Source organism: Nitrospira defluvii (genome assembly GCF_905220995.1).
In the GTDB taxonomy this organism is placed as follows: domain Bacteria; phylum Nitrospirota; class Nitrospiria; order Nitrospirales; family Nitrospiraceae; genus Nitrospira_A; species Nitrospira_A defluvii_C.
In genome coordinates this window covers 1-56398 of the sequence record NZ_CAJNBJ010000017.1, presented here as the reverse complement: position 1 = coordinate 56398, position 56398 = coordinate 1, and the positions used below count along the sequence as shown (strand labels likewise).

Annotated in this window: 61 protein-coding genes and 1 tRNA gene (1 of these 62 cut by a window edge); 22 read left to right on the top strand and 40 right to left on the bottom strand. The window is 58.6% G+C overall.

Translation table 11 applies throughout. The annotated features are described in order from the left end of the window. From KJA79_RS15380 to KJA79_RS15280, 21 genes are all read right to left on the bottom strand, one after another. Nucleotides 1–270, bottom strand: partial view of a ComEA family DNA-binding protein gene (locus tag KJA79_RS15380; RefSeq protein ID WP_213042951.1) — the beginning only. 276 nt of this gene lie to the left of the window's left edge; the window shows 270 of its 546 coding nt (coding positions 1–270); its start codon is at nt 268–270; the stop codon falls past the left edge of the window. After that, nucleotides 267–1691 (bottom strand): dihydrolipoyl dehydrogenase, encoded by a 1425-nt coding sequence (lpdA, locus tag KJA79_RS15375; RefSeq protein ID WP_213042950.1) that lies wholly within the window; start codon nt 1689–1691, stop codon nt 267–269. Before lpdA ends, KJA79_RS15380 begins: the two co-directional genes overlap by 4 nt. 95 nt (nt 1692–1786) lie before the next feature. Then, nucleotides 1787–2173 carry a glycine cleavage system protein GcvH gene (gene gcvH / locus KJA79_RS15370; RefSeq protein WP_213042949.1) on the bottom strand — a complete coding sequence of 129 codons (387 nt, stop codon included), beginning with the start codon at nt 2171–2173 and terminating at the stop codon, nt 1787–1789. Between the two features lie 96 nt (nt 2174–2269). Then, complete coding sequence (locus tag KJA79_RS15365; protein ID WP_213042948.1) at nt 2270–3820, bottom strand: tol-pal system YbgF family protein; 1551 nt, start codon at nt 3818–3820, stop codon at nt 2270–2272. A 7-nt stretch (nt 3821–3827) separates the two neighbouring features. Next, nucleotides 3828–4247, bottom strand: coding sequence for a nucleoside-diphosphate kinase (gene ndk / locus KJA79_RS15360; RefSeq protein ID WP_213042947.1), 420 nt, complete (start codon nt 4245–4247; stop codon nt 3828–3830). Between the two features lie 172 nt (nt 4248–4419). Then, nucleotides 4420–5466, bottom strand: a complete 1047-nt coding sequence (gene mtnA, locus KJA79_RS15355; protein WP_213043578.1) for an S-methyl-5-thioribose-1-phosphate isomerase — start codon at nt 5464–5466, stop codon at nt 4420–4422. A gap of 165 nt (nt 5467–5631) precedes the next feature. After that, nucleotides 5632–6699, bottom strand: coding sequence for a DegT/DnrJ/EryC1/StrS family aminotransferase (locus KJA79_RS15350; protein ID WP_213042946.1), 1068 nt, complete (start codon nt 6697–6699; stop codon nt 5632–5634). A gap of 160 nt (nt 6700–6859) precedes the next feature. Further along, on the bottom strand, nt 6860–8161 hold the full coding sequence (locus KJA79_RS15345; RefSeq protein WP_213042945.1) for a glycosyltransferase family 4 protein: 1302 nt from the start codon (nt 8159–8161) through the stop codon (nt 6860–6862). A 180-nt stretch (nt 8162–8341) separates the two neighbouring features. After that, on the bottom strand, nt 8342–10873 hold the full coding sequence (locus KJA79_RS15340) for a DNA internalization-related competence protein ComEC/Rec2 (RefSeq protein WP_213042944.1): 2532 nt from the start codon (nt 10871–10873) through the stop codon (nt 8342–8344). A gap of 26 nt (nt 10874–10899) precedes the next feature. After that, nucleotides 10900–12249: a phosphoglucosamine mutase gene (gene glmM, locus KJA79_RS15335; protein WP_213042943.1), complete on the bottom strand. Its 1350-nt coding sequence runs from the start codon at nt 12247–12249 to the stop codon at nt 10900–10902. Beyond that, nucleotides 12242–13051 (bottom strand): dihydropteroate synthase, encoded by an 810-nt coding sequence (gene folP / locus KJA79_RS15330; protein WP_213042942.1) that lies wholly within the window; start codon nt 13049–13051, stop codon nt 12242–12244. The genes glmM and folP overlap by 8 nt, the downstream gene beginning before the upstream one ends. A gap of 275 nt (nt 13052–13326) precedes the next feature. Next, complete coding sequence (gene ftsH / locus KJA79_RS15325; RefSeq protein ID WP_213042941.1) at nt 13327–15141, bottom strand: ATP-dependent zinc metalloprotease FtsH; 1815 nt, start codon at nt 15139–15141, stop codon at nt 13327–13329. Nucleotides 15142–15229: 88 nt separating this feature from the next. Further along, the gene (gene hpt / locus KJA79_RS15320; protein ID WP_213042940.1) at nt 15230–15781 is read right to left on the bottom strand and encodes a hypoxanthine phosphoribosyltransferase; all 552 of its coding nucleotides are present in this window, start codon (nt 15779–15781) and stop codon (nt 15230–15232) included. Nucleotides 15782–15783: 2 nt separating this feature from the next. After that, nucleotides 15784–17277: a tRNA lysidine(34) synthetase TilS gene (gene tilS, locus KJA79_RS15315; RefSeq protein WP_213042939.1), complete on the bottom strand. Its 1494-nt coding sequence runs from the start codon at nt 17275–17277 to the stop codon at nt 15784–15786. A 3-nt stretch (nt 17278–17280) separates the two neighbouring features. After that, nucleotides 17281–18243: a bifunctional riboflavin kinase/FAD synthetase gene (locus KJA79_RS15310; protein ID WP_213042938.1), complete on the bottom strand. Its 963-nt coding sequence runs from the start codon at nt 18241–18243 to the stop codon at nt 17281–17283. After that, complete coding sequence (gene hemB / locus KJA79_RS15305) at nt 18240–19223, bottom strand: porphobilinogen synthase (protein WP_213042937.1); 984 nt, start codon at nt 19221–19223, stop codon at nt 18240–18242. Before hemB ends, KJA79_RS15310 begins: the two co-directional genes overlap by 4 nt. Before the next feature lie 7 nt (nt 19224–19230). Next, nucleotides 19231–19623, bottom strand: a complete 393-nt coding sequence (locus KJA79_RS15300) for a CBS domain-containing protein (protein ID WP_213042936.1) — start codon at nt 19621–19623, stop codon at nt 19231–19233. 49 nt (nt 19624–19672) lie between these two features. Beyond that, on the bottom strand, nt 19673–21241 hold the full coding sequence (gene cobA / locus KJA79_RS15295) for a uroporphyrinogen-III C-methyltransferase (RefSeq protein ID WP_213042935.1): 1569 nt from the start codon (nt 21239–21241) through the stop codon (nt 19673–19675). Continuing rightward, nucleotides 21238–22173 carry a hydroxymethylbilane synthase gene (gene hemC, locus KJA79_RS15290; protein ID WP_213042934.1) on the bottom strand — a complete coding sequence of 312 codons (936 nt, stop codon included), beginning with the start codon at nt 22171–22173 and terminating at the stop codon, nt 21238–21240. The genes cobA and hemC overlap by 4 nt, the downstream gene beginning before the upstream one ends. 88 nt (nt 22174–22261) lie before the next feature. Next, nucleotides 22262–23668 carry a glutamyl-tRNA reductase gene (gene hemA, locus KJA79_RS15285; RefSeq protein WP_213042933.1) on the bottom strand — a complete coding sequence of 469 codons (1407 nt, stop codon included), beginning with the start codon at nt 23666–23668 and terminating at the stop codon, nt 22262–22264. Further along, nucleotides 23668–24474 carry a cytochrome C assembly family protein gene (locus KJA79_RS15280; RefSeq protein ID WP_213042932.1) on the bottom strand — a complete coding sequence of 269 codons (807 nt, stop codon included), beginning with the start codon at nt 24472–24474 and terminating at the stop codon, nt 23668–23670. Before KJA79_RS15280 ends, hemA begins: the two co-directional genes overlap by 1 nt. A 64-nt stretch (nt 24475–24538) precedes the next feature. Here KJA79_RS15280 and rsmI point away from each other — a divergent pair, with 64 nt between their 5' ends. Beyond that, nucleotides 24539–25288, top strand: a complete 750-nt coding sequence (gene rsmI / locus KJA79_RS15275) for a 16S rRNA (cytidine(1402)-2'-O)-methyltransferase (protein WP_213042931.1) — start codon at nt 24539–24541, stop codon at nt 25286–25288. 3 nt (nt 25289–25291) lie between these two features. Here the strand turns inward: rsmI and KJA79_RS15270 are convergent, their stop codons facing one another. The 3 genes from KJA79_RS15270 to KJA79_RS15260 form a co-directional block, all read right to left on the bottom strand. Then, nucleotides 25292–25552 carry a sulfurtransferase TusA family protein gene (locus KJA79_RS15270; protein ID WP_213042930.1) on the bottom strand — a complete coding sequence of 87 codons (261 nt, stop codon included), beginning with the start codon at nt 25550–25552 and terminating at the stop codon, nt 25292–25294. Between the two features lie 150 nt (nt 25553–25702). Then, nucleotides 25703–26485 carry a hypothetical protein gene (locus tag KJA79_RS15265; protein WP_213042929.1) on the bottom strand — a complete coding sequence of 261 codons (783 nt, stop codon included), beginning with the start codon at nt 26483–26485 and terminating at the stop codon, nt 25703–25705. 285 nt (nt 26486–26770) lie between these two features. Then, nucleotides 26771–26857 (bottom strand) — tRNA-Leu (locus KJA79_RS15260). A 190-nt stretch (nt 26858–27047) separates the two neighbouring features. On the opposite strand from KJA79_RS15260, the gene KJA79_RS15255 reads away from it, so the two are divergent. The 13 genes from KJA79_RS15255 to KJA79_RS15195 all read left to right on the top strand — a co-directional run bounded on the left by KJA79_RS15255 (nt 27048) and on the right by KJA79_RS15195 (nt 37614). Continuing rightward, nucleotides 27048–27329, top strand: a complete 282-nt coding sequence (locus KJA79_RS15255; protein WP_213042928.1) for a Fe(2+)-trafficking protein — start codon at nt 27048–27050, stop codon at nt 27327–27329. A 256-nt stretch (nt 27330–27585) separates the two neighbouring features. Next, nucleotides 27586–28041, top strand: coding sequence for a bifunctional nuclease family protein (locus tag KJA79_RS15250; protein ID WP_213042927.1), 456 nt, complete (start codon nt 27586–27588; stop codon nt 28039–28041). 2 nt (nt 28042–28043) lie between these two features. Beyond that, nucleotides 28044–28532 carry a bifunctional nuclease family protein gene (locus KJA79_RS15245; RefSeq protein WP_213042926.1) on the top strand — a complete coding sequence of 163 codons (489 nt, stop codon included), beginning with the start codon at nt 28044–28046 and terminating at the stop codon, nt 28530–28532. Between the two features lie 50 nt (nt 28533–28582). Continuing rightward, nucleotides 28583–29014 carry a 50S ribosomal protein L13 gene (rplM, locus tag KJA79_RS15240; RefSeq protein ID WP_213043577.1) on the top strand — a complete coding sequence of 144 codons (432 nt, stop codon included), beginning with the start codon at nt 28583–28585 and terminating at the stop codon, nt 29012–29014. Between the two features lie 42 nt (nt 29015–29056). Beyond that, nucleotides 29057–29449 (top strand): 30S ribosomal protein S9, encoded by a 393-nt coding sequence (gene rpsI / locus KJA79_RS15235; protein ID WP_213042925.1) that lies wholly within the window; start codon nt 29057–29059, stop codon nt 29447–29449. Nucleotides 29450–29568: 119 nt separating this feature from the next. Beyond that, complete coding sequence (gene argC, locus KJA79_RS15230) at nt 29569–30642, top strand: N-acetyl-gamma-glutamyl-phosphate reductase (RefSeq protein ID WP_213042924.1); 1074 nt, start codon at nt 29569–29571, stop codon at nt 30640–30642. Nucleotides 30643–30698: 56 nt separating this feature from the next. Further along, on the top strand, nt 30699–31910 hold the full coding sequence (argJ, locus tag KJA79_RS15225; RefSeq protein ID WP_213042923.1) for a bifunctional glutamate N-acetyltransferase/amino-acid acetyltransferase ArgJ: 1212 nt from the start codon (nt 30699–30701) through the stop codon (nt 31908–31910). Between the two features lie 227 nt (nt 31911–32137). Beyond that, complete coding sequence (gene rpsB / locus KJA79_RS15220; protein ID WP_213042922.1) at nt 32138–32911, top strand: 30S ribosomal protein S2; 774 nt, start codon at nt 32138–32140, stop codon at nt 32909–32911. 51 nt (nt 32912–32962) lie between these two features. Continuing rightward, on the top strand, nt 32963–33559 hold the full coding sequence (gene tsf, locus KJA79_RS15215) for a translation elongation factor Ts (RefSeq protein ID WP_213042921.1): 597 nt from the start codon (nt 32963–32965) through the stop codon (nt 33557–33559). Continuing rightward, nucleotides 33556–34281 (top strand): UMP kinase, encoded by a 726-nt coding sequence (pyrH, locus tag KJA79_RS15210; protein WP_213042920.1) that lies wholly within the window; start codon nt 33556–33558, stop codon nt 34279–34281. Before tsf ends, pyrH begins: the two co-directional genes overlap by 4 nt. Before the next feature lie 11 nt (nt 34282–34292). Then, entirely contained in the window at nt 34293–34856 is a 564-nt protein-coding gene (gene frr / locus KJA79_RS15205; RefSeq protein WP_213042919.1) for a ribosome recycling factor, read from the top strand. Between the two features lie 27 nt (nt 34857–34883). After that, nucleotides 34884–36047 carry an alanine racemase gene (gene alr / locus KJA79_RS15200; protein ID WP_213042918.1) on the top strand — a complete coding sequence of 388 codons (1164 nt, stop codon included), beginning with the start codon at nt 34884–34886 and terminating at the stop codon, nt 36045–36047. 145 nt (nt 36048–36192) lie between these two features. Beyond that, complete coding sequence (locus KJA79_RS15195) at nt 36193–37614, top strand: DUF4403 family protein (protein WP_213042917.1); 1422 nt, start codon at nt 36193–36195, stop codon at nt 37612–37614. Nucleotides 37615–37621: 7 nt separating this feature from the next. Here KJA79_RS15195 and KJA79_RS15190 read toward each other — a convergent pair whose 3' ends face one another. Further along, nucleotides 37622–37930, bottom strand: a complete 309-nt coding sequence (locus KJA79_RS15190; RefSeq protein WP_213043576.1) for an MTH1187 family thiamine-binding protein — start codon at nt 37928–37930, stop codon at nt 37622–37624. A 17-nt stretch (nt 37931–37947) separates the two neighbouring features. Further along, nucleotides 37948–38604, bottom strand: coding sequence for a precorrin-2 dehydrogenase/sirohydrochlorin ferrochelatase family protein (locus KJA79_RS15185; RefSeq protein WP_213042916.1), 657 nt, complete (start codon nt 38602–38604; stop codon nt 37948–37950). 173 nt (nt 38605–38777) lie between these two features. Here KJA79_RS15185 and KJA79_RS15180 point away from each other — a divergent pair, with 173 nt between their 5' ends. Then, the gene (locus KJA79_RS15180; protein ID WP_213042915.1) at nt 38778–39230 is read left to right on the top strand and encodes a c-type cytochrome biogenesis protein CcmI/CycH; all 453 of its coding nucleotides are present in this window, start codon (nt 38778–38780) and stop codon (nt 39228–39230) included. A 77-nt stretch (nt 39231–39307) separates the two neighbouring features. Here KJA79_RS15180 and KJA79_RS15175 read toward each other — a convergent pair whose 3' ends face one another. Continuing rightward, the gene (locus KJA79_RS15175) at nt 39308–39853 is read right to left on the bottom strand and encodes an HNH endonuclease (RefSeq protein ID WP_213042914.1); all 546 of its coding nucleotides are present in this window, start codon (nt 39851–39853) and stop codon (nt 39308–39310) included. Between the two features lie 198 nt (nt 39854–40051). Between KJA79_RS15175 and KJA79_RS15170 the strand changes: the two genes are divergently transcribed. Continuing rightward, nucleotides 40052–40378 carry a Rieske (2Fe-2S) protein gene (locus KJA79_RS15170; RefSeq protein ID WP_213042913.1) on the top strand — a complete coding sequence of 109 codons (327 nt, stop codon included), beginning with the start codon at nt 40052–40054 and terminating at the stop codon, nt 40376–40378. Here KJA79_RS15170 and KJA79_RS15165 read toward each other — a convergent pair. Continuing rightward, entirely contained in the window at nt 40368–40823 is a 456-nt protein-coding gene (locus tag KJA79_RS15165; protein WP_213042912.1) for a hypothetical protein, read from the bottom strand. The two genes, KJA79_RS15170 and KJA79_RS15165, sit on opposite strands and share 11 nt — an antisense overlap. A gap of 201 nt (nt 40824–41024) precedes the next feature. On the opposite strand from KJA79_RS15165, the gene KJA79_RS15160 reads away from it, so the two are divergent. The 3 genes from KJA79_RS15160 to KJA79_RS15150 all read left to right on the top strand — a co-directional run bounded on the left by KJA79_RS15160 (nt 41025) and on the right by KJA79_RS15150 (nt 42453). After that, nucleotides 41025–41468 carry a gamma-glutamylcyclotransferase family protein gene (locus tag KJA79_RS15160; protein ID WP_213042911.1) on the top strand — a complete coding sequence of 148 codons (444 nt, stop codon included), beginning with the start codon at nt 41025–41027 and terminating at the stop codon, nt 41466–41468. A gap of 50 nt (nt 41469–41518) precedes the next feature. Beyond that, nucleotides 41519–41845, top strand: a complete 327-nt coding sequence (locus KJA79_RS15155; protein ID WP_213042910.1) for a (2Fe-2S) ferredoxin domain-containing protein — start codon at nt 41519–41521, stop codon at nt 41843–41845. Nucleotides 41846–41940: 95 nt separating this feature from the next. Next, the gene (locus KJA79_RS15150) at nt 41941–42453 is read left to right on the top strand and encodes a MogA/MoaB family molybdenum cofactor biosynthesis protein (protein WP_213042909.1); all 513 of its coding nucleotides are present in this window, start codon (nt 41941–41943) and stop codon (nt 42451–42453) included. Between the two features lie 500 nt (nt 42454–42953). Here the strand turns inward: KJA79_RS15150 and KJA79_RS15145 are convergent, their stop codons facing one another. The 4 genes from KJA79_RS15145 to KJA79_RS15130 all read right to left on the bottom strand — a co-directional run bounded on the left by KJA79_RS15145 (nt 42954) and on the right by KJA79_RS15130 (nt 47325). Further along, on the bottom strand, nt 42954–43388 hold the full coding sequence (locus tag KJA79_RS15145; protein WP_213042908.1) for a CBS domain-containing protein: 435 nt from the start codon (nt 43386–43388) through the stop codon (nt 42954–42956). 50 nt (nt 43389–43438) lie between these two features. Then, a complete protein-coding gene (locus KJA79_RS15140) occupies nt 43439–44470 on the bottom strand; it encodes a zinc-binding dehydrogenase (RefSeq protein WP_213042907.1) in 1032 nt (343 codons plus the stop codon). A 258-nt stretch (nt 44471–44728) separates the two neighbouring features. Further along, nucleotides 44729–45658, bottom strand: a complete 930-nt coding sequence (locus KJA79_RS15135; protein ID WP_213042906.1) for a PhzF family phenazine biosynthesis protein — start codon at nt 45656–45658, stop codon at nt 44729–44731. Nucleotides 45659–46083: 425 nt separating this feature from the next. Next, the gene (locus KJA79_RS15130; RefSeq protein WP_213042905.1) at nt 46084–47325 is read right to left on the bottom strand and encodes a hypothetical protein; all 1242 of its coding nucleotides are present in this window, start codon (nt 47323–47325) and stop codon (nt 46084–46086) included. Between the two features lie 81 nt (nt 47326–47406). Here KJA79_RS15130 and KJA79_RS15125 point away from each other — a divergent pair, with 81 nt between their 5' ends. Beyond that, complete coding sequence (locus tag KJA79_RS15125) at nt 47407–47649, top strand: hypothetical protein (protein ID WP_213042904.1); 243 nt, start codon at nt 47407–47409, stop codon at nt 47647–47649. 87 nt (nt 47650–47736) lie between these two features. Here KJA79_RS15125 and KJA79_RS15120 read toward each other — a convergent pair whose 3' ends face one another. From KJA79_RS15120 to KJA79_RS15105, 4 genes are all read right to left on the bottom strand, one after another. Next, on the bottom strand, nt 47737–49695 hold the full coding sequence (locus tag KJA79_RS15120) for a B12-binding domain-containing radical SAM protein (protein WP_213042903.1): 1959 nt from the start codon (nt 49693–49695) through the stop codon (nt 47737–47739). A 115-nt stretch (nt 49696–49810) separates the two neighbouring features. Further along, nucleotides 49811–51709 (bottom strand): B12-binding domain-containing radical SAM protein, encoded by a 1899-nt coding sequence (locus KJA79_RS15115; RefSeq protein ID WP_213042902.1) that lies wholly within the window; start codon nt 51707–51709, stop codon nt 49811–49813. A gap of 390 nt (nt 51710–52099) precedes the next feature. Then, a complete protein-coding gene (locus KJA79_RS23185) occupies nt 52100–52279 on the bottom strand; it encodes a type II toxin-antitoxin system HicA family toxin (RefSeq protein ID WP_213042901.1) in 180 nt (59 codons plus the stop codon). Beyond that, nucleotides 52276–52467 (bottom strand): hypothetical protein, encoded by a 192-nt coding sequence (locus tag KJA79_RS15105; protein ID WP_213042900.1) that lies wholly within the window; start codon nt 52465–52467, stop codon nt 52276–52278. Before KJA79_RS15105 ends, KJA79_RS23185 begins: the two co-directional genes overlap by 4 nt. Before the next feature lie 135 nt (nt 52468–52602). Here KJA79_RS15105 and KJA79_RS15100 point away from each other — a divergent pair, with 135 nt between their 5' ends. Next, nucleotides 52603–52929, top strand: a complete 327-nt coding sequence (locus KJA79_RS15100) for a YnfA family protein (protein WP_343224258.1) — start codon at nt 52603–52605, stop codon at nt 52927–52929. A 170-nt stretch (nt 52930–53099) separates the two neighbouring features. On the opposite strand, the gene KJA79_RS15095 is transcribed toward KJA79_RS15100, so the two are convergent. Both KJA79_RS15095 and KJA79_RS15090 read right to left on the bottom strand, forming a co-directional pair. Continuing rightward, nucleotides 53100–53732 carry a YajG family lipoprotein gene (locus tag KJA79_RS15095; RefSeq protein WP_213042898.1) on the bottom strand — a complete coding sequence of 211 codons (633 nt, stop codon included), beginning with the start codon at nt 53730–53732 and terminating at the stop codon, nt 53100–53102. Nucleotides 53733–53748: 16 nt separating this feature from the next. Beyond that, nucleotides 53749–54447 carry a hypothetical protein gene (locus tag KJA79_RS15090; RefSeq protein ID WP_213042897.1) on the bottom strand — a complete coding sequence of 233 codons (699 nt, stop codon included), beginning with the start codon at nt 54445–54447 and terminating at the stop codon, nt 53749–53751. 11 nt (nt 54448–54458) lie between these two features. On the opposite strand from KJA79_RS15090, the gene KJA79_RS15085 reads away from it, so the two are divergent. Then, the gene (locus KJA79_RS15085) at nt 54459–54860 is read left to right on the top strand and encodes a YnfA family protein (protein WP_213042896.1); all 402 of its coding nucleotides are present in this window, start codon (nt 54459–54461) and stop codon (nt 54858–54860) included. A 170-nt stretch (nt 54861–55030) separates the two neighbouring features. Here KJA79_RS15085 and KJA79_RS15080 read toward each other — a convergent pair whose 3' ends face one another. Together KJA79_RS15080 and KJA79_RS15075 are read right to left on the bottom strand one after the other, a co-directional pair. Continuing rightward, nucleotides 55031–55675 carry an ATPase gene (locus KJA79_RS15080; RefSeq protein ID WP_213042895.1) on the bottom strand — a complete coding sequence of 215 codons (645 nt, stop codon included), beginning with the start codon at nt 55673–55675 and terminating at the stop codon, nt 55031–55033. Further along, entirely contained in the window at nt 55672–56073 is a 402-nt protein-coding gene (locus tag KJA79_RS15075; RefSeq protein ID WP_213042894.1) for a type II toxin-antitoxin system prevent-host-death family antitoxin, read from the bottom strand. The genes KJA79_RS15080 and KJA79_RS15075 overlap by 4 nt, the downstream gene beginning before the upstream one ends. Nucleotides 56074–56398 lie beyond the last annotated feature (325 nt).

The following is a 56398-nucleotide window of genomic DNA, read 5'->3' as shown; positions in this document are numbered from 1 at the left end:
CCTCACCACTGAACGCTCCACCGCCTCAGCCGGTTTGGCGGCTGGGCGAACCGGCACAATGCCCGGCTGGTCAGATTGGACGGCTGCTGGCCTCGGCACTACCTCCACAGTAGGCACATGCTTCGAGGAGGCGATCGTCGGGGGGGCCAGAGAAGGCAGGTGTGCCTGGGGCGGCATCACCTTCGTGACCGGTGTCACCGACGCAATCCAGATCAACGACCCAAGCGTGACGGCCAGCATGGCCAGCTTGATGAGGAGTGAGTGCATCATGACGAGGGCGGCTTCCGTGCAAGGTGGATGGCATGCCCATGCACATCTTCCATCGCCTCCATCAGCCCTTCGGCAAGCGTGGGGTGCGCATGAATCATCTCCGCCACACGAGACACGGTCGCGCCGGCATGCATCGCCAACGCCGCTTCATGGATGAGATCGGTGGCATGCGCCCCAAGAATGTGCACACCGAGAATCCGGTCGCTGGTTCCATCCGCCACGACCTTCACCAATCCTTGAATATCGCCCGTCGCTTGCGCCTTTCCCAATCCCCCGTAGCGGAAGCGCCCGACTTTGACGCCCTGCTGCGGATCCTGCCCATTGGCCACACAGCGATCCCGGGCCTGCTGTTCCGTCAGTCCCACCCGGCCAATTTCAGGTAACGTAAAGATGCCGGTCGGGATGACATCGTAGTCGATGCTGCGCCGCTGTCCCATGAAGTTCTCAACCGCCACCTTGCCCTGTTGTGAGGCGACATGCGCCAACATCGCCTTACCGACGACATCGCCGATGGCATACACACCCGGGATGTTCGTTTCCATTCGTTCATTAACGAGGATTTCGCCGCGCGCCCCGACCTGCACCCCGGCCTGTTCCAGCCCGATCCCGCGCGAATTGAACCCCCGCCCCACGGAGACCAGCACCTGTTCCACATTGAGCGAGAATCCGTCCCGAAGATGGGCCGTGACGGCATCCGGCTGCCGGACGATATTCTCCACCGTCACACCCGTCCGGATATCCACGCCACGCTTTTTAAGCTCACGCTCCATCATCTGGCTGATCTCGTCATCCTCCAACGGCAGCACCCGCGGCACAAGTTCCACCAGCGTGACCTGCGTCCCCAGTCCACTGTAGAGAGAGGCGAACTCACAGCCTTCGACCCCGCCCCCTACGATGAGCAAGCTCGCGGGAACACTCGCCAGATCCAGCGCCTGTTTGCTGGTGATCACCTGAGTTCCGTCGATGGGAAACAGGGGGAGGTTCGGCCAGGAGGAGCCGGTCGCGATGATCACTCCATCGGCCGCCACTTGGATGGTGGTCCCATCCGGTTTGGCCACACGAATGGTCCGTGCATCCACCAGCTCACCCCGGCCTTCCACGTGTTCGATATTCCAGGTCTTGAACAGGGTGGCGATGCCTTTGACGAGGGTCGAGACGACTTTGTTCTTGCGTGCGACCATCACCGCAGGATCGTAGGACACGGTGCCCTGGAGCAGGAGCCCGAAATCCTTGGCCTTCTTGGCTTTGTCGCCCAGTTCAACGACCGACAGCAGGGCCTTGCTTGGGATACAACCCCAGTTCAAACACACGCCGCCGAGGGCTTGGTTCTCAATCACGGTGACACGCGCGCCCAACTGGGCGGCACGAATCGCCGCCACATAGCCGCCTGGACCGGCTCCTAGAATTGCGAGGTGCTTCATATCAATCACGCGCTCGGAGGGGACGCCTTCGTGAACAACTCCGGGACCGTGACGCGGCAGTTACCGATCCACGAGGTCGCCGAAGCGGCCACGGCTTAGTGTTTCTGTGTGCTCAAAAAGGTTTCGTACTGCGCAGCCGTCATGAGCTTGTCGACCTCCGCCGGAGCCGTGAGGTCGATCACCACCATCCATCCCTTGCCGTAGGGATCGGAGTTCACGACTTCGGGATGATCTTTGAGATCGGCATTGATCTTGGTGATGGTCCCACTCACCGGCGTGTAGATGGTGGACGTCGTCTTGGTGGACTCGACTTCGCCGATCTGTTGGCCGGCCGTCACCTTGGCGCCCACCTTGGGAAGATCGATAAACACGATATCACCCAACGCATCCTGCGCGAAATGACTGATGCCGACCGTCGCCTGCTGGCCTTCAGCACGGACCCACTCGTGTTCCTGGTGATAACGAAGATTGGACGGTATCATGGGACTCCTCTTGGTGGCCGCCTTCTCAACGGCCTACGTGAATAATACGCGCTCCGGACACAGGAGGCGCGATCGTAAAAGCTGAGCAATTCTTTGTCAAGGAACGGCCGGCGCCGCCTCCGGCACAAACACCAAATGGCGAATGTCCGGCGTCCGCAATTCATCCGCCTGCTGAGCCAACCCCGTGAACATGCCGCCGCCGTGCTCAGCCGGCGTCCGTAGCAACACCCAGCCTTGCGGCAGCGTTTGCGGCTCCCCCTTCTCGGATTGAATCACATCACGGCTCCACCCCTTGAACGCCCCGCCGAAGGCCCGCACATCCGACGCCTCACGAGAGGGCCCACCCAACAAGAGATCAAACCCCCGGCGGCGCGCTTCGGCGGCGTCTTCGCCATAGTTCACCAAGGCCGACGTCGGATTCGACAAGGCCTCGGGGTGAATCTCCAATACCATGCGTAACCGCGGAACCGCCTTCTGCAAATACTTCTTCAGCCTGGCCAGCACATCGAGTTCCTGGCGGGCTTTCCACCCTACCCACCGCCAGAGCGTTTTATCCGAGGCCAACGCCCCCGCATCCTGGCGAACCGTCATCCGCTCGCGGAGGGCCTGCGCAACTTCGGACGACGGCTGACGCACCTGCGTTTCAAACTGACGCAACACCCCGTCACTCACTTCATAGGCGAAACTGTTTTCTGCCCGTGCGCGAAAGACCATGCCATCGACCCCACTCCTCAACAGATCGGCCAGCAGCTGCGCCAGCTCCTGTTGGACCGGCGGGGCAAGGAGATCAAACTGTGCCCAGGGATGAACTTTGCGCCTGGTCGGATCATACAGCAGCATCCGGGATTCTTGACGGTGATCGGACAGGGGGGCGTGAAACAGATCGAGCACCGCAAAGACGGACATGCCCACCTCATGCGCCTGCGGCACCAGCACGCTGAACCAATCGGTCATCACGGGACCCTGTGAGGTCGAAAACAATGCGCCTGTCGGCAGGGTCGGCAACGGAGTGCTCGTCGGAGCAACCGTAGGAGTCGGCGGCCTGGTAAACGAGGACTCTAAGCTGGCATCCACGAGAATCGCGCTGACGCCCTGGGCGCTCAGCTGCCGGACCCACGATTCCACCTGCGCCATAGGGGGCAAATTGCTGAACGACACATAGAGCGCGGTATGACCGGATCTGGCACCGGCCGGCACCGTCGATTGATTCCGCAACGCCTCGATCCGATGCAGCGCGCGCTCCGCATAGACGCTCTGTGACGACACCGGGGCCCCCTCCGGACCGGCCAATATCCGGTACTCTTTCAGCGCTCCGGTCACTTCGCCCATCTGCTCATACGACTGCCCCAATTCCCAATGGGCTTCGTTCGCGCGACGGGATTTCGGGTAGGTCGTCAGATAGCGTTCATAGAGATGGATGGCGGCGGAGTAGCGCCCATCGGAAAACGCGCTGTTGGCTTGATACCAGAGACGCGTCTCAGCCTCGACAGAGGGGGTCTCGGTCGATGTTGCGACCGGAATTGTCGGCGAGCCGGCGCAACCAGCCAAAAGAGTGACGAGGAGGGAGGCACCGAGGACAGACAACAGAGCCCGGCGGCCCATGACGGGCCGCCGAGCATCGAGCAGGTAGAAAAAGTCCGCGCTCAACGTGCGCCTACCCGACCAACTCCATTTCGGGAAAGAAATACCCGATTTCGAACTTGGCCGTCTCGGGCGCATCCGATCCGTGCACCGCGTTGAATTCAATGTTCGCCCCATGCGCCGCACGGATGGTTCCCTGCTCGGCCTTGGCCGGATCAGTTGCCCCCATCAGTTCGCGATTTTTCTTCACGGCGTTATCACCCTCCAGCACCAGCACGACACAGGGCCCGGACGACATGAAGGTACAGAGGCTGTCGAAGAACGGGCGCGCCTTATGCACCGCATAGAAGCCTTGGGCCGTGGTCTTGGACAGATGCATCAGACGCATGGCGACCGGCTTCAACCCCGCCTTCTCGTATCGATTGATAATGTCGCCGATGGCATTCTTCTTCACGGCGTCCGGCTTGATGATGGCAAGGGTACGTTCACTCATGGATCGACAGGCTCCTTCGCTAAAAAAGATCGTAACAATAGTGTTCACGACACACTGGCGGCATTATAAAGAAGCGCCGGAAGTGCTGGCAAGATAAAGGACTATGAGAGTCTTCTGCGGGTAAGAGGCTGACGCCCCGCTCTGACACAGGCCATTACTGGGCGAGGCCGGACTAGCCCGCCGGCCGCTCCGCCCCAAACACACCGGCGAGATCCCCAGGCTTGAAGATGCCCCGCTCGGTGATGATGCCGGTCACGAATTCGGCCGGGGTCACATCGAACGCCGGATTGTAGACGGCCACGCCCTCCGGGGCGACAGGATGGCTCCCGTGGATCGACGTCACTTCGAGCGGGTTCCGTTCTTCAATAGGAATATCGGCGCCGGTCTTGGTGGCCAGATCGATCGTGCTGTAGGGCGCGGCGACATAAAACGGGATCCCATGCGCCCGGGCCAGGACTGCGACGGAGTACGTGCCGATCTTGTTAGCGACATCACCGTTCGCGGCGATACGATCCGCGCCGACCACGCAGACCTGAATCTTCCCCTGACGCATGAGGCTGCCGGCCATATTGTCGGTAATCAGCGTCACAGGAATCTTGTCTTGCATGAGTTCCCAGGCGGTCAACCGCGCGCCCTGGAGGACGGGCCTGGTTTCGTCGGCGATCACGTGGATCTTCTTTCCCTGCTCCCAGGCGGCGCGGATCACACCCAGCGCCGTCCCATACCCGGCCGTCGCCAGCGCGCCGGCATTGCAATGCGTGAGCACCGTCTGACCGTCGCCGATCACATGAGCCCCCTCTGTGCCCATGGCTTTGCATAACGCAATATCTTCGTCTAGGATCGCCTGTGATTCGCGGACCAGTTCGGCTTTGATCTGCGGGATTGGTTGAGTCTTCAGTGTCGCCATCTTCCGCTTCATACGGGCAATGGCCCAAAACAAATTAACCGCCGTAGGGCGTGATGCGGCTAAGTGGTCACAGATCTCACCGACCGCTTTGGCGAACGCATCATAGTCGGACGCTGCCACCCCGTGCGCGCCGAGTGCCACACCCATCGCTGCCGTCACCCCGATCGCCGGAGCGCCTCGAACTTTCAACTCGCGAATCGCCTGGGCCACAGCACGGTAATCCCGGCAGTCCAGAAACTCGACCTGCGTCGGCAAGCGACTCTGATCCAAGAGACGAACGACGCCGTCTTTCCACTCGACCGTAGGCACCATGAATGGGATCTCCAATTTCACCGGGGGAGGAAACGACACCGGATTCCAGCGGTGTCCTTCAACAATCGTCTCATCATGCCGATCACAGGGGCGGGGGTCAAGAGCAGAAAGGAGCAGTTGGTTCACCAGGAGGATGGTATCACGACAGCAACACGCCGGGTCGACTTAGCGGAGTTCCTCTTGGAGAATCTGGGCGACTTGTCTTACCGCATCTTCGTTGAGCGAGGGATGAATCGGCAGGGAAATGGCGGCGGCATCGACCTCGTCGCTGGCAGGAAAATCGGGCAATTCCAGATATCGATGCAGCGGTCGGAAGACGGGTTTGCGACAATGGACTCCCCGATGCGCCAAACGCGACAGGTAGCCGGCAAAGTCATCAGCCGACTGGAGCCCCTTTGGGAGTCGCACGACAAACCGATAGTAGACATGCGTCCGCCCATCCGGAACCGTCGGGAGCGCGAATAGTTCTCCCGGGAGGTGCTCCCGATACACGGCGGCCAATGTGGCCCGCGTCTCGAGAAAATCCCCGATTTGATTCAGCTGCACCACGCCGATGGCGGCCTGGAGGTCCGTCATCTTGCAGTTGAACGCAGCGGCATTGAGCGAGGGCGCCTGATCATATTCCCGAAGCTCGCGGACCCGTTCGAGCAAGGCCTCGTCGTTCGAGAGGACCATACCCCCTTCCCCGGTACAGAGTAATTTGGTGGCGTAAAATGAACAAACCGTCAGTAGCCCGACGGTACCGACCGCACGTCCCTGCTCCATCGCACCGAGGGTCTGGGCGCAATCTTCGATCAGCGGAATGCCCAGCGACTGCAAACTCGTCAGGTCCGCAGGCAAGCCGAACAGATGCGGGACGATGACGGCACGGGTCCTGGGCGTGCGAGCTTTACGGACCTTGTGCGGATCGAGATTGTAGGTCGTCGGATCGATGTCGACGATTCTTGCCTGAGCGCCGACACGCTGCACCGCCAACCAGGGAGCCGAGCACACATAACTGGGAAGAATGACGTTGTCGCCGTGTCCGACCCCCAAGGCACGTAAGGCCAGTTCCAGCGCCACCGTGCCGGAACTCACAGCCACGCCCCCCTGCAGGCCGATATAGGCGGCCATGCCCCGCTCGAATTGCGCAACCACCGGGCCTTCGGTGATGTGGCCCGACCGCAGTACCTCGGTGACGGCGCGAATCTCTTCTTGCCCGAGGAAAGGTTTGGAATGGGGAATCATCGTCATCGTGTCAGGGCAACATGCGCACAGACTTTTATCATGCCGACGACGCGTGTTGGCGGGAAATTCTACGTGGAAGGCCCCTCACAAGACAACACCCTGTGCATCATGGAAAGACGCGTGCATGCAGAGCATCAGACTCATGCGAATTCCGCGACATCGGCCGTCAGCAGGCCATCGGCGTCGACTCAGGAGGACTCTGCCTCGGAGCAATCAGCGGTTGGTAGAGCGATTCCAGTGGCCAAAGACAGCGACTCCAGTCGTACCAGATCTCAGCCATGTGGCGGGCCGCCTGCCCAAATCGCTCTCGATCCGGTTGACTTGCGAGCAGGGTCTGAATCGATTCGATCATATCGCCCGGCTGGTCGGCGACCAACACATCTCGACCCGGCTGCATCTTCATCCCTTCGATCCCCGGCGACGTAGTGATGATGGGGAGACCCGTGGCCATCGCTTCCAGCAGCCTCGCACGCGTGCCTGCGCCATTGACATACGGGGCGACATAGATGGAGGCTTCGCGCAAATGGAGGTGGAGATCGGCCACGGACCCGGTCACAACGATGCCCTGACCGGCCAAGCGAGTCACACGCGCGTCTGGATTTCGCCCAACCAAGCGCAGTTCGGATTTGGGGAATTCCCGACGAATCGCCGGGAACACCTCCGTCGCCAGACAGACCGCGGCCTCGATATTGTGCTCGGCACCCATGTCCCCGGTAAACAGCAGGAGAGGTGATGTCATCACGTGATCTGGTTTGGGACGGATCGTCCGGCAATCGACGCCGTTCGGAACCACCAGCACCCGTTGCCCAGGATGGGCACGTTCACACCGGATACGGTCCTCTTCGGAGGCGACCGTCACGCAGTGGGTCGTCGGCCAACACCAGCGATCAAACCAGCGGACCTTCACTCGATGGATCAGCTGGTTCGACCGACTGGCTGACTGTTGTCCCCCTCGCAGTCTGCGAAACTCGCTCACCGGGCTAGGGGATCGAAGGTCCAGCACGACTGGAAGCACCGTGTCTTCTGGTACATACGGCATCATGGACAACGTATCGACATGGATGGCCGCGTAAGCCCCACTGGCTAGTCGCTCCTGGACTGCCGAGGTCAAGGCTCGATCCTTTGAATAGGGACTGATCCAGCAGAACCGATCGAGTAAACGAGGGCCTTGGAGCGGGACTGTCGTCACATCGATGGACACATCCCTCACATGATGCGAGGCATCCTCTGCAGCGTCCTGGACTGGAACGATCACATCCACAGGAAACCGGCCGCCGAGAAACCGGAGCAGATGCAACATCCGCAAGGCTCCACCGCCTTGTCTGGTAGAAGGCGGTCCGGAGGCCAGAAACAACAATCGCTTTGCCATCGACTCGCTGCCTTGCGTATCCGTATGCATCCCAGAGGAAGGTCCGACGCCCACCTCTGTCGGACCGGCCATGGCCGTACCGACACCAGTGAGACTCATGCCGCTGCCACGATGTAGAAACGACCTCCAGTGCCTGCATGGGCTATGCCTTGCCGGCGCTGCAACGCACTCACATAAAATTGAAGACTTACGGCGGAGATTGGCAGGAGCTGTCGGCAAAATTGACAGTAGGCAGGTGGAAATTGCAGGCAGAGATGTTGTTTTCCAGAGTGGACGCCGCTACAACCAATTCCACCGTCGCCACAGTCGATGCCAATTGTCCCGATCAATAGCCCATATGGGCTGGGACAAGGAGAGCGGCTGAAGCGTCCATTCCCTGGTACTATGCACAGCCAGTTGCTGCTGCGCCGGGTCAACATCCACCCACACCGCCCCATCCCGATCCGTTCGCCACACCCGAGCCTGTACCGCTTCGTAGGCTGCCAAGACCTCTCCGGCCGGGTGCCCATAGGGATTGTGTCGGGCGACGGACACCACGGCCACCTCAGGGCGAATCGTCTCCAGCCAGCTACGTTCCAGCGAACTCTTGGCGCCATGATGCGGGACTTTGAGCAAGGTGATGTGCCCAAGCGAACCAGCCTGAACCAGTCTTGACAACGTCTCACGTTCGGCGTCCCCGGTGAACAACATCTGTCGCGCTCCGCAGGAAAGTTGGGTGACCACCGACAGATTGTTCAGCGACTCGCGTTTCCCACCGGAACGTGTCGCCTGGGAGGGAGCCGGGTTCAGCGCAACCAGGCGACAGCTACTATCCTCAACCATCAGCCGTCCCTCCTCCGCCACCATCGCAGACACGTTTCGTTGCAAGAGCGCCCGCTCGATCTTACGCCAGAACTCCTCGGGTCGTGTGACCCCATTCGTCCAGAAGTGTGCGACGTGGACATGGCCAAGAATCCAGGCCAGCCCACCGACATGATCCAATTGCGGATGGGTGCCGATCACGTGATCCACACGTCGAATGCCGCGATTCCACAGAAACGGTGCCACGACACTACGCCCCATATCGACACGCTCATACGTTGCCCCGCCATCAATCAGCACAACGCCGCCCTGGGGCAATTCTATGACCGCACTGTCCCCCTGCCCCACATCGAGAAACGTCACCCGTAGATGCCCGTCTCGATTGAACGGACGTGGCGACCACAACCACCACAAGACAATCGCGACGAGAGAGGCCACCACCGTCCCCCTCACCACGGGAGTGGCAGCGACGAGCCGGCCGGACAACCAGACCCAACCCAGTAGATAGAAGAGCATCATCATCGGAACGGTCGGCGCCGCCACAAACCATTCTCCGCCTGGCAAACCGGCCACCCAATGCGTCCCCTCGATCAGCCAGCGCCCGAGCAGATCGATGGCTTCAGCGCCGGGAAGTCCGTCCGCCTGGGTCGCAATCACCCACAAAGCCGCCACCAGACTGAGAGGGAGGAAGACCAGTCCGACGAACGGCACCATGATCACGTTGACAAAGAGGCCCATCCACGACACCTGATTGAAGTAACAGGCCACCAACGGCAGAGTCGCCAGCGTCACCAATGCCGTCAACCGGAGAGATTCGCGCAACCAGAAGACAATTCCGGCAACCCTCGACGGCTGGAGCGGATGCAACTCGGCCGTCTCCATCTCTCGCCGCAGCGCCAACGCCAAGACCCACACTGAGACGTAGGAGAGCTGAAACGAAATGTCATACAGGGCGGCAGGATGTACCAACAAGGTGAGGCCGGCTGCTGCAGCCAACGCATGGAGCAGGTATTGTGGCGCACCGAGCCAAACCGTCCATAACCCGATCATGATCATGATCGACGAACGGATGGTCGCCGTTTCAGCCCCGGCCAGTAGGGTGTACCCTCCCACGGGAAGCACTGTCAGCACAGCCGCCAGCCGGGTCGGCGTGAGCCATCGTGAAAGCCCCAGGAGGATCGTAGGCGGCAGCAGGAGGCAGGCCTTCCGGACCAGGGCGAAGGATAACAACGCAATCAGCCCAAGATGGGAACCCGAAATAGAGAGAATATGCACCGTGCCGGTCGTCATGAACCACTCCCGGACCTCCGGCTCCAAGAATCCCTGCTCTCCGATCGTTAAACTGAGAAACAGACCACGACTGGGTTGCGAGAGGGAATCAGCCGCGCTCCTCACGCGACTGCGCCAGTCTTCAATCAATCGTGAGCCGGACGCGAACAGCGAAGATTCTTCAGCAGCACGCACTTCAACCGCGCCGGCCCCCGACACCGTTCCGACCGCCTCGACCCCCTGCAGATCCAGATAGGCCGCGTAGTCAAACGCTCTCGGATTGATCGTTCCCGTGGGTGCATGCACTCGGGTGCGGACACGAATTTCAAGGCCGCGGTGCAGCTCCCGGTCGGGATCTCGCCACGTGAGACGAAGCAGAAACGGCGGGACCAGGTCCGGGTCGTCGCTGGCCGTCACCTGCACCAAAGCCGTCTGGCGCGCCGGGGCATGGCGGACTGAGTCCACGATCGTGCCGCTCAGTCGAGCCGGCAAGGCGCCGGGATGATCCGGCACCGGACGGTGCGACACGAACCATCCACAGAGCATCCAGTAGAGGCACCCACCACAGAGACAGGCCAGCCACAGGCTCCCCTGCCGTGCCGTGACTCGCCCCTGTTGCTCCAGAAGCAGGGTGCCGACCGCGCAGGCCGTAAGCAGAATCGCACTCGTGAGGGGAAAGTAGTGGAAATAGGAACCGAGAGCCAACCCAAGAATGAAGGTGATCGTCAGGGAAGGCAGCATCCGGCGCCTGCGGCATGAAGCCGTCGCTAGCCGATGCGAGCACGCACGATACTCGCAAGGTGATCGGCCACCTCGCGAATTGTGGAATCTCTTTCGCCCTCGACCATGATTCGCAAGAGGGCTTCGGTCCCGGAATACCGCACCAACACCCGGCCACTCCCGTTCAAGGTGGCCTCGGCAGTCTTGATCGCCTGCTGGATGTCCGGGATCTGATTCAAGTCCGGCTTATGCTTCACTTTCACATTAAGCAAAATCTGCGGCACCGCCGTCATCGCCTTCGCCAGTTCCGAGAGCGGCTTGCCGGTTCGTTTCATCAGAGAAAGAATCTGCAAGGCGGAGATCAATCCATCACCGGTCGTGTTGTGGTCGAGAAAAATAAAATGTCCCGATTGCTCTCCGCCGAAGTTATAGCCGTCGGCCAGCATGCGCTCCATGAGGTAACGGTCGCCGACGGGAGTTCGCATGAGCTGGATGCCGGCTCGCTTCATAGCGAGCTCAAGTCCAAAGTTGCTCATCACGGTGCCCACCACGGTTTGGGAGGCCAGGCGTCCTTGCGCATGCAAATCGAGCCCCAGTGCCGCCATGACATGGTCCCCGTCAACGATCTCACCCTGTTCGCAGACGAAGATCGCCCGGTCCGCGTCACCGTCCAACGCGATACCGATATGCGCGCCATGGCGCCGCACCGCCTCCTGCAGTCGTTCAGGATGCACGGCGCCGCACTTGTCATTGATGTTCATGCCGTCGGGACTGTTGGCAATGACTTCGATTTCCGCCCCGAGTTCGCGCAGCACCGTCGGCGCGACCTTGTACGCTGCACCATTGGCACAATCCACCACCAGTTTAATTCCTTGAAAATCGAGGTCTCGGGGAACCGACCGTTTCACAAATTCGATGTACCGTCCCTCCGCATCGCCGATCCGATACGCCTTTCCGATCGCGTCCGCCGTCGGCCGCAGATGTTTGATCTCATCGGAGACGATCAACTGCTCGATGCGCGCCTCGACCTCATCAGGCAGTTTGAAACCCTCACTGGAGAAGAATTTAATGCCGTTGTCTTGATACGGATTGTGTGAGGCGGAGATCACCACACCCGCATCTGCCCGCAGGCTTCTCGTGAGAAACGCAATGGCCGGGGTCGGCATGGGACCGACGAGCAGCACATCAACACCCATCGAGCAGATGCCCGAGGTCAGCGCGGACTCCAGCATGTAGCCGGAGAGGCGCGTATCTTTTCCAATGACCACCTGGTGCCGGCCTGCCCGCCGCATAAAAATGTGGGCAGCAGCGCGCCCGAGTTGCATCGCGATTTCACTGGTCATGGGTTCGAGGTTCGCAACCCCACGAACGCCGTCTGTGCCAAACAATTTACGCATTGGGTACCTCTACAGAAGAACGCCCGTGACGGGAAATGGCTGACACGACTGACGCCGTATCTTTCATGGCTCGGACATCATGCACACGAAGGATATGGGCGCCCTTGAGAACCGCAACCGCTATCGCGCCGGCAGTCCCATATCCCCGCTCGTGCACCGGTCGGTCCACCAGGTTTCCGATAAACTGCTTCCTGGAGACGCCGACCAGCACCGGATGCCCCAGTCTTGTGAACAGGTCGAACTCCGCGAGCAATCGGAGGTTATGCTCTTGGAGCTTACCAAAACCGAAGCCGGGGTCAAGGATGATTTGACTTGCCTGGATGCCGGCACCCAGTGCCGCCTGAATCCGTTCCCGTAGGAAGGCACACACCTCGTCCACGACGTTCCCATAGTGGGGCGCCCGCTGCATGGTGCGCGGAGTGCCTTGCATATGCATCAGCACCACGGCAACCCCGGCTTCAGCCACCAGGCCGGCCATCAAGGAATCACCGCGCAAGGCCGAGATGTCATTGACGATAGATGCACCGGCCTGAATCGCACGACGGGCCACGGCAGCCTTCGTCGTATCGACAGACAGGGGAAGCGACACCGCCTGACGCACGGCGTCCAGCACAGGCATCAGTCGGCTCAGCTCTTCATGCTCGTCGATGGGCTGCGCACCCGGCCTCGAAGACTCCGCACCAAGGTCGATGATATCGGCCCCCTCGTCCTCCATCTGCTTGGCATGGCTGACCGCTTGATCAACCGTCAGGAAGGCGCCCCCATCAGAAAAGGAGTCAGGAGTCACATTGAGGACCCCCATGATAAGCGGGCCCGAGCCGAAGGTGAGGGTTTGAGAGCCGACCTTGAGGACAAAGGGTTTATGCGAGGGTGTGTTCGTCAGGGTCACAGCGAGTCCGCAGAGTAAGCGCGAGGAACGGACGCCTTGGAACAATGTGAGCCGGCTACGGAAGGGAACGGAAGGCGCAGGGCAATTTGAAGCGAAACGTTTTCCCAACCACTGGCATGAAACTATAAAAGCCATCTGCTTCGCAGGAACCCCACTTCGGGGCCCCCGCGAAGCCGGTCGTATACAGCTTAGGCAGGAACCGTCTGTGATGAAGATCCTTGAATCAGGATCTGATCAATCTCCAACGCGTCCAACACTTCCTTTTCCAGCAATGCCTCGGCAAGGGCCTTCAAGCTGGTCATGTTATCCGTCAAGATGCGCTTTGCACGTTCATAGTTCTCTGTGACCAGACGCTTCACTTCGTGATCGATTTCGATCGCGACCTGCTCGCTAAAGTCACGTTTCGAACCAATTTCCCGACCAAGGAAGATTTCCTCTTCCTTGCGACCGAAGGTCAAGGGACCCAGCTTTTCACTCATGCCCCACTCGCACACCATCTTTCTGGCAAGATCTGTGGCTCGTTCCAGGTCATTTCCCGCTCCCGTCGTCACATCGTGCAGGACCAACTCTTCGGCTACTCGCCCGCCCATCAGAATTGCGAGATTGTTGTAGAGGAAGTCCTTTGAATAGTTGTGTCGATCGTCGGTGGGAAGCTGCATGGTCACACCAAGCGCCCGGCCTCGCGGGATAATCGTGACCTTATGGACCGGATCCGTCCCCGGCAGGAGCTTGGCCATGAGTGCATGCCCGGCCTCATGGTACGCCGTGGTGCGTTTCTCCTCGTCGGTGAGCACCATGCTCTTCCGCTCTGCGCCCATCAGGACTTTATCTTTGGCCATTTCGAAGTCGATAAATTCGACTTCTTTTTTATTGAGCCGGGCAGCCCACAATGCCGCCTCGTTCACCAGATTCTCAAGGTCGGCGCCTGAGAATCCCGGCGTACCCCGGGCAATTTTTTCGAGTTCGACATCTGAGGCCAGCGGAACCTTCTTGGTGTGGACTTTCAGGATTTCTGATCGTCCACGCAAGTCCGGACGATTCACCACCACCTGGCGGTCAAATCGACCCGGTCGCAACAATGCCGGGTCGAGAACATCGGGCCGGTTAGTCGCCGCGATCAGAATGACCCCTTCCGTCGTATCAAACCCATCCATTTCCACAAGGAGTTGGTTGAGTGTCTGCTCGCGCTCGTCGTGGCCGCCACCAAGGCCCGCACCCCGCAACCGACCTACGGCGTCGATCTCGTCGATGAAAATGATGCAGGGCGCGTGCTTTTTACCCTGTTCGAACAGATCCCGTACCCGGGACGCTCCGACTCCAACGAACATTTCAACGAAATCTGATCCGCTGATGCTGAAGAACGGCACTCCCGCTTCACCGGCAATGGCCTTGGCCAGGAGGGTCTTTCCGGTTCCCGGAGGGCCTACGATCAGGACGCCTTTGGGGATTCGGCCGCCCAGTTTTTGGAATTTTCTCGGGTCCTTCAGAAACTCAATGATCTCCAGGACTTCTTCCTTGGCTTCTTCAATCCCGGCGACATCCGAGAATGTGACCTTCTTGCGTTCTTCCGTCAGCATGCGAGCGCGGCTCTTCCCGAAGGACAACGCCTTGTTGCCGCCGATCTGCATCTGGCGCATGAGGAAAAACCACAGTCCGAGGAACAGAATGAAGGGTCCCCACGTCACCAAGAACGTGATGTACCACGGACTTTCGTCAGGCGGGCGGGCTTCGATCTGGACATCCTTCTCACGCAAGTGTTTCACCAACTCCGGATATTCGGCCGTATAGGTCCTGATCCGGCTTTGGTCCTTCAAAATCGCGCTGATATGGTTGGCCTTGATCGTGACCTTCATGACCTCGCCCTTATCCAGCTTGGCCATAAAGTCGCTAAATATGACTTCGTCTTCCGGCGCATGGGTCGGCACACTGAACAAGTTGAACAGCAGAATCATGAACAGGCCGACCACGACCCAGAACAATAAATTCTTTACCCGTGAATTCATCCACCTCTCCTTTGAGGATATTAGGCAGACCAAAAAATTAGCTAACCGTGCAGAATGTTACCATAGGTTCCGCGAGGGGAACAACCTTTCATGCAGACTCTTGCTCCCCTTCGTCGCCTTGATCGAGCGCGGCAAGGTACGGAAGGTTCCGATACTCCTGGCGATAATCGAGCCCGTACCCAACCACAAACTTGTTGGGGATTTTGAACCCCACATACTCCAGATCCACTTCGACCAGGCGCCGCTCCGGTTTGCTGAGCAGGGTGCAGACCTTCAAGGAGCGGGGTTTGCGTCGGGACAGGGTTGTCATCAAATACTGAACGGTGAGGCCCGAGTCGACGATATCTTCCACGAGCAGGACATCCTTCCCGGCGATCGGTTCCGTCAGATCTGACACCAGCTTGACCTTGCCGGATGTTTTCTTCCGCGCGCCATAACTCGTGACCACGATGAACTCCACACGCATGGGTATCCGGATGGCTCGTGCCAGGTCGGCATAAAACGCATAGGCCCCTTTGAGGACCCCGACAAGCACCAAGTCCTTCCCGGCATAGTCGGACGCAATCTGCCGACCCAGCTCACGGATTCGAGTCCGCATCTGCTCCTGCGTCACAATGGGGCGACCAAAAATGCGTTCCATTCCTAACAAACTCCTTTCCGACGCACAGGACCTGTCACACTGGCCAACATGAACCGGGTTGTCGAAGCGGTGGCGGCGAATCTGGCATCGATGCGTCGCCCAACGATCCACGCGACCTGTTCTTGCGACAGTAGCAACGGTATGTGTTCTCGCACAGACCGGCTCAGTTTTGCATCTGTGAAGTAATCTTGCAATTTCTTTCGTCGACCGCCCATGCCGACGGGAACAAACCAATCTCCCGGCCTCCACGACCGGATCGTCAGAGGCAACAGGAGGTGATCCGCGTCAAACAGGGCGGTAGCGGATGACGGGTGTTTGAGCAGGGCCTGACCTCGTGCCTGCGTGACCGGACGCAGTCGAATCACCTCCCCCGTCGACGGCCAGGACACAGTCGACGGCAGGGACACGCACGTGACCACCTCGGAATCCGGCACCGGCCCTCCATGGGGAGGGGTGCCCTTCGCTCCTAATGGGAGCGGCCGCGCAGACCTGGACGCGACGCCCACCGTACCTTGGTCACAGGTCACCACCACCGGTCCCACGTGCCACGCCTTCCCTGACTGCCTGGATGCGAGCGACGCCAGAATCGACAGGACCTGATCACTCCGCGGCCCGGCTGACACCGGCGCCATGGCGTGAATCGCCAACCTGAGCATCCGACGCTGCAAGGCGGTCGGTTGCCGAATGAATGCAGCCCGATCCAGGACGATCGTACTCGGATCACCTCGTCGCATGACTCGCCCCAAGCACCGTGCGGCAAGGCGATCGAGAAGCTGATCATCTGCTCGCAGAAGGTCAGCCTGACGTGCAAGCAGCCGGGTAGCTGCCGGAGCCAATGATTCCAGTACCGGAAGGACCTCCTGCCGCACACGATTGCGAAGATACAAAGATTTGGCATTGCTGGAATCGGTCCGATAGGACAATCCGACCGCAGCAAGATACGACAGGATCTCCCGCCGGGTAACACCCAAGAGCGGTCGTACAAAAAGACGTTCACGAGTGTACGGCATTCCGGCCAGGCCCCGTAAACCTGCGCCGCGCAGCATCCGTAGAAGGACGGTTTCGGCCTGATCGTCCGCCGTGTGCCCGAGTGCCACACGGTCTACCGGCAGCTCTTGTGCCAAGTCGCGGAACAGGCGATAGCGCAACTCCCTGGCGCGTGCCTGTAACGAGCTCGACGCCCCCGGTTCACGTTTACGAACGTGGAGCGGCCGCACGAGGCACGGTACATTGAGCCGGCGGCACAGCGCCGCGACGAATGAAGCGTCCTCATCTGACTCGACACCGCGCAGACCGTAGTTGCCATGCACCACGGTCAAAGACAATTTCCAGGCCGCGGCCAGGTCATGCAGAATCGAGAGCAAGGCCACCGAATCCGGCCCACCGGACACGGCCACCAGGACAGACTGACCCGGTTGGAGTAATGCGCGCGCGCGGAGGGCGCGGGCAACGTGATTATGAAGCGGGTGCGGCACCGCTGGGGGAGAACCTGCCATCGCTCATGATTGGGAATGGAGCGGTGAGACCGGGTCTAAGGCCGCCTCACGCAACTGTGCACGGGCAGCGGCCACGTCCGACTCAATTTGTCTGGTCAACGCCTCTGCAGAAGGGAACACACGGTCTTCGCGAATAAACCCCAGCAGCTCAACACGAATGGTTTCGCCATAGAGGTCCAGCCGTTCATCCAGAATCGACACTTCAAGTAACCGTTCTCCGGCCCCGAAGGTCGGCCGCTTTCCAATATAGACCACGGAATCCAGGCGCCGGGCTTTCCAAAGCACCCGTGCGGCATACACTCCGTCAGGCGGAATGACACGCCCTTCAGGAAGTCGTAGATTGGCGGTCGGCCAGCCGAGTTCCGTCCCGCGCCGAGCCCCGGCAATGACGGTTCCCTCGATACCATAGGCTCTTCCGAGAAACCGCATAGCTTTCTGCAACTCACCGGCTTGAATCATCTGACGAATCCGCGTGGAACTGACGATCTCCCCGTCGATGGTGACCGGCGGCATGGGATGCACACGAAATCCGAACTGCGCACCAAATTCCAACAAATCCGCGATACGTCCGGCACGTCCTCGACCGAAGGCGAAATGTTTCCCGACAAACAACTCCCGCGTACCAATCCCATCACGTAAGACCTGGGTGGCAAACTCCAATGGGTTCAGCGCGGCGAACGCGGGGGAAAATTCCAGGAACACCACCTCGTCAATACCGGCGGCCTCAAAGCGAGCCAGCTTTTCCTCAGGCGACGTGAGAAACATGAGGTTGACATGTGGGGCGAGAATCTTCACCGGATGCGGATCAAACGTCAACACCAACGCCGTGCCGGCCTCCCGGCGCGCAGTCGTCACCACTTGATCCAAGAGCGCGCGGTGGCCGTGATGATGACCGTCAAAATTACCGATGGTCACCACCGAATAGGGCCTGGACGCGGATGGGGTGAGTCCCCGAGAAATCTTCATGCGTGCCGTGACTGGAGAAGCCTGGCGGCTTCCTTTGCAAAATAGGTCAGAATGATGTCCGCACCGGCTCGCTTGATCGACAGCAACGATTCCATCATGGCACGACGCTCATCCAACCATCCTGCCTGCGCGGCCGCCTTGACCATGCTGTATTCACCGCTCACCTGATAGGCGGCAATCGGCAACAGAGTCCGATCTCGCGCCGCACTGATGATGTCCAAATAAGGCAGGGCCGGCTTGACCATGACAATGTCGGCGCCTTCTTCGACATCCAGGTCGATCTCTCGCAATGCCTCGCGTCGATTGGCCGGGTCCATCTGATACGACTGACGGTCGCCGAACTGCGGGCTGGAATTGGCGGCGTCGCGAAACGGAGCATAAAAGCAGGACGCGAATTTGGCGGCATAGGCCATGATAGGCATATCCACAAATCCGGCCCGATCCAGTTCGTCTCGAATGGCGGCCACTCGTCCGTCCATCATGTCTGAGGGAGCGACCATGTCGGCCCCGGCCTGCGCATGCGTCTTGGCCATGGCTCTGAGGCAATCCAGCGTTTCGTCGTTCAGAATCCGGCCCTCCTTCACGATGCCGCAATGCCCGTGACTGGTGTACTCATCGATGCAGACGTCCGTGATCACCACCAGGTCGGGGACCTGTTCCTTGAGAGCGCGTATCGCGCGCTGCACGATTCCATCCGGGTCGAAGCCCGAGGTGCCACGTTCGTCTTTCCGATCCGGAATCCCGAACAGGATCATGGCGGGAATGCCGAGCGCCTTGACCTCGTGAGCCTCTTTGACCAGCAGATCGATGGACAGGCGCGATTGTCCCGGCATCGACGCGATCGGCTCGCGACGCCCCTGCCCCTCAGTGACGAACACGGGGTAGATAAAGTCGTTCGGCGTGAGATTCGTTTCCCGAACCAGTCGCCGTAGCGGTTCTGTTTCCCGCGTTCGACGCATGCGCTGCATCGGAAAAGCCATGGTGCGCTCACTTCCTCGGCAAATTGGTCAGAAACACCACCAAGTCCCGCACGGAGATCATCCCGACGAGCTGCCCGTCTTTGGTCACCCCAAGATGGCGGAGGTGCGTTTGAGCCATAAGGTCGTTCGCATCCAGGAGGGTCTTATGTTCCTCGATCGTCACGAGCGGCGCCGACATGATCTGCTCGACAGTCGTCTTGGTCATATCCGCTCCGGTAGCGACCACCCGCCGCACCATATCGGTGTCGGTAATGATGCCGATGACATCCTTCCCGTTGGTCACGAACAGGCTACCGATGTTGCGATCGCGCATGACTCGCCCCGCGGTACGCACATCCGTATCCCGCTCCACGGTGATGAATTTGTCTTTGGGAACCATGAATGACTTGACTGGAACCATGCCGCTCCTCCCCTCTTGCTAGTGAATGGGCTCACACACTGCCGCTCGATCAACTCGCCGCCGAAGTGGGGTGACGAGCGCGTCGACTGTCAACATGCTGAACGATGGCCTCCGCCAGCGCGGGAATGGTATTCTGCGCAGCCATGACGTGCACCGTCAGACCGGCTTCCCGGGCAGTGTCCGCGGTAATCGGACCGATGCAGGCGACCGTCGTTGATCCGACCAACTGCAACAATTCGTCCCGTGTGGCGAACAACTCGACAAAGTTTCGCACCGTCGACGAACTGGTAAACGAAATCACATCAATCTCGCCGGCCTTGAGTTGCTCGACAAGCCGATCCGTCGCCACAACCGGGCGAATCGTCCGGTACACCGGCACCACATCGACCTCCGCGCCCTGAGCGCGCAGCTGCTCCGGTAGGAGCTCACGAGCGACCAGCGCGCGCGGAATCAAGACGTTGGCTCCACGGATTTGCCGCCCGGCCAGGGCGTCGAGGATCCCCTCCGCTTGAAACTGCTCCGGGATCACATCTGCCCGTAACCCATACACGGCCAACGCCTCCGCCGTGCGCGGGCCGATACAGCAGATCGTCATGCCGGCCAAGGCACGCACGTCCCGCCTGGTCTCGAGCAATCGAGTCATGAAGGGCGCAACACCGTTCACGCTGGTGAAAATCAACCATCCGTAGGTAGACAGACGCGCCATCGCGGCATCCAACGGAGCCCAGTCTTCAGGAGGCGCTATTTCGATCGTCGGACATTCCACGGCCTCCCCGCCTTGCGCCTGAATCAAATTGGACAACTCTGCCGCCTGAGGTTTCGGCCTTGTCACCAGCACGCGTGTGCCGAACAGCGGGCGGCGTTCGAACCAATTCAACTGCGACCGCAAGCGCACCACTTCACCGACGACGATCACGGTTGGCGGCTCCATCTGCGCTGCCGCCGTTTTCTCCACAATGTCGTCCAGCGTCCCGACGACGGTTCGTTGAGAAACCCGAGTCCCCCAGCGTATGACAGCCACGGGTGTGGCGCCCTCCTTGCCTTCAGCCTTGAGGCATTGCACGATTTTCGGCAAGTTGGTCATGCCCATGAGAAACACTAAGGTGCCATGCACCGTCGCCAGCCGCGTCCACTCGATACGACTGCGATCTTTGGTAGGGTCTTCGTGACCTGTGACGAAGGTCACGGTCGAGGCCATGGTGCGGTGCGTAACGGGAATCCCCGCATAAGCCGGCGCTGCCACGGCCGCCGTCACTCCAGGCACCACTTCGAATTCCAGCCCCGCGGCGGCAACCGCCTCGGCCTCTTCTCCTCCCCGACCGAACACGAACGGATCGCCGCCCTTCAGACGGACGACGTATTTTCCCGACCGCGCATGATCAATCAGGAGGCGATTGATCTCCGATTGGTCTCGATACTGACCGCGGCCGCGACGCCCGACGTAGAGGCGTTCGGCCTCCGGGGACGTATGCTGAAGCAATGCTTCGTTGGCGAGATAATCGTACAAGATGACATCGGCCTGCTCGAGGCATTCCTTCCCGCGCAACGTAAGCAGTTTCGGATCGCCGGGGCCCGCCCCAACCAAGAAGACTCTCCCTGTGCGCGTCGTCGTGGTCATGACGCCCGACCGTAGATGTCCTTGAGGATGACATCCGCCCCATCAGCCAATAATCGCTCGGCCAATATCGTCCCCAGCTGCTGAGCATCGACTGCTGGGCCTTGAATCTGATGGCGAATGACACGCCGCCCATCGACCGTCGCCACCAGGCCGTCCAGGGTCAAGGTCTCTCCATCCAACACGGCATGCGCGGCGATGGGAACCTGACAGCCGCCTTCGAGTCGATGCAGCAAAGCGCGTTCGGCCGTCACGGTCATTCTGGTAGGACGATGTTCAAAACGAGTCAACACGTCGCGCACGACGCTGTCATTACTGCGCGCCTCGATCCCCAGCGCGCCCTGAGCAATGGCAGGCAGGCTGAGATGAACCGGAAGGTATTCCGAAATCTCCGCGTCCCACTCCAACCGCCGCAATCCCGCAGCAGCCAGCACAATGGCATCAAATTGTCCCTCGCGCAACTTTCTGAGGCGGGTGTCCAGATTGCCGCGCAGCATCTCGATCACAAAATCGGGGCGATGGTGCAGCAACTGGGCTTGCCGTCGCAAGCTGCTGGTACCGATGCGGGCACCGGGCTTCAGCTGATCCAGCCCGCACCCATCCCGCGTGATCAACGCATCACGCGCATCCTCACGAGGCGGCACGCAAAGGATCTCCAGCCCCTCCGGTAATGCGGTCGGGACATCTTTCATGCTGTGAACCGCGAGGTCGATCTCCCCGCTCAGAAGCGCATCTTCAATTTCTTTGACGAACAGCCCCTTGCCGCCGATTTTTGCGAGCGGGACATCGAGGATCTTGTCGCCCGAGGTCTGGATGCGTTTCAGTGAGATGGTAAGACCGGGGGCCAGTTCCTGGAGACGCGCCTGAACCCACTGACTTTGATGGACGGCCAACTTGCTGCCACGCGTACCGAGAATCAGCGTCGAACGACTCATCGACGACCACGCCCTGGCCGATTCACCGACGGTGGCCGATTGCCTGTCAACAACACGTTGTTCATATGATGTGTGACCGGTGGTCTGTTTAGCGACCCCGCCGGCCAGGCTCCTTCGTTGTATGCTGTACCAATGAGGGCTCGGAAAATCCTGTGGCTTCGTGACCGGGTCCGTTCCTCTCGGGTAATTCCTGCCCCTCTGCCTGTCCGGATGAATAGGCAGGTTGCGTCTCCTCCAAATTAAAGAAGCGGCGAGCGGCATCGACATAGGCCGCGCCGCTGGAAGACGTGGCTTCGGTCTTCAATGTCACCATCGTGCCATGCACCATTTTATTGACGATGGCGGAGGCCAGCGACTCCACGGCGGCACGATCTTCGGTGCTCAGGTGCGTTAATCGCGCAAGGACCTTCTCCACCTCACGTCGTTTGATTTCTTCGGTTCGGCTGCGCAACGCCACAATGGTCGGCGTGACTTCGAGAGATTGCAACCACTGTCCGAGCACGGCCACTTCTTCCACCACCATCTGCTCAGCCTTCGCCGCTTCACGCAACCGGTCCTCCCGGTTTTGCTCCACTCGCATATGCAAATCATCAATATCGAAGAGGAAGGCATCGTCGATCGGCCGGACGGCGGGGTCGATATTGCGTGGCACGGAGATATCGATCAAAAACATGGGGCGACTCATCCGTTGTCGCATCGCCCGCTGCACATCGTCGGCAGTGACCAAATAGTGCGACGCTCCGGTGGACACCAGCACGATATCCGCCTCGGCGAGTTCTGTCTTGTAGTCCTCGAACGGTACGGCGGTGCCATTGAATTTCTGCGCTAACTCCAAGCCGTGCTGAAAGTTCCTGGTCGTAATTCTCACCTGACGCACTCCGTTGGCGATCAGGTGGCGAGCCGCTAATTTCGCCATTTCACCCGCCCCGATCAGGAGCACGGTCTTTTCGGTGAGGTTTGAGAAGATTTTCTTCGCCAGTTCGACGGCGGCGTAACTCACTGAGACAGCCGTCTCCGCAATTTTGGTTTCGGTCCGGACACGTTTGGCGACCGAAATGGCTTTCTTCACGATTTTGTTCAGCAATAACCCCGAGGCCTTGTGCGTCAAGGCAACCTCGAACGCATCCTTGATTTGGCCGAGAATTTGGGACTCACCGACGATCATCGAATCGAGACTAGAAGCCACGCGGAAGAGATGGCCGATCGCGCGGTCGCCGGCATGCCAGTAAAGATGCGGGGTCAGATGTTCCGAGGAAAGGGACAGATGAGTATCCGCCAGGAACTCCTGAACCCGACCATAGCCGCTTTCCAAGTCTTCGACCACGGCATACACTTCGACCCGATTACAGGTGGAAAGCAGCAATCCCTCACGAACACCAGGATAGGTACAGAGCCGGCTGAGTGCCTCCCGCAACCGACTTTCGGGAACGGCGAGTTTCTCGCGAATCTCCACCGGGGCGGTCTTGTGGCTCAATCCGACTACGATGACATGCATCAGGACACCGATCCGTGACTTTTCAAGACCACGCCGATCAGGGTCAAAATCACACCGGCAAAACCGATGATGGTCAGATAGGCCGCTCGCTTGGCGCGCCAGCCGATGGTCAATCGACCGACCAGGACGGCGAAGTAGAAGCCCCATGTCACCATGGCCCAGGTCTGTTCAGGATTCCAGTTGACGTAAGTGCCGCGGACGATTTCCGCGGAAAACGCTCCGCTGATGATCCCAAGCGTCAACAGCGGGAATCCCATCACGATAGACTGCTGGTTCAAATGATCAAGATAGTCCAGGGCCGGGAGTTTTGCGTAGAGCACATTGAACCGCTTGGACTTGAGAAGACCGTCTTGAATGAGGTACATCACCCCCGCAACGAATGCCACGGCAAATCCGACCGTTCCTAACATGCTCAGGGTGACGTGCACCCACAAGGTCTTGAATACGGGCTGGAGAGTGGAGGCCTCATCCGACCGGAACGCCGCGGCGGTCACCAGCGAGATCAGCGCCAGCGGTACGATAAAAGACCCAAGTACGTGGAGTTGTCGACGGAACTCCACGGCAAGAAACACCAAAATCAGCATCCAGGAAAAAAATGAGAGGGCTTCGTGAAACGTGGGTAATTGGGCCTGGCTGGTATCGGCCATCCTGGCCACCAATGCCACGGTGTGGGTGGCGAACCCGATGGCCGTGATCCCGAGCGAGACCTTTGACAGAGTCTCGGCCCGCCGCAGCAGATAGGCCAGATAGCACACGGTGCTCACGAAATAGAGGCCCATCGTGAGCATAAAAAACACTGATGACATTTCGCCCTATCCTCGCAACTTTTCAGCGCAAAGTCACTATTTTTGGTAACTGGAAATTATATCGATGAGGAAAGAACAGAGTCAAGAAAAGCGTGCGTCATCCCGTCCTCCGATCGGCACACTCTTCCTGGTCGGCGTGCCCATCGGACATCCGGATGATCTCACGATCCGCGCTCTGGCCACACTCCGTCGCGTCGACCTGGTCGCAACCAAAAATCCTCTGGCGACACAGGCGCTCCTGTCGCACCACGGCATTCATGTTCCCCTCACAACCTACGATCGTGACAATGCCACGGAGAAGACGCCGATTTTGCTGGATCGCTTGAGACGGGGACAGCACCTTGCACTCGTCTCCGATTGCGGCATGCCGGCTCTGTACGATCCAGGACGATTACTTATTACAGCTGCGGCGAAGGCTGGCCTGACGGTGGAAGTGATTCCCGGACCATCCATCGTGGCCGCGGCAGCCACTCTCTGCGGCATGGATGCCAACGCGTTCGTCTTCGAAGGTCGCTGCGCCGGCGGCACGCACAACTTCTCGCGTCGCCTCCAATCGTTGCAGCAGGAGTCGAGGCCCCTCATTCTGTTGCCTTCGGTGCACGCACTCCGCCACATTCTCACCATACTCCTGACCACGCTCGGCAACCGGAAGGCCGTCCTGGGACTCGACCTCACACAACCGGGTCAGCAGGTCCTGCGAGGACGTGTTAAAGCTCTGCTCACAAAGGAGGCGATTTTCAACAACGCGTCTGTTGCGGTACTGGTTGTGGAAGGCACGGGGCGGAGGAGGACACTAGGGAGAAAGAACGACTGAGAATTATTCGTCGAGTCGCTTTCGTATCACGACACGAAAGGATTGGTCGGCGCGCTCCTGCGACAATACATCATGGCCATCATCGGACACGCTACGCGGGACATTCCGGATGGGATCGCCGTCGTCGAGATGAACAAGAAGGAGTTGGCCGGGGGCCATGCTTTCCAGCTTGAGCTTGGTCTTCACGAAATTATAGGGACAAATGACCCCACGAAGATCCAACTCCTCGTCTGGAATCTGAGTCGGCGAAGATGCTTGAGACATGTCAGGACTGACCCTCAGTGAATGACTGATACTACCAAGCCACTTCCAGTCTTGCAACGACGGGCATTACATCAAGTGCAAAAAAACAAAGCGGGGCGCTTCTTTCGAAGCACCCCGCTCAGCAACCGGCCAGTGAGATGGCCTTATGTCTTAGTTGGTCCAGCCCTTCTGGAGATTAGGCTTGGCACTGTCGGTCCCATAATCAGACTTGTTCTGAACCTTGGTTTCCGGAGCGACGGTCTGATAACCCCAACCCGGCTGTGGTTCGCAATTCCAGCACGGTGCGGTTCCAGTGAACTCACCCACCGTGGTGGTGACCACACCAGAAGTGACCGTTCCGGGGAAGACTCCGCCGACCGGACCACCAGTGTTCGTGGCCGAATTGGTCTCAATTCCGCGCTCCGTGGACGGAGCCGGACGCTGGCCAAGGCCGCCGAAACCTGCCAATTTCTCGTTCCCACGGAACAAGTAAACTTCTCGCACAAGCTTACGGCCAGTCCCGTAAACACCTTGTTCTGCCCGTTGGTTTAACGGCTCAACAACCTGCACCGAAATGTCATCACCAGCATTCAAGACACGCACTTGATCAAGATTGGTCTTGTCGTCGATATAAAGAGTGAGTGAGGACATCGCACCAGTTCCCGCACGGCCTTCGTCATGAGAACTACCACCGGTCTCCAGGTGCAGCTTTCCACCGGGTAGATCGATAGCTAAGACACGACCGAAAACCGTCTCAGCCTGCGAGAGACGTTCCATGAAAGCATTCCGGTCAAATGCTGCCGTACGGCCGGAGTTGCCCGACACATCCCCGACTCCGGTGCCGACACCGAACCCTGATCCCGACGAGGACTGTGGCAAACGCTCTTGAGCGCCTGCAACACCAACGGAGCTGATGAAAAGCACCGCAGCTCCAAGTGCCAACACGTTACGCATGTGCTGCCTCCTTAGTGATTGGAATTGATAAGAGATTGATGATGGACGGCGATAAACTAAACGAGTCATACGTATTCCAAAGCAAATTCGGGCGAACTATAGGCTAAGCCCCACATCATGTCAAGATGTTTTCGGTCGCGACATCCACTATATAGTGTTGTCACGCATTTAACCGCCCCACTCATTCGTGATCTGATGCGTCCTGGGCTGTGTATTTCCGCACCTTGTTGCGTGAAGGCCATTGAAGGACAGTTCGGGTTTCTGGCGGTGTAGGTGAGTTGTCGATGGTGCCCAGAGGGAGGGTCGAACTCCCACTCTCTTGCGAGAACCGGATTTTGAGTCCGGCGCGTCTGCCAGTTCCGCCATCCGGGCATACATTCCATCACACACCCACACACCGCTCTACGTCCCCAATTCGATGTGCGAGCGAAGGGACGCAGTTGTAACATTAATCAAGAAAGGCGTCAACGGCGCAGCCTACCCTTTTTTCCCCGAGCCTCCGGTGCTAGAATGCCGTTCTCTATCAGTAGACACTCGTTTCGACAGATTCACGGAGGCAACTATGGCAGATGTGCAGTGTGTCACCTGTGGCCAGGCAGGCGAAGCAATCACGGATATGTTATTCCTGGGAAAACTGGAAGCAGAGATCAAGGCCAAGGTCTGTAAGCCCTGCTGGAAGAAATGGGAAGGGATGCGGGTCATGGTCATCAATGAGTATCAAGTCAATTTGGGCGATGAGAGCGGCAGAGAGCTGGTCAAGAAACAAATGAAAGCCTTCCTCAAACTCGGGGAACAGGCCGACACCTCGAAAATCGACCAGAACTACCGGCCGGCTGGCACGTAACATCAAGAAGAACTCGCCCGTGCGCCCCGCCCTCACCTTGCAGCGGCGCACGGGTCACATTCAATCGGCCGGATGAATGCTCCCTCGCTGCGTTGACTGTCCCCATCGTCGAGACCGTGTCAGGTCCAGTGCATCCGTTCTCGACCGCCCGCGTCGAGCCGTCAGCCCGTTGAATTCATTGACACTCTGATTTCGGAAGTGCTAGAGTGCCCTATTCTTGAGGTTTTCAGCCGACATCGGGAAGGATACTCCCGCCGTGATTACACAAATGCGGGTAAAGGGTCTGATCTTCGACCCCTATAACAACGCCTATATAGTGGTGTTGCGCGACGAGGACAATTCGGACATGCTCCCAATCTGGGTGGGAAAGTCAGAAGCGAGCGCCATCGGTCTGGCACTGGAAAGCGTCACTGCCCCACGCCCCATGACCCACGACCTGATGAAATCATTTCTCGATACTTTCGATGCCAAGATCATCAGCGTGGTCATTACGGACTTGAATGACAATACCTACTTCGCCACGATTCACCTAATGTACGAAGATTCTGAATATACGGTCGATTCTCGTCCCAGCGACGCCATTGCGTTGGCCCTTCGAACCAGCGCGCCGATTTTCGCAAGCGAGAAGGTCATTAAGAAGCAGTCGTCCGAAGAGCTTGAGCAGTGGCTAGAAAATCTTAAACCCGAAGACTTCGGAAAGCTGGATACCTAGACATGGATGCCGCCAAGCAGCAGGATGCATCATCGGAGCTCGTGGCACTGAGTGTGAAGCAAGTGCTGGACGACGGCAACACCGACACGCGGATCGTCGTGCTGAAGAGTGACGATGCCGGCGTCACCTTGCCGATCTGGGTTGGGTCCGCCGAAGGGAACGCGATTCGCCTGGCCATGGACCATGTGGTGACACCTCGCCCGATGAGCCACGATCTCATCCGCAGCTTTGCGGATCACCTGGGTGTCCGCATCGAGCGGGTCGTCATTACGGACGTTAAGAGCAGTACGTACTATGCCAGCATCGCCTTCGCCTCGAAGGGGCTCCATCGGACCCTGGATGCTCGCCCTAGCGATGCCATTGCGCTGGCGCTCAGAGCCGGCTGCCCGATTTATGCCACCCAGGACGTCCTGAACCGGCGAACCGCGGTTCATTTGGATGCCTGGATCAATCGACTCGATACCAACAATACAGAAACCCAACAGGCGTGAGGCCTCATACCTCACATTAGATTCCTATCGTGCAGGAGTAGATGGAGACCATGACAAAAACGTATCTCGAGAAGCCCGCAAATGTGCAACGCAAATGGTACCTCGTGGACGCCGAGGGGAAGACACTTGGCCGCCTTGCGGCGAAAGTCGCCACCCTGTTGCGAGGCAAGCATAAACCGACCTTCACCCCCCATGTCGATACGGGTGATCATGTCGTCATTGTCAACGCGGAGAAGGTCGTGCTCACCGGCAACAAGATGGAAAGTAAGACCTACTCAACTCACAGCGGATTTCCTGGCGGCTTGAAGACGCTCACGGCAGAGCATATCCACCGAAAGGATCCGACCAAATTATTGACGAAGGCCATCGAAGGTATGTTGCCCAAGAATCCGCTCGGCAACCACATGGCCAAGAAGTTGCGCGTGTATGCCGGCGCAACGCATCCGCACCAAGCGCAAAAACTGGAATCATTCTCATTGTGATTCTTATTCTTCGAATTCGATCAGTGAAGGAGACCGCCTGATATGGCAGCAATGACGCAGTACGCAACCGGAAAGAGAAAGAGCGCGATCGCGCGCGCATGGGTCACCGCAGCCGCCGGTGACATCGTCGTCAATGAGAAGCCGCTGGAACAAGCGTTTCCCCGCCCGACCCTACGAAATGTGATTCAATTTCCATTTGAGTTGGCCGGAGTAACGGGTAAGTATTCTGTTCGTGCCACCGTCTATGGGGGTGGCCCAGCCGGCCAGGCCGGAGCATTGCGCCATGCCATCTCAAAGGCGCTGGTCATCATGAGCGCGGCATTCCGCGCTCCCATCAAGAAGGAAGGCCTACTGACCCGTGATTCTCGCGTGAAAGAACGTAAGAAATACGGTCAGAAGGGCGCCAGAAAGCGCTTCCAATACTCGAAGCGGTAACGATTCACTGGAGCGACAGAGTTCAAAAAGGGAAGGCTCCGCAGCCTTCCCTTTTTTTATTGGTTTGCCATTCGCAGCGCGCGACATGGCACAACTTGTGATGGGCCGGGAGGCGTAAGATGACATCGGTACGAGTCGCAGTTGCGGGGGCCAGTGGATATACCGGAGCTGAACTGGTGCGGCTCCTCTCTCAACACCCCCATGTACAACTCACAGCGGTCACTTCGGAAAAATCAGCCGGTGCGGCCATCTCCGCCGTGTATCCCCATCTTCAGGGGATCGTGCCGCTCTCATTTGAAGCGCTGGCACCGGAAGCCCTGACGGAGCGAGCCGATGTCCTGTTTCTCGCACTCCCACACACCAAATCCATGGATCCCGTGGCGAGCGGCTTGAAAGCCGGCAAACGCGTCGTCGATTTGAGTGCAGACTTCCGCCTGAAAGATCCCGGCACGTATGAAACCTGGTACCAGACCGCACATGCGCATCCCCAACTCATCAAGGATGCCGTGTATGGCCTACCCGAACTTCACCGGTCTGCCATTAAACAGACTCGACTCGTGGCCTCGCCGGGCTGTTATCCGACGGCCGCGATTCTCCAGTTGGCACCCTTGATCGCCCATGGGTTGGTTGCAGCTGACAGCATAGTGATTGACGCGAAATCCGGCATCTCGGGCGCAGGAAGAAGCCCCGCCCTGCCCTATCATTTCCCTGAAGCTCATGAATCATTGGAGCCCTATAAGATCGGCCAGCATCGGCACATCCCTGAAATCGAACAGGAACTCACCGGATTGGTAGGCACACGAACTCAAGCGACTCGCGGTGAAGTGGCCCCCGTGACCGTTGCCTTCACGCCGCATCTGGTTCCCATGAACCGAGGTATCCTCAGCACCGCGTATGCACGAATGAAGGGGCAGCTCGACATCGCCGAGTTACGAACTCTCTATCGAGACTTCTATAAAGGGGAACGATTTGTGCGACTCCTCGAAGGGGCCATGCCGAATCCCCGCCACGTGCGAGGCGCCAACTATTGTGATATCGCCGTCCACCTCGATCGGCGGGCCGGTTGGGTCGTCACCGTGGCGGCCATTGACAACCTGATTAAAGGGGCAGCCGGACAGGCCATTCAAGCGATGAACCTGATGCTAGGGTATCCGGAAGAAACCGGACTCGTGGCTCCGGGCATCTACCCCTAGCACACGATGCATGAGCGCGTCGTAGCGGATCATTTTTATATCACAGAGGAAGAGCGATGAAGACTATCCCTGGAGGCGTGACCGCGCCGATCGGATTTCGGGCCGCCGGAGTCTACAGCGGGATCAAAAAGAAAAAAAAACAGCAACTCGACCTGGCCTTAGTCGTGTCGGACCACGAAGGTCCTGTAGCCGGCGTGTTCACGACCAATCAAGTCGTGGCCGCACCGGTCATCCTCGATCGCCTCCACCTCAAACAGGGCATCGGCCGCGCCTTCCTCGTCAATAGCGGGAACGCCAACGCCTGTACCGGATCGGAAGGCATGGAGGCTGCCCAAGAAATGGCACAACTGGCGGCAACGACTCTCAACTGCGCCCCGCATACCATCTTCGTTGGCTCGACCGGAGTCATCGGTCAACCACTCCCCATTGCGTGCATCCGAAAAGCGCTTCCGGCACTGGCGGCTCGTGTGACACGCCGGGGCGGAGCAGAAGCGGCCGCGGCCATCATGACCACCGACCTCAAACCCAAGCAAGTCGCCGTTCGTGCTCAGCTCGGCGGCAAACTGGTGACTGTCGGCGGCATGGCCAAGGGCTCGGGCATGATTCATCCCAACATGGCCACCATGTTGGGATACCTGACCACCGACGCAGCCATCGGGCAACGCGCCCTCCAATCAGCACTCAAACAGGCGGTCGATCAATCGTTCAATTGCATCACGGTCGACGGCGACACCAGCACCAACGACACGGTACTCTGCTTGGCCAATGGGATGGCCGGCAATCGTCCCATCACCGCGGGCTCGGCCGATTTCACACGCTTCTGCGCAATGCTCGAAACGGTCTGCCGCACCTTGGCGCTGAAAATCTGTTGGGACGGCGAGGGCGTCACCAAAGTCGTGCGGGTGGAAGTCACAGGGGCCGAATCGCCAAAAGCGGCAAAACAGGTCGCGCAAACGGTCGCGACCTCAAACCTGGTGAAGACAGCGCTCTTCGGCGGCGACGCCAATTGGGGCCGCGTCATGGCAGCGCTTGGACGTGCGGGAGTGCCCCTTGACCCCTCTCGCATCAGCCTGCAATTTGGAGGGGTTCCAATGGTGCGTAAGGGCCTAGGACTCGGACGCGCTGCCGAGCGGCAACTGACCAAGGTCTTCAAAACCAAAGAGTTCACCATTCTCATCGATCTGGCTCAGGGTAAGGCCAGCGCGCACATGTGGACTACCGATTTGTCTTACGAATACGTGCGGATCAACGCGAGTTATCGCTCATAAGTGACCTCGCGCGGTTGCAAAATCTCGGCCACTATGCTAGCGTTCGGGCGTTTCGCGCAATGACCGGTCGGTCCCATCGTTCATCGCGCGGTATCCAAAACCAGGGACATCTTATTTAAATCCACACCAGCGTGATGCGCACGCTGCGCAGCCTGAGAATAAGGGGATCTCCCCCTCGTCGTTGGCGTTCGCCAGGCGCTCTGCAGGCTTCGGAGGGAGGTGAAGGTATGGGAGTAGTTGCGATTAAGGAATTACTGGAAGCCGGCGTCCATTTCGGACACCAGACCAACCGTTGGAATCCCAAGATGAAGCGGTTCCTGTTCGGGGAACGCAACGGCGTCTACATTATCGACCTTCAACAGACGGTCGAGCGTATGGAACAGGCCTATGCCTTCGCTCGCGACACCGTGGCAGCCGGTGACTCCGTCCTGTTCGTCGGCACGAAGCGCCAGGCGGCAGAGATTCTGGAAGACGAGGCCAAGCGTGCCAACCAGTTCTACATCAACCAACGCTGGTTGGGCGGCATGCTGACCAACTTTCAGACCATCCGCCGCAGCATCGACAAAATGAAGAAGATGGAAGCGACCCTCGCAGATCCGAGCCACCAGGGCCACACGAAAAAAGAGCTCGGGCAGATGCAGAAGGAAGTCGTGAAGTTACAGAAGAACCTGTCGGGTATCCGCAACATGCGCGCCCTGCCCGGCGCCGTGTTTATTCTGGATACGCGCATCGAACACATTGCCATCCTCGAAGCCAGCCGGCTGGAAATCCCGGTCATTGCCATCGTGGATTCAAATTGCGATCCGGATCACATCCAATACCCGATTCCCGGCAACGATGACGCGATTCGTTCCATCAAGCTGATCATCTCCCGGATCGCGGACGCCTGCCTTGAAGGCGCGCATCTCCGGGCGCAGCAGGAAGAAACGGAATTTGCCTCGGCACCGGCTGGTGGCGGCGCAAAGCCGGCGGCGAATCTGGCCGGCGTGTCCGCGTCCTAACCATCCCATCTGAGACGACTGTATTGCTCTATTCGATCAACTGAGGAACCCATGGCAAGTTTGAGTGAACTGGTGAAAGAGTTACGTGAAAAGACCGGGGCTGGCATTCTCGATTGTCAGAAGGCCCTGACGGAGAACGGGAACAGCATCGACAAGGCCATCGACTATCTCCGACAGAAAGGCTTGGCCGCAGCGCAGAAAAAGGCCGGCCGCGAAACCAACCAAGGACTGATCCACGCGTACATCCATGCGGGCGGAAAGATCGGCGTGCTCATCGAAGTGAACTGTGAGACCGATTTCGTCGCACGGAATGAGCAATTCAAAGCCTTCGTGAACGACTTGGCGTTGCAAGTGGCCGCCTCCAGTCCCTCCTATGTTCGACGGGAAGAGATTCCTGCAGACGTCGTAGAGAAGGAGCGCAGCATCTACGAGGCCCAAGCCAAGGAACTGGGCAAACCGCCGGCGGCGTGGCCCAAGATCGTCGAGGGCAAGCTCGAAAAGTTCTATCAAGAGAACTGCCTGCTCGAGCAGGGCTTCATCAAGGATCCCTCAGTCGTGATCAAGGATCTCCTGGCACAACAAATTGCCACGATCGGCGAGAACATGAATATCCGCCGATTCACGAGATTCCAGTTAGGCCAAGCATGAGTTCTGCCCATTACCGCCGCATCCTGCTGAAAGTCAGCGGAGAAATGCTGGCCGGTGAGCAGGGCTATGGCATTCAACCCTCGATTCTCGAAGGACTCGCAGAAGAGATTGCCGACGTCGTCGCAATGGACGTCGAAGTGGCCGTTGTGATCGGCGGCGGCAATATCTTCCGCGGATTGGCCGCCAGCGCCCGCGGTATGGAGCGGGCATCCGCCGACTACATGGGCATGCTCGCCACCGTGCTGAATGCCTTGGCCCTCCAGAATGCCCTGGAAGGCAAGGGCGTCAGTACTCGCGTCCAATCGGCGATTGAAATGCGACAGTTAGCCGAAGGCTACATTCGGCGGCGCGCCATCCGGCACCTGGAAAAGAAGCGCGTGGTGATCTTTGCCGGAGGAACGGGGAACCCCTATTTCTCCACCGACACCGCGGCATCACTCAGGGCAATGGAAATCGGCGCGCAGGTCATCATGAAGGGCACCAAGGTCGACGGCATCTACGACAGCGATCCGGTCAAAAATCCCCAAGCCAAAAAGTACAATGAGATTCCCTTTCTCTCGATTCTGACCCAGAATCTCAAAGTCATGGATTCGACCGCCATCAGCCTGTGCATGGACAACCGGTTGCCGTTGATCGTGTTCAACTTGAAAGAAAAGGGCAATTTCAAACGTGTCGTCCAGGGCGATCCGATCGGAACCCTGGTCACCGTGGAAAGCCGCTAAGGGAGAGACCGATGTCGACGGCGCAGGAAGTCAAACAGCGTGTGACCGAAAAAATGAACCATGCCATCGAGCATTTGAAACGCGACTTGGCGGGAATTCGCACCGGTCGCGCTTCAGTCGCGCTCCTCGACGGCATCAAAGTCGATTATTATGGGACGCTGACGCCCTTGAAGCAGGTGGCAAACGTCGCCACACCGGAAGCTCGCCTCATCACGATTCAGCCGTGGGAACAGAACCTGATCCGTGAAATCGAGAAAGCGATTCAGATGTCCGACCTTGGCCTAACGCCGTCGAACGACGGCAAGATGATTCGCATTCCGCTTCCTCCGCTGACCGAAGAGCGCCGCAAGGACCTCATCAAGGTTTGCAAGAAACACGGTGAAGAAATGAAGGTTCAGATTCGTGGCTTTCGGCGGGACGGAAATGAAGAACTCAAGAAGCTGCAGAAAGACGCCAAGCTTACCGAAGATGAACTGCGAAAGTCGGAAACAGAGATTCAAAAATTTACCGACCAGTACGTGCAGAAGATTGACGACATGATGAAGAAAAAAGAAGGCGAAATCTTGGAAGTCTAGCGCCCTAATTCTGTTGTCAGACACTGCGTGTACCAGCCGTCCGAATCCTCCCCAACCTCAGCCTCCGTCGATCTGACCGCCCTTGCTCAGAATGTTGCCCACGTCCGGCGACTAGCCCCACGCGCCGATGTGCTGGCCGTCGTCAAGGCCAACGCCTATGGGCATGGCGCCATTGAAATTAGCCACGCCTTGCAAAAACTGGCCGTCCGCCGGTTCGGTGTCGCCACCGTGGACGAGGGCATCGCCCTGCGCCAGGCGGGCATCCAGGACACCATCCTGGTCATGGGCGCGACCGTTCCTGCACAGTTTACGGAGCTGGTGGCCCATCGCTTAACGCCCGTGCTGTACAGAACGGATCTGATTCCTACCTTTGCTGCCCATGCCCGAACCGCCCCCACTCCCTACCCCGTCCATATCAAAGTCGAGACCGGCATGGGACGATTGGGGGTGTCGCCGCACGAACTGCTTGAACTCCTTTCTAGATCAGAACTACGCGGCCCTCTGCGCCTTGAAGGCCTCATGACGCATCTGGCTGACGCAGACAATCGAGATGCAGGACAGACGGAGGAACAACTCGCGCGATTTCAGCAGGTCCTCAATCAAGTACAGATACGCGGCCTGGCGATTCCGCTGATTCACGTGGCCAATAGCGCAGGCATCATCAAATATCCCACCAGCCTGCACTCGCTCGTGCGCCCCGGGATCATGCTCTATGGCTACCATACCCTCTCGAAGGACACGCAGACTCCCGAGTTGCAACCGATCCTCACCTGGAAGACGACCATCGCGCATGTGCATACGATTTCACCGGGAGGCAGCGTCAGTTACAACCGGACCTTCATCGCCTCGCGGCAGACGCGTGTGGCAGTGCTGCCAGTCGGGTATGCCGACGGGTACAACCGCCTGCTCTCGAATCGCGGACAGGTACTGATCGGCGGACGACGAGTGCCGGTGATCGGACGGGTCTGCATGGACATGACGATGGTCGACATCACGGACGTGCCCGGCGTTCAGGTGGGAGAGGAGGCGATTCTGATCGGACAACAGAGTTCGGAGCGCATCACCGCATCCGACCTGGCCGCCTGGCAGCAAACCATTCCGTATGAAATTCTCTGCGCCATCGGCTCCCGCGTGCCGCGTCGGTATCTCCCGCTCGACTCGCCCGCCGGTGCAGCGTCTCAATCCAGCTGACGCCTACGGCCTGCGCACAGGTCTTTGCCATAGGACGACTCGGCATCCCCTTGCCTTCGCTGCCTTGTTCCCGCATAGTCCATACGTAGTCTCGAGAGCGCAGTTTGATCACAATCCCTCACGCACACCGCAGAAGGACACGAGCATGAGCCGCTGGATCCCGTTGACGCAGCACCCGCTGATTCGAGCGTGGGCCGTCATCCTGCTTGCAATCCCGACCACACCGGCCGTGGCCGCAAACCCACAGGCCCCGGGACAAGCCGTTGTGAAGCCTTCCGCCATGACTGTCCATGCGCCGATTCCGGTGACACCACTCGCCGAGTTGTACGGGAACATCAACCAACATCTTGCGACACATCGCAACCACGGACGCGAATGGATCACCTTGGGCAGCGGGAGCGGGTTTCTCAAGTATCGACTCTGGCCCGACGAACAGAGTTCGACCACAGCAGCAGACCGGCTACTGTCCCACAGCACCGTGCCGTTCGGTGTGGAATATGCCAAGCAGATTAAAGGATCGATCACAAAAATTGCCGAATGCGGACAGCGCGATGCAGCCACAGGTACGGGGCGGCTTTCGGTCACGGTGGCGACGATGTTCAAGCAAGGTCGCAGCTATACGGTGCTTCCCGCCAGTCAGGTCAGCGCCGTGCAATCCGCTCAATCCTGCCTGTTGTCTGAGGAAGGGGTGGACGCCAGCCCATTGATGGCGCAAGTCTACCGAAGTGATTTGCAGGAGGTCCTGCCAGCGGTCGACCGTAAGGCAGCCGGCCTCGTCACCCTCAAACCGGCGATCGCCCGCATCTGGAATGATCTTCAGGAGCCGTTGCTGCTGGATGAAACGGAACAACTGTGGCTGTTGCTGAACCCGGAGAGCACCGCTGCGGCCGGCATCGAACCCCTTTCGGGCACGCCCGCTGCCGGCTATGGGGTCATCGCACGGCCCACAGTCGTGCGAGGCACCAAACCCACGTCGCGTCACCGGCCGCTCCCTGAACCGCTGGATCACTTCCAGAACGACGGATTCCATGTCGATTTCGCACTGCAGGTGCCGATCGAAGAAGCGAATCAACGTCTGCGTGAAGCCGTCATCGGCCAGGAATGGTCACTCGGCGTGGGAACGATCAAAATTGTCAACGCGACGCTGTATCCATTGGGCAACCAGGTGGGAGTCGAACTGATCCTCCGAGGACTGCTGCCGTTGACCCTGCGCCTCAAGGGGATGCCGGCCTATGATGAATCGTCCGGGCGCATCCTGTTCCGGGAAGTCGATTACATCATCAAGGAACGCACGCCCGCTACCGACCTGGCGGAGGAATGGTTGCACGAACCGCTGCGGGAAGAGTTGGCGGGCAGACTGTCATTGCCGATTCGTGAGGAATTGGATCTGATGCGACAGGCGCTCGAGAAGGGACTCCACCGCGAGTTGACCGGTGGACGGTTGCGAGGAACGGTCCGGCAGCTGTCGCTGGAAGACCTGACAGTACAGGCCGAGAGTCTGTCGGTCCGATTGAAGGCAGCGGGCACACTGCGCTACGACGCCCGCGCCGACGTCGCCGCGCCATGACGTACGGCTACACCTTCAGCTTCCGCTTGAGTTGTTTTTCCACGCTGGACACTTTGCCGGCCAGCCGTCCTTTCGGCCCCTTGCGATAGTCGATCTTGATACTGCAGGAGATGCGATTACAGTCCTTGCGCATGCGCATGTAGCATTTCTTGACCACCGTCATGACCTCATCCCACTCGCCTTCCAGCACTGTCCCCATCGGGTTCAATCGATAGTCCACTCCACTCTTGTCGATGATGTCCAGCGAACGCGCGACATACTGACTGACACTCTCGCCTTTGCCCAGCGGTGACATACTGAATTCCAATAACACCATGTCTTTGTCCATCCTTCCTAGGAAGTGGCCGGCGATGCGGTGGTCTGCTGTTTCGCACGTTGCTCGGTCCAAACTTTCGGGTACTGCACCTTCCCCAATAGGCGAAACCCGTCCAACGCTTCACGCAAGAGCGCCCGGCGCTTCTCGGCATCGGGTTCATTGGCCTTGGCCTGCTCACGCAGTTCGCTCAGCCAATCGACAAAGGCAGCGAATTCTGCATCTAGAATACGCTCCAGATCTTCCTTCATGAATCCAGACAGCGCCGGCGCCTGTCCGCTCGAACTGATCGCCACGCGCATATGCCCGGAACTGACCACGGCCGGCATCACGACGTTCGAGACATCGGGCTGGTCGACGGACCAGAGCAGGAATTTCTGTTCGCGAGCCAACCGGATCAGCGAGTGCGCGAGTTCGCGATCGTCGCGTAACGTATTCAACACCAGAATGACGCTCTCCAGATCGTTCGCGCGAAAATGCCGCCCCCGGTGAATGATCTTCGCCGAGGCCGCAAGTTTGCGGAGCACATCGTGCAGCGTCGGGCTGATGACCGTCACCTTGGCACCGGCATCCAACAGCCGCTGCACCTTATCCGCCGCTTCTTCGTTGCCACCGATAACCAGCACCGGCCAGCCACGCACATCGAGTGAAATTTGAAACCCAGGATTTGCCGCCATGATGATCGTCCTCCCAGAAGCCCACGACAACATAAAGGCGTATCATACAACAGGCGATTTCACAGGGTAAACCGGCTCCACCATTCCCCTTTCCGCCGTGAGCTGGGTATAATGCGCCCGCAGCGAAATGCGAGAGCCCTGAGGCTCGTCACGGGTTAGCAAAGGAGTCTATTGTGGCTGGATATACAGGACGGTCCCTGGCGATGGCCGGCGGGATCATCGGCGTGGCGGCATTGGCGGCGTACTTCGGCGTGGCGCATATCGGGGAGCCGGACCAGGGCGGCGGATCGATTGCCGGGCAGGTACAGATCGCACCAAACCTGGTTGATCAGGTCAAACCGACGGATGTGCTCTTCGTCATCGTGCGCCGTCCCACCGGTCCTCCGCGCCCCATCGCGGCGAAACGATTCGATGGACCGAAGTTTCCGGTGCAGTTCGAAATTACGAACGAGGATGTGATGGTAAAAGGCAGTGAACTCAAGGGCATGGTCGACGTGATTGCCCGCCTCGATCGTGACGGCCAGGCCGGTCAACCACAACCGGGAGATATGGAAGGGCGGTATGCGAAGAATCCGACGCTGCCCGGCGGTCGCGATTTGACGATCACAATCGATAAGGTGTACTGACCACGAGATTTGAGTGGTGAATGCTGAGTGCTGAGTGACCATTTGACATCAACACCCTCGACTCAACACTGGACACTCTACGGCTCGGCTGGATCGGCATCCAACTCGAGATTCCAATACAGGTAATCCCGCCAACTTTCCGGCGTATTTCTGATGCCGATGGTGATCGTCACCGTGGGACTCCAGCGAGGCTTCACCGGCTTCTTCATCAGACGCATATTGGCTTCTTCCGGCGTTCGTCCGCTCTTCCGGTTGTTGCAACGCCAGCAGGCCGTCACAATGTTCTCCCAGGTCTTGCGACCGCCCTTGGCAATGGGCACGACATGGTCGAACGTCAGTTCTTCCGTGCGGAACTTGTGCCGGCAATACTGACAGCAATACCCGTCACGTGTGAAAATATTGATGCGGGAGAACTTCACGGCGCGATGACTGTCCTTCAGCTTGACCAGCTTCAGCAGCCGCATCACCGAAGGCAGTTTGATGGAGATCGAAATACCGTGGATTTGGCGGTCGTAGACTTCGAGGACTTCGACCTTCCCTTGCCAGAGCAAGGTAATGGCTTTTTGCCAATGCAGAACACGCAGCGGTTCATAGGTGGAGTTGAGCAACAAGGTCATTTCCATAGTGGCTCCGGCGATCTCCTATGAGTGCACTATTTACAGAATAGCAAATGGCGGCGCGGTGATGACCCTTCCCCTTGAGAAATCTGATTTATCTATGCCACATGCGACCAATGAAATCAAGCGCTTAGGCGATTGCACCCACAATGTTACGTCACCTTGAGGCAAGCCAGACTTTCCTGTGATCTGTGAAGGGATTCCATGAATTCGGACACCGACTACGTCACCGTCGCCCAAGTGGATCACGTCCCGCCCGGGACCTGCCGCACCGTTGAAGTCGACGGTATCTTTCTCGCGCTCTGCAATGTAAACGGCACGTTTCGGGCCGTCGACAACACCTGCCCCCATGCAGGCGGGCCGTTGGGTGAAGGCTGTCTGCATGGTGACCTGATCGTATGCCCGTGGCACGGATGGCGATTCAACGTCCACACCGGCGAGCGCCGGGAGAATCCCGAGATTCGCGTGGCCTGCATCGAGGTGAGGGTTCAAGGCTCGGATGTGCAGGTGAAGGTCCCGCTTACATTGTAGGAGGAAACGGAGGGGCGTCGCCTGGAGGTCGACTAGGACGGCCGCTCTCAGGCCCTTCCGGCATCAACCCATCAGCCGGCAATGAGGCAGCATTCACGCGCTTCGTGGCCAAGTCGACATGCCAGATAAAGTCCCGTTCGAACCACTGCGTCGTGCCCTGCTCCCGCATGTAGATCCGGACTTCATACCGCTGCTCATCCTGCTTGATGACCTGCCACTCACCCAAGCGGAGCCCCAACTTGCGCGCCTCCTGAATACGCGCCCGCTCATTGAAGGCCTGGAGAATGGTCGGATAGCCGGCGGCTCGATGAGTCTGCACCAGCGCCAGCGCCTCGGCCGCGCGCGGGTCGGTGATTGGATTGAGAGTGGGCGGCTTCATCCACCAATACACCAGCACACCGGCCAGCAGAAGCAGCAACACCGCGTAATGGATGACTTTACTCATAAGATGTGACGATCGTCGTTGGTCAGAGATGACTCAACTCGTCACTATATGTGGCGTGCGATTTCTCTGTCAATCAGGGAAGGATCGGTCCGGCCGCTGAATTAGTCCGCGAGCGGTTGTCGCCGCGCTTGACAAGGCTGCGCAACGCTATGGTACAAGTACCGGTCAACCGACGAGACACCCTGGGAGCCTCACCGTTCAATGAAGTTCTTCTTTTACGCGGACAATTTGAACCCGTCTCAACTCAAGCGTCGCGCCCCCGAACATAAGTTTCTCTTCACGGCCTATCTGCCCGACCACAGCGTGCAGTTCTGCCGCTGGTCGACGCAGTGGCGCTGCGGCCTGGCGAGCGTCGTACCCTCGCCCGGAGAAAAGGTTTGGGGGGCCGTCTTCGAGATCACCGACGAAGATCTCAAGATCCTCGACGAATTCGAAAACGACGTCCCGCAAGGTGCCTACCGGCATTTGCCGGTCACCGTCATCACGGAAGAGGGTGAAAAATTACTGGTCACCACCCATGCGGCCAATCCCATCGGTAAGTTCAAGCCGAAGGAACATTATATCGATTGGGTCCTCAAGGGCCTTAAGCAGTGGAAGTTGCCCGAAGAATGCATCGAACAGTGGAAGGCCTATAAGCCAGCCTGACGCATTCGACACAGGTCGTCAATTACCCCATCCATAGATTCGAGGTCACGATGCCAAAACCGAAACATCATATTCTTGTCTGCACCAACGCCCGTCCGCCTGGCCACCCGAAACCGTCCTGCGGCGGTCAGGGTTCCGCGCAATTGCTGATGACCTTCAATATGGGGCTGATGCAACGCGGCATCATGCCGGGCGAAGTGCTGGTGACCGGCTCGTCCTGTCTGGGTCCCTGCGAGCAGGGCCCGACCGTCGTCGTCTATCCCGAAGGCACCTGGTATTCCAAGGTCACGGAAGCCGATGTCGCGACCATCCTTGATGAACACATCAAGGGCGGCAAGCCGGCAGAAAAGTTGAACCCGGATAGCATCTGGAAGTAACGCTATCAGCGACCAGCGTTCAGCTATCAGCCTTTGGAACCGCGTGAATTTCCGGAGCTGACTGCTGATGGCTGGCCGCTGATTCCTCGCTTGCTATGAGCACCCCAAGCCACAAAGAACACAAACACCACGCCCCCCGCTCCGTCGGCTGCATGATCATCACCTGCAGCGATACGCGCACGCCAGAGACCGACACCAGCGGCCAGTTGATCCAGAAACTGTTGAAGGAGAGCGGTCACACGATCGCAGCCTATCATCTCGTCAAAGACGAGCCGGCACAGATCAGGGCTCGGATCTCGGATGGTGTCGCCAACGACTCCGTGCAGGCCATTATCATCAACGGTGGAACGGGTATTTCCCGGCGGGACTCGACCTTTGAAGCCGTGGACGCGATGCTGGAAAAACGGCTGGATGGATTCGGCGAAGTCTTTCGGTTCCTGACCTATCAAGAGATCGGCTCACCGGCGATCATGAGCCGCGCCACGGCCGGCATCATCAAGGGCCGCATCCTCTTCTCCACCCCCGGATCCGAAAACGCTGTACGCCTGGCGATGGAAAAACTCATCCTCCCCGAACTCGGTCACCTGGTCAAAGAACTCACAAAATAGTACGTCGTCAGCTTTCAGCAATCAGCCTTCAGCTTTCCGGGTTTCTCAGAAGCAAATTCTGCGAGCTGATGATATTTGTTGCTGGCTAGCGGCTTTACGCCGGTCGAGTTATCCGGCCGAGACTGCTCAAATCGGCCATCCAACAAGGCCGCAAGGGGTGAGACGACTGAGGCGTACCCTTGCGGTACGTCGTAGGGAGCCGTGCGACCGAGAACGAAGTTGGAGCCCGTTTTCAGCATCTACCCAGTGAAGGATGTTCAAAACGGCTTTCCAGCAAGGCCGCAGGCGAAGCAAAACCGGAAGCGTACCCTCTGTGGTACGTTGAGGATTTTGATGAGTCGAGAACGCTGTTAGAGGATATTGTCATTGGCGACCGAGGATGCTCAAAACGGTGCTCCAACAAGGCCGCAGGAAGCACAGCGACTGAGGCGTATCCTTGCGATACGTCGCAAGGAGATGTGCGACCGAGAACGAAGTTGGAGCCCGTTTTCAGCATCCGACTAGTCTTGGCCGATTTTGGGTTCGGAATACACCTGCTTATCCGCCAGTTTCGATTGCGCGTACCGCTTGTAATGCATCAGCAGATCGCGAACTGACACCACGCCGACAATTGCCCCGCCCTTGGTGACCGCGAGGTGCCGCACACCGAGATCACCCATCATGTCTTGAGCATCATCGACATCCTGACTGCTCTCGATGGTGCAGAGCGGCGAGGTCATGACCTGTTCGACCGTGAGCTTGCCCAGGTCTTGGTTGGTGGCCAACCCCTTCCGGACGAGATCCGTATCGGTCACGATCCCGACATGATTCTTCCCCTTCTTGATCAGGAGGGAGCTCACCCGCAGGGTGCGCATCTTCTTCGCCGCACCGCGAATGGACGTCGTCGGACCGACGCTTTGAGGTTTCTTGTTCATGATTTGTGCAACTGTTGCCATACCACATACCTTTCTGCCCGTTGGGACATGAGAACCGATAAAGACACCGATTACGAAACGGTCAGCACGATCTTACCAAAAAATTTCCGATTCAAAAGATATTCTTGCGCGGCCTTCGCGTCGGACAGCGGGAATGTACGATCGATGACCGGTCGCAATCGGCCCTCACCGACCAGGTGAGCGGCCTTCAACAACTCACTCTGAGAGCCCATATATGAGCCCTTGATCGTGAGTTGCCGTGAATAGATGTAGCGGAGGTCGAGCTTCACCTCCGCGCCCGTCGTCGCGCCGCACGTGACCAGCCGCCCGCCCTTGGCGAGTGAATCGATGCACTGCGTCCACACTTCTGGTCCGATGTGTTCGATCACCACATCCACGCCGCGTCGATGCGTCACTTCACGCACCCGCTGATTGACCTGTTCACGTCCGTGATGAATCACCTCATCGGCACCCAGCGCCTTGGCCTTGGCAATTTTATCATCGCTGCCCACGGTGGTGACCACGCGGGCCCCGGCCAGTTTCGCCATCTGGATCGCCATATGCCCGACTCCGCTGCCCGCCCCCATGATCAACACGTCTTCACCCGGTCGCAGGTCGGCCAGTCCGAACAACATATGCCAGGCAGTCACAGACACCAGGGGGAAGGCCGCGGCCTGCTCGAAAGACAAGGCGCCGGGAATCGGATGCACATTTCGCGCGGGCACCTTCACATACTCCGCGTACCCGCCATGGCACATGGCCCCGATCAACCCGTAGGAGCGGCACATATTGTCACGACCGCCCACACATTGTTCGCATCGACCACACCCGACACCCGGCGACACGAAAACCCGTTCGCCTTCGGCTACCCCTTCCACGTGAGCGCCGATCTGCTGCACGACCCCGGCGATGTCCGAGCCCGAAATATGAGGGAGCGGCATCGGATAGGCCGGACTCCCCTGACGGATCCAAATGTCCAGGTGATTCAGGGCGCAGGCCTTGACCCGCACCAGCACTTCATCGACACCGATGGTCGGCATCGGCATCTCCTGATACTGCAGCTTCCCCGTCCCGCCATGCTCATGGAAGACAACCGCGTTCATAACACCTCAGCGTGACAACACCATGTTGAGTGTTGAGTTGTGAGTCCTGAGTTCCCGGATACGAAGCGCGTAGTTCTCAATTCATTTCCATCGCGCGACTCGTGACTACCTGTTCGCCCTCGCTCCATTCTTCACAGGATGATCACAACGCCATGTCACAAGGCCGCAGGGAGTGCGGCGACTGAGGCGTACCCTTGGGGTACGTCGCAGGGAGCCGTACGACTGAGAACGCCGTGAGATGGCGTTGTGATCATCCTGCTAAAAACTGAGCGTCCCCTCCACCACCATCACCGCCTCCCCGCCGACCATGACCCCCTGAATCGCATCGTCGTCCGAGTTCACTTGAATGAAGATGCGCGACGGGCGGTCGATCTCGTACCCCTGCTCGGCGGTGATCTCGGTTTCCGGCCTGATGTCGACCACCCCGTGCTGCACCAGATAGGCGCCCAACGCGCCGCTCGCGCTTCCCGTCGCAGGATCTTCCACGATGCCGATCAACGGCGCGAACATGCGCGTATGGACGGTGGAGGATTGTTCGACCGTCATGGTGCTGAACACCATCATGCCGTTCGCGCCATATTGCTGGGACAGCTCAGCGATGGCCGCCACATCGGGAACGATCGACCGCACCGCGGTGAGCGTACGCACCGGTACGATGATCACCGGCAGCCCCGTCGATACCACCTGTACGGGAAAGCGGGTTTCGGTAATCGCGGACTTGGTGATGCCCAGGGAGCGAGCGATGGCAAAGAGCGCTTCCGGCTCCTCGATGACATCCAGAAACTCGGGGCTCGGTTGCGCCATGACCACGCGTTCGATCACCCCGTCATGGGAATGGATATCGACGGGAAACAGCCCGAGATTACATTCCTGGAGTACCCGCGTGACCGGCTCCCGGAGCGCGAAACGATCCAAGGTGCCCAGTACGAAAAACGTGCCGATGACCGGATGTCCGGCGAAAGGAATTTCCTGAGTAGGGGTAAAGATGCGCATCTTGACCACCGCCGCCTGATCGGTCGGCGGAAAGACAAAGACCGTTTCGGAGAGATTCATCTCACGGGCGATCTGCTGCAACTCGACGTCGGTCAACCCGTCGGCGTCGGGAAACACCGCCACCGGGTTTCCACCGAAGGGGGCATCGGTAAATACGTCGGCTTGATAAAACTGCAATCGCCTCTGCCCGGGCATAACCTCCTCAATGTAAGGCTGGCGGCATGTTGCCCCGAGTCGGCATTTTTTGCAAGTGGCGATGGAGCGACAAGGAGGTAAGAATTTGGGAGACGCACTATTCAGCATACAGCCGAAACAGTGCGTAGAACGGGTGACGAACTGCCACAATCTGCATTCCGCCTCACAGGCTGGTCAAAACGGCATGTGCCAAGGCCGCAGGGAACGTGGGGACTGAGGCGTACCCTTGCGGTACGTCGCAGGGAGACACGTGACCGAGAACGCCAGCAGATGCCGTGTTCAGCAGCCGGCTTCGATTCCCGCCGGCTGGTCAAAACGGCATCCAACGAGGCCGCAGGCAAGCGACAACCGGAGGCGTACCTTAGAGGTACGTTGAGGATTGTGGCGAGCCGAGAACGAAGTTGGAGGTCGTTTTCACGAGCCGATTAGACGGGCCGGGGGATGGCTTCATACGCCTCCCTCAACGGATGATTGAGGTATTGCTCGACGTAGTTCTGCAGGGAGCCATGCCGGTAGAGCTGCTGATTGGCGAAGCGGGTATCGATCTTGTGCAGCACCTTCACACGCACACCGGTCTTCTTGGTGAACTGTTCCAGACTCACGCCCGTAATATCGGTATAGGGGCCACGACCCGACTGCATGATGCATTTCGGCACGTGAATGACCTTCTCTTTCGTCAGCCGTCGCGCAATATCATCAAAGGTCAGGAGCACCGTGCAATCGGAGTCGCCGCTGAGCAAGGCGTTGGGCACGTAAAGAAACTTCGCGCGATTCTTTCGGAACATGGTCAGGATCTTGTGTACACTCCCCGCCATCACCACGGTATCCTTTTTTTCCAATTCCAGCGAATCGAACAGGCTGACGATGCGGCGGCGGCTCAAAAATGCCGTCGTATAGGATTCCGTATGAATGGTCTGCAGGTTCGGTAAACCCAAGTGATAGATTCGGGTTGCTTCATCAGGCAGGAACTTGCGCCCCTGCCGCATCAGCGAAGCCGTCTCTTCCTTCAGTCCACGCACCGGGGTGAGCGTCCCCATCCAGAGCACACATTGCTGGTTGATCGCGGAAATGGTCGCCGCGTCCTTCGACATCGTGTGCTGGTCGAACGCATAGAAGTTGGCGGACGACACGGCGGGACCATCCAACACCTTCATGAGATGCTTGATGGATGGCGCATGCGGCATCAGCCGCTGCCGGTAGTCGCTCAGCGTGATGACCGAGAGTTCAAAGTTGATTCGGCCGGGATACTGCGCCGCCAATTGGTGAATCTTCGGCACATGCACAAACCCGACGGTAAAAAACTGGATACTCTTGTCGGTGTATTTCAGAAAGTCTTCAACCCATTCCATCGCCTTGGGGTGGAGAAACAGATCGGTCCATTCCATGAACTCGTTGCCGCCGAGACACCAGAACTGCGTCGGGTCAGTCGGTTTCCGGCTGATGTACTCGAGGATGAACTTCCAATCCTCGTCACTGGTCTTGGGCGGATCGAGCGTTTCGCGGTAGGAATGGTCGAGCTCGTAGCAAAACTCGCATTTCACGGGACAGTCCCGGCCCAGACTCAAGGGGATTTTCCCCGCGTCCATTTCCCTGATGAGCACCTGACGATAGTCGGTGCGATCCTTGAAGATGGGGGTGGGCTGAAAAATGGGGAGGGTTGTGGCCACGGGTAAACATCCCTTGTCCGTCGCCACGTGGGCGACCGGGGCTCATTGACAACGTTAGGATCGAACCGGGAAACTTCCGCTATGACCGACGACCGGCTGGCCCAGGCTCTCGCACTCTTCGCACTCTCGCAACCCTATACGCTGGACCAGCTCAATCAGCAGCGTGACGCCCTGCTGCACACTTGGACACCCCGCCGCTTTGCCAACCTCACGAACAACCCCAAGAAATATATGCAGGCTTATACGAAAGCCGAGGAGATGACCCGTAAGATTGAGGAGGCCTACCTGCTACTTACTGCTGCGCTCGATTACCAGAGAAGCTAAGGGCCGAATACGTATGGTCGATTACGGGAGGTTGCCTGCTGCAGGGTTTCCCCCGCCTTGTGCTATGAGTACTCGGTTCGTCTCCTGCTATCCCAAGCCGTGGGAGACAACGCGGCTCATCCCTTCCTTCCCTTCATCCCCTTCACCCATTGCCACTGGCCATGTCACCAATCCCGACACCCCTTCAGTCGTCGCGCCGTCCTTCGTGGCCGCATAAATCTGCGGCAGCTTGTTCGTGCCGAATTTGGAGATGTACAGAAAGACATGTTCGCGGCTGTTGACCCGCACCGCCCAGGGCTGAAAGTCGTTCTTGTAAAAATCTTCGCAGAGCTGCATCGCATCGAGGCAGGAAATCCCCACCGGCTCATTCAGCGTGTAATAGTAATCCAGCGGCAGGTCGTACTCCTCCTGCTTATGAATCGTGATGCCGAACTTCTCCGGATTACGCACCATCGGCGTGTGGCGGTAGGCCACGAAATAAAAGAGCTCGACCGAATGGATCACCGGCTGATTGTCGATGACGAACTGCCGCGTCTCCAGCGCCTCGTCGCGCGTCTCGCCCGGGAACCCGTAAAACGCCATCACGTGGTTCCAGATGCCCGCCTTCGCTGCCTGATGTAGATTGTTCTGGATCACGCTCTTCCGCGCATGTTTGTCCATGAGATTCAACACGCGCTCGTTCGCCGACTCCATACCGTAGTACAACGTGCAGCAGCCGGCCTTCGCCGCGAGGTCCCAAATCGCCTGATCCTGCAAGGTCTCCTCGAAGCGGATCAACGTCGTCCACTTGATGCCGACGTTCCGATCCACGAGCAACTGCGACACCTTCTTAAAGAGCGCTGGCGGATAGGATTCGTCCGAAAACAGGAAGTGGCGGCAATTGTATTTATCCCGCAACGCCGTCACTTGATCCACCACATGCTGTGCGCTCATCCCGCGGTACTGATCGAAGTAGCCCTGCCCGTGATCGCAGAACGTGCACCGGCCCCAGTAGCAGCCACGCGTGGCCAGGTACGGAATGATTCGCTCAGGAACGAAATAACGGTCCAGCGGCAAGCCGTCGAAATCCGGCAGCGGCAGGGCCGACGTTTTCTCCGTGTAGACTTCCTTGCTCTGCTTCACGCCCTCTGCATCGCGATACATCAGATTGGGCACCTGCTCCATCGCTCGCTGGCCGTTGACGGCCTCCAGGTACCAGAGCAGCGCATGTTCGCCCTCGTACAAAATCGCCGCATCGAACACCTCGGTGAAGAACCGCTCATGGTGCGCCCATTCTTCCTGCAGCCGCGTAACGACATTGCCACCGACGACGACGCGAATCTCCGGAAAACTCTCCTTGATCATCTTGCAGAACGTGAGGCCGGCCATCAGCTGCATTTGCGTGCCGATGGAGATGCCGATCACCGCCGGCTTTTCCTTGCTCACGCTGGGCAGCACCAGTTGATTGCAGATGTCGCGATAGACATTCACCTGTTCATCGTCGAGGCAGGCGAACACTTCCTTCGACACGCCTGGCCTGTAACCCAAATTGCTTTCCATCGGATAAAACACGAGCGAGGCCGGATAGTAGGCGGCGGAGATATATTGCATCGCTTCGCGGAACGTATTGAGCGCGCGCTCCAGCTTCTCCGCATCGTAGAACCGCTCACCGCGCACGACCAGTTTGGCATCTTCGGCCCGCTCCGCGAGGTCGAAGACATCCACGGCGTAGGCATCTTCCAGCACCGCTTTCTGACTGGCTTCCTGGTCGGTCAGCGTCCCGGCCTTCTCCTTGTCCTGGAGCGGCTTGAGATGCATGCCCAGGCGGCCCTTCACCCAGATCAAAAATTCCATGCTGAAGAAGTGGTCGTACATCTCGATGTTGATATCGCGCTGCACCACGGTATGTCCGGCTTCGCGCAACACGGCCGTCAACATCGGCAAGGCCAAGTACGGCGCCGTCGGCACCCACTCGGGCGGGAACAGTAACATGACCTTTGACTGCTTCCGATCTTCTTTCTTGATCGGCGTCAGGCCATCGATCTGGACGAGACCACTGCTACTCATGGTCGGTCACCTGCTTGATTTTCCTTGAGGACATTCAAAAAGGATCTCCGGCAAAGCCGCAGCGAGCGAAAGGATTCGAGAGCGTGACGGGGAACCTTTTTCAACGTCCTGACCATTACATCTTCCCCGCCAGCGTCGGCGATGCCCCGGCAATCTTGGCAGACCGATACTGTAGATCCGGCAACTTCTGCAACCCGAAGCGCGCGATGTAGAGGAAGATATATTCGCGTATGAACAGTCGCAGATCCCAACCAGGGTTGTGGTTCCGCTCGAACTCTTCGAACACGCGCTCCGCCTCTTCGATGCTCAAGCCCTGCTTCACCGTGAAGTAATAGTCCAGCGCCAGGTCCCATTCCGGATTCTTGTAGGCGGTGACGCCAAATTTCTCCGGATTCTTTGCCACGGGATTGTGCCGGCCCAGATCGAACGTGCCGAAACCCAGCGAATGGACGTAGTCCTTGTTCTGCTCCAGGAACTGCACCGAGGACCAAGCCTCCTCGCGCGTCTCACCGGGAAAGCCGAAGAAGCCCATACAGTGATTCCAGATGCCGGCTTCCGCCGTGCGTTTGAGATGCTCGGTCATGATGGCCGTCGTGGTGGCCTTGTCCATCAGCTTCAGCACCCGTTCGTTGCCCGACTCGTAGCCGAAGTGGAGATACTTACAGCCGGACTCCTTCGCATCCTGCCAGACCTGATCCTCCAGCAAACTCTTCTCGAATCGCATGTGGGTCGTCCAGACGATCCCCATGTTGGTCTCGATCAGGCCGCGCGCCAACTTGCGAAACAGGGCGGGCGGATAGGACTCATCGGTGAAGTGAAAATGCCGGGCTCCGTACTTGTCGCGCAGGTACGTGATCTCCGCCAACACGTCTTGAATCTTCTTGGATCGGTAGCCGGCCGTGTAGCCTTCGCCGTGATCGCAAAACTCACAGCGCCCCCAATAACAGCCCCGCGTCGCCAGGTACGGCAGAATCTTCGTCGGGACAAAATATTTCTCGAGCGGCAGCCCGTCGAAATCCGGCGGCGGCAAGCTATGCATGTCTTCGGCGAAACTCGTCGTCGAAACATGCACCCCGGTCGCGTCCTTGTAGATGGTGTTGGGCACATCGGCCAAACTCTGCTTCGCGCCGACCGCCGACACGAGCTGCACGAACGCCGTCTCCCCTTCATAGACCACAGCGCTGTCGAAATACTGAAACAACGGTGATTGCGGGAGCACGTCGCGCAGCCGCGTGACCGTGTTGCCGCCGATCGTCACATGGATGTGGGGAAAGTGCTGCTTGATGAGCGCGCAAAACGTCATCGAGGAAAACATCTGCTGCTGCAACACGATGGAGATGCCGATCACGTCCGGCTGCTCCGCCTCGATGGCCGGCTTCGCCAGTTGCTCGAACACATCGCGGTAGATATTCACCTGCGTGTCGTTCACCGCCTCAATGACTTCGCTGGAGACGAACACCTTATAGGAGAGGTTGGTCTCCATGGGCGGCATGCAGATCCGCGCCGGCGCATACACCAGGGAGATCACGGCCGTGACTTCACGAAAGACTTGAATAGCCCACTCTAACTGATCGATTTCGTAGAATATTTCTCCACGAATGATCGACTTGGCTTTCTCCGCCTTCTTGATCAGTTCGTCGATCCGCTGGCGGCTCACCTCGCACAGTTGAAGCTGGAGGTCCTGCTCCCAATCTTCCAGCTCTCGCTTCTTCGCCAACTTCCTCAGGCGATCGAGTTGTTGCGGCACTTTGCGCAAGACCTTCTTGAGAAAGTCTTCGCTGAAGTACCAATCCCACATCTCGAGATTGATGTCTTTTTGAACGACCTGATGCCCGGCTTGGCGGAGGACGGCGGTGAGGGACGGAAGACTCAGATAGGGTTCGGACGGAAACCAGTCGGGCGGAAAGATGAGCATGACTTTCATCTTCCGGCCGGCGGCAGCCTCGGACGACTTGCGCTGGAGCATAATCAGCTCGCGCGACGCCCGCTCGCCCTTTGTGTACTCAACCCGCATGTATCTATGACTCAACCTCGAAGACGAGGCCGAAGATCCTGTTGAGATCGTGAATGAAGCCCAGGAATCGCGTCATTGTACGGGCCTGGGAGAAATGGGGTCAAGAGGTGGGAGCGGGACACTCCTGTCACTCCCTTGCTCCCGGAACGCGCGCCCTCAGAAGGACCTCGTTCGACGGGCACAGTGGAAGCCACAGGAGTGCCCCGGCTGGGGAGGCAGAGAGAGAAACTGGATCAAACGACCGGTGGCCTGGCTGTCGGTGTTCAGCCGAGGGCCTTGTTGGCCGCCCGCCAGCGAGTCCACCTCATTGGGTACTGAAGTGGGTTTGCGACAGCAAGGAAAGCCGTGTGGCTGGGATAGTGAGGCAAGTGAGACAAAGATTGGAGCGAATCAGGTATTAGCGAGCAGCTTCAGAATATGCTTCGCAAGATGCTCGTTAATTTCAGTGTGACGGGGGATAGGTTGGGAAACGTTGGTCGTGGGGTTGTGATACCAATCGTGCTTTCCACCGTGACGAACAAGCACGCAACCAGCTAATTCGAGCTGTCGAATGAGGTCCTTGCGCTTCACCGGAGCGTCAACTCGGCAAGCTTGCGCACTCCTGGAATCTCGCCGCTCGTAAGATCCCGGTGCAAGTCACGCAGGTGTGCTTCCAGATCTTCGAGGGAGCTACCTTGCGTCCAATAGTCGGGATAATCCTGGAGGTATCCCAACCATTGCCCCTTCTCCTGCCAGTAGATGTATTTGGTCGATTCCATAATCCGAATTATAGCCTTCGAACCTACACTTGCCAAGAATCCATAGAGTCCCTCCATTTTTGTTTCGAATGGCTGACATTTGCCCTCCGATTTGCCACATGGTAGGTCTATCATTGCATCGTACGGGATAATTCTATGCTCATGACACAATCCACAGCCTTGTTCGTGCTGGCGGGTCTGTTCGAAATCGGCGGCGGGTATTTAATCTGGCAATGGTGGCGGAACGGCAGTCACTGGAGCGTCGGTCTGCTGGGCGCCGTCATTTTGATCCTCTACGGCATCGTGCCGACCTACCAGCCGTCGCACTTCGGCCGGGTCTATGCCGCGTACGGCGGCTGGTTCATTGTTCTGTCGATCCTCTGGGGTTGGCTGGTCGATCACGTGGAGCCGGATCGATTCGATGTCCTCGGGGCGATGGTGTGCCTGATGGGCGTGGCAGTGATGATGTATTGGCCGAGGTGAGAGGAGGAAAGAGGCTGGCCTGGCAGTTCCCCATGCTCCCGCAACGCGCGGCCTGGAGGGCCCTCGTTGGACGCGCGCACGGAGGAACCAGCCAGGCCACCCCTGGGGAATGGTTGGAAAAATCGGAACGCTATCGGAGAATCGTAGGCTCCGCTCAGCCGCAGACTTATCTATTTCCGCGTTGAGGATGCCTTCAGCGCGTCTAACACGGCCGGGTCGCGAGAGAAAGTTCTCACATATTCTAGTAGCGCCCCCTTCAACGAATCCTCGAAGGCTCCTTCCCCTGCGTACTGCCGGCTATCTCGAAACGTGCTAGTCAGTGGCTTTGACAAAAGCTTGTCTTGGCCGGTCCCGTTGAGAATCCCGATGTCCGTTTCCAGAGTGGCGACCATTTCGATGTCGAAGAAATGGATGGTCGCTTCGCTCCAGAACCGCTTGAGACCGACTTTCACCAATGCGTCAGCTTGAGAAACCTCAGGTGCGACGACCTTATGGTTGTTGGCCTCAAATTCGGCCTTCAACGCATCACGAAGGATATCTGCCGGCGGCTTGTCTGGAATCACCTTTGCCATATTCTGTCCATATCCATTCTTCTTATTGCCAACTCGGTCGAGTTCGAACTGATTGCGTTGGTCTTCGACCTGAATCGACACAGCCAAAGACGGGATAGTACTCAGCGGGCTTTTCTTCCCAGGCTCGACCGTGTAGACCGGCGTCACATGAGCGTCCATGCTCGCGCACCCACCAAGGATGCTTCCGAAGAAAAGAAGAATCGCCGCCAGACTCACGCTTACAATTTTCATAGATCCCCTTCCTCTGCTATGGAAATGCGATCTCGTTCACCGTTCGACCTGCGAGAGTTTCGATTGCCGATTTCAAACTGCTCCGCAGAACCTCTGGATCAGTCTGGAACTCACTAATGGGGCGACAGACTCCATCTATCATCAATTCGTCCCGCTCCCATTTCACCGCACCCTCAGGTAGCGTCACGAGACGCATGTGGACATCCAGTTCAACCCTGACACGGTCTTCACCTCCACAGAGCCGCAATCCCCACTCTTCAATCGTTTGCTGGAACAGCGCATCGAATCCTGCCGATTCTGCGGCTCGACGGTTATCCGAGGCCACGATCTCCACCGACTGAAAGACATGCACCGCAGCAAAGCGGTCTCGTAACGCAACCGCGCTTTCATGCGCAGGATCAAAATTGCCGACGGCACTCAGCAGAGTGTCCGCATGGCCGGAATCTTTGGATGATTTATACCCTGCCTCGACAGCGGCCCCGACCAGCCCAAAGAGGACGGCTCCGGTATTCGTCATATTGTCACGTGCCACCCGCACGGAGATCTGGTGCGGAGACTCCACGAACACTCCCGCCTTTTTGATCTGTGCCAGGTCAGTCCCGCTCATAGTGGCCTTCGTGCCGGTTGTTGCGACACAACCCGTCAGGAGCGCACCGACGATGAAGAGGAAAGGCGTTCTGAGTGCGAACAACCAGAAGCAGTTGGACCATGCCATAAAGACTCCTTATGCACACAGAAGGCTGTACGGTTTCGACTAAACTAGCATCGAGTAGCGAGAATGACTCGAAGATTTCATTTTTTCCGGATGTCCGTAATTCCTACAGTCAGAGGAGGCTGGCGGGTCTGTTCGAAATCGGTGGCGGGTATTTGATTTGGCAATGGTGGCGCAACGGCAGCCACTGGAGCATCGGCCTCCTGGGCGCCGTTGTCCTGATACTCTACGGCATCGTGCCGACCTATCAGCCGTCGCACTTCGGCCGGGTCTATGCCGCCTACGGCGGTTGGTTCATTATTCTGTCGATCCTTTGGGGTTGGCTCGTCGATCATGTAGAGCCGGATCGTTTTGATGTCATCGGGGCAATGGTGTGCCTGGTTGGCGTGACGGTGATGATGTATTGGCCGAGGTGAGAGGAGGAAAGAGGCTGGCCTGGCGGTTCCCCAAGCTCGCGCAACGCGCGATCGAAGACTCCCCTCGTTGGACGCGCGCACGTAGGGAACCGGCCAGGCCACCTCTGGGGGAGAATGGGAGGAAAAGGTATCATAGCCCGCGTCAGCAGAGGCAACGGCGGGAAGCCCAATCAGCTCCGGCTTAACTTGAGAGCGGCGGCGACGATCGGCTTGGCCCAGTCCGGTGTGGGCGAGAGGTCGGCCGGGCCGATAATCTCTCCTCGTTCCATCTGGAGCACCAAGCGAGGCAACGGCACCTCTGCTGCAGCGGGGTCCGCCTCCCGGCTATTGTCATGGACCCGCAAGGCCGTCAGATGAGGAAGCAGTGCAATGAGATTGAGGCGACTATGTTCGAAGCGACGCCTGACGTCGCGCTCGGGAATATCGTGGCCACCACGGCTGACTCTGGCTCGCACCCGTTCAAGATGCAATTCCGCGCTGGTCAGCCCCACATACCACATGTGAATCTCGATCCCCTGTGAGGCGGCCTGGCCGAGCAGTTGCGTGATCGTATGCCCCCCGAGTGTCGTCTCGAACGCGAAATCGAGACGCTCCTCAATCGCCCGCTTCAATAATCGCACACCCTGCCCCCAGGCTATGCCATTGGCCTCTTTTTGACTAAGCCCGGGATTGGCTGCCATGAGTCGACGCGCGGCTTCATCAGGATTGAAGTAGTTGCTCCCGAGCGCGCGAAAGGTTGCCCCGGCTATGCTGCTCTTGCCTGCGCCGTTCACCCCGGCAATGACGTAGAACCGTGGCGTTCTGATACCGCTCATGTGGCGCGGCTGGTGCGGGACATCCGGCGAGACGACTTGGCTGACGAGGCACGTGCCTTACTCGCGGCCGAAACGGCGGCGCGGCCCAATCGTGACGCCGAGGCTTCGAACGCATCAGCCATGCCCTGCCTGGCTTTCGCCGTCTGCATATCGGCCAGCAAGGCATCGAACTCGTTGGTGAGGTCATTAAGCTGAGGCGCGCGGTCCTTCACCAGCGCAACAAATTCTTCATAGGACAGGAGCACGGCCTTCGGGAGATCGTGACGCGTAATGGCTACTGCGCCGCCATGCATCGCCTGCTCCAGGACCGACCCGAATTCGTTCTTCACTTTCGTCGCCGCCACGGTGGACATATCCACCAGTTGGCCCTGACTGTTCCGATAGGTCAGCTTGGACATCGCTCTCCTCCCTGTGCGGTGAGGATATACCCAAACCAGCTAAATTGTCTATAATGGCTATTAATTAAGAAAGTGGTGCGCTGCAGATGATGGCAGAGTCGCCTGCTCTGGTTTGCTCGAGAACCCGGCAGTCGCGACTCGCAAGACGCGGATTGGATAGATTCTGAACGCAACCCTCCGACCGGGCAAATCATACGCAACTGCTTGTGACCATGACCTTCCCCCGTTTGTTACACCACGGTCAAGGTCGTTGAGTCCTGTGCCCGATGAGCCCCGGCTTGATGGTGACGAATGAATTCCTGAGGTGTCACATCCCCAATTGCGC

Coding starts and splice junctions, on each gene's coding strand:
- lpdA (WP_213042950.1), bottom strand. CDS start 1,691: ATGAAGCACCTCGCAATTCTAGGAGCCGGTCCAGGCGGCTATGTGGCG.
- gcvH (WP_213042949.1), bottom strand. CDS start 2,173: ATGATACCGTCCAATCTTCGTTATCACCAGGAACACGAGTGGGTCCGT.
- ndk (WP_213042947.1), bottom strand. CDS start 4,247: ATGAGTGAACGTACCCTTGCCATCATCAAGCCGGACGCCGTGAAGAAG.
- mtnA (WP_213043578.1), bottom strand. CDS start 5,466: ATGGTGCCTACGGTCGAGTGGAAAGACGGCGTCGTTCGTCTCTTGGAT.
- KJA79_RS15350 (WP_213042946.1), bottom strand. CDS start 6,699: ATGACGATGATTCCCCATTCCAAACCTTTCCTCGGGCAAGAAGAGATT.
- KJA79_RS15345 (WP_213042945.1), bottom strand. CDS start 8,161: ATGAGTCTCACTGGTGTCGGTACGGCCATGGCCGGTCCGACAGAGGTG.
- KJA79_RS15340 (WP_213042944.1), bottom strand. CDS start 10,873: ATGCTGCCTTCCCTGACGATCACCTTCATTCTTGGGTTGGCTCTCGGT.
- glmM (WP_213042943.1), bottom strand. CDS start 12,249: ATGCGTAAATTGTTTGGCACAGACGGCGTTCGTGGGGTTGCGAACCTC.
- folP (WP_213042942.1), bottom strand. CDS start 13,051: ATGGGGGTCCTCAATGTGACTCCTGACTCCTTTTCTGATGGGGGCGCC.
- ftsH (WP_213042941.1), bottom strand. CDS start 15,141: ATGAATTCACGGGTAAAGAATTTATTGTTCTGGGTCGTGGTCGGCCTG.
- hpt (WP_213042940.1), bottom strand. CDS start 15,781: ATGGAACGCATTTTTGGTCGCCCCATTGTGACGCAGGAGCAGATGCGG.
- tilS (WP_213042939.1), bottom strand. CDS start 17,277: ATGGCAGGTTCTCCCCCAGCGGTGCCGCACCCGCTTCATAATCACGTT.
- KJA79_RS15310 (WP_213042938.1), bottom strand. CDS start 18,243: ATGAAGATTTCTCGGGGACTCACCCCATCCGCGTCCAGGCCCTATTCG.
- hemB (WP_213042937.1), bottom strand. CDS start 19,223: ATGGCTTTTCCGATGCAGCGCATGCGTCGAACGCGGGAAACAGAACCG.
- KJA79_RS15300 (WP_213042936.1), bottom strand. CDS start 19,623: ATGGTTCCAGTCAAGTCATTCATGGTTCCCAAAGACAAATTCATCACC.
- cobA (WP_213042935.1), bottom strand. CDS start 21,241: ATGACCACGACGACGCGCACAGGGAGAGTCTTCTTGGTTGGGGCGGGC.
- hemC (WP_213042934.1), bottom strand. CDS start 22,173: ATGAGTCGTTCGACGCTGATTCTCGGTACGCGTGGCAGCAAGTTGGCC.
- hemA (WP_213042933.1), bottom strand. CDS start 23,668: ATGCATGTCATCGTAGTCGGATTGAGCCACAAGACCGCCCCGGTGGAG.
- KJA79_RS15280 (WP_213042932.1), bottom strand. CDS start 24,474: ATGTCATCAGTGTTTTTTATGCTCACGATGGGCCTCTATTTCGTGAGC.
- rsmI (WP_213042931.1), top strand. CDS start 24,539: ATGAGGAAAGAACAGAGTCAAGAAAAGCGTGCGTCATCCCGTCCTCCG.
- KJA79_RS15270 (WP_213042930.1), bottom strand. CDS start 25,552: ATGTCTCAAGCATCTTCGCCGACTCAGATTCCAGACGAGGAGTTGGAT.
- KJA79_RS15265 (WP_213042929.1), bottom strand. CDS start 26,485: ATGCGTAACGTGTTGGCACTTGGAGCTGCGGTGCTTTTCATCAGCTCC.
- KJA79_RS15255 (WP_213042928.1), top strand. CDS start 27,048: ATGGCAGATGTGCAGTGTGTCACCTGTGGCCAGGCAGGCGAAGCAATC.
- KJA79_RS15245 (WP_213042926.1), top strand. CDS start 28,044: ATGGATGCCGCCAAGCAGCAGGATGCATCATCGGAGCTCGTGGCACTG.
- rplM (WP_213043577.1), top strand. CDS start 28,583: ATGACAAAAACGTATCTCGAGAAGCCCGCAAATGTGCAACGCAAATGG.
- rpsI (WP_213042925.1), top strand. CDS start 29,057: ATGGCAGCAATGACGCAGTACGCAACCGGAAAGAGAAAGAGCGCGATC.
- argC (WP_213042924.1), top strand. CDS start 29,569: ATGACATCGGTACGAGTCGCAGTTGCGGGGGCCAGTGGATATACCGGA.
- argJ (WP_213042923.1), top strand. CDS start 30,699: ATGAAGACTATCCCTGGAGGCGTGACCGCGCCGATCGGATTTCGGGCC.
- rpsB (WP_213042922.1), top strand. CDS start 32,138: ATGGGAGTAGTTGCGATTAAGGAATTACTGGAAGCCGGCGTCCATTTC.
- tsf (WP_213042921.1), top strand. CDS start 32,963: ATGGCAAGTTTGAGTGAACTGGTGAAAGAGTTACGTGAAAAGACCGGG.
- pyrH (WP_213042920.1), top strand. CDS start 33,556: ATGAGTTCTGCCCATTACCGCCGCATCCTGCTGAAAGTCAGCGGAGAA.
- frr (WP_213042919.1), top strand. CDS start 34,293: ATGTCGACGGCGCAGGAAGTCAAACAGCGTGTGACCGAAAAAATGAAC.
- KJA79_RS15195 (WP_213042917.1), top strand. CDS start 36,193: ATGAGCCGCTGGATCCCGTTGACGCAGCACCCGCTGATTCGAGCGTGG.
- KJA79_RS15190 (WP_213043576.1), bottom strand. CDS start 37,930: ATGGTGTTATTGGAATTCAGTATGTCACCGCTGGGCAAAGGCGAGAGT.
- KJA79_RS15185 (WP_213042916.1), bottom strand. CDS start 38,604: ATGGCGGCAAATCCTGGGTTTCAAATTTCACTCGATGTGCGTGGCTGG.
- KJA79_RS15175 (WP_213042914.1), bottom strand. CDS start 39,853: ATGGAAATGACCTTGTTGCTCAACTCCACCTATGAACCGCTGCGTGTT.
- KJA79_RS15170 (WP_213042913.1), top strand. CDS start 40,052: ATGAATTCGGACACCGACTACGTCACCGTCGCCCAAGTGGATCACGTC.
- KJA79_RS15165 (WP_213042912.1), bottom strand. CDS start 40,823: ATGAGTAAAGTCATCCATTACGCGGTGTTGCTGCTTCTGCTGGCCGGT.
- KJA79_RS15160 (WP_213042911.1), top strand. CDS start 41,025: ATGAAGTTCTTCTTTTACGCGGACAATTTGAACCCGTCTCAACTCAAG.
- KJA79_RS15155 (WP_213042910.1), top strand. CDS start 41,519: ATGCCAAAACCGAAACATCATATTCTTGTCTGCACCAACGCCCGTCCG.
- KJA79_RS15150 (WP_213042909.1), top strand. CDS start 41,941: ATGAGCACCCCAAGCCACAAAGAACACAAACACCACGCCCCCCGCTCC.
- KJA79_RS15145 (WP_213042908.1), bottom strand. CDS start 43,388: ATGGCAACAGTTGCACAAATCATGAACAAGAAACCTCAAAGCGTCGGT.
- KJA79_RS15140 (WP_213042907.1), bottom strand. CDS start 44,470: ATGAACGCGGTTGTCTTCCATGAGCATGGCGGGACGGGGAAGCTGCAG.
- KJA79_RS15135 (WP_213042906.1), bottom strand. CDS start 45,658: ATGCCCGGGCAGAGGCGATTGCAGTTTTATCAAGCCGACGTATTTACC.
- KJA79_RS15125 (WP_213042904.1), top strand. CDS start 47,407: ATGACCGACGACCGGCTGGCCCAGGCTCTCGCACTCTTCGCACTCTCG.
- KJA79_RS15120 (WP_213042903.1), bottom strand. CDS start 49,695: ATGAGTAGCAGTGGTCTCGTCCAGATCGATGGCCTGACGCCGATCAAG.
- KJA79_RS15115 (WP_213042902.1), bottom strand. CDS start 51,709: ATGCGGGTTGAGTACACAAAGGGCGAGCGGGCGTCGCGCGAGCTGATT.
- KJA79_RS15105 (WP_213042900.1), bottom strand. CDS start 52,467: ATGGAATCGACCAAATACATCTACTGGCAGGAGAAGGGGCAATGGTTG.
- KJA79_RS15100 (WP_343224258.1), top strand. CDS start 52,603: ATGCTCATGACACAATCCACAGCCTTGTTCGTGCTGGCGGGTCTGTTC.
- KJA79_RS15095 (WP_213042898.1), bottom strand. CDS start 53,732: ATGAAAATTGTAAGCGTGAGTCTGGCGGCGATTCTTCTTTTCTTCGGA.
- KJA79_RS15090 (WP_213042897.1), bottom strand. CDS start 54,447: ATGGCATGGTCCAACTGCTTCTGGTTGTTCGCACTCAGAACGCCTTTC.
- KJA79_RS15085 (WP_213042896.1), top strand. CDS start 54,459: ATGCACACAGAAGGCTGTACGGTTTCGACTAAACTAGCATCGAGTAGC.
- KJA79_RS15080 (WP_213042895.1), bottom strand. CDS start 55,675: ATGAGCGGTATCAGAACGCCACGGTTCTACGTCATTGCCGGGGTGAAC.
- KJA79_RS15075 (WP_213042894.1), bottom strand. CDS start 56,073: ATGTCCAAGCTGACCTATCGGAACAGTCAGGGCCAACTGGTGGATATG.